The organism is Ferdinandcohnia sp. QZ13 (assembly GCF_031324165.1).
GTDB lineage: Bacteria > Bacillota > Bacilli > Bacillales > Bacillaceae_L > Ferdinandcohnia.
Window position 1 is genome coordinate 1,095,760 of sequence record NZ_JAVIVW010000001.1, and the last position, 57,671, is coordinate 1,153,430.

At 38.0% G+C, this 57,671-nt stretch carries 58 protein-coding genes, 2 pseudogenes and 1 other annotated feature (2 of these 61 only partly in view); of the genes and pseudogenes, 14 read left to right on the forward strand and 46 right to left on the reverse strand.

Annotated features, from left to right (window positions below):
• From spoVIF to RGU12_RS05315, 6 genes and pseudogenes are all read right to left on the reverse strand, one after another.
• A protein-coding gene (spoVIF, locus tag RGU12_RS05290) for a sporulation-specific transcription regulator SpoVIF (RefSeq protein ID WP_116351067.1) crosses the window boundary here: on the reverse strand, positions 1-232 show its 5' portion. It extends 23 nt beyond the left edge of the window; 232 of the gene's 255 nt are visible here — the first part of the coding sequence; it begins with the start codon at positions 230-232; its stop codon lies off the left edge, out of view.
• A 140-nt stretch (positions 233-372) separates the two neighbouring features.
• A complete protein-coding gene (locus RGU12_RS05295) occupies positions 373-510 on the reverse strand; it encodes a YjcZ family sporulation protein (protein ID WP_026021714.1) in 138 nt (45 codons plus the stop codon).
• 101 nt (positions 511-611) lie between these two features.
• Positions 612-938: a protein YjzK gene (yjzK, locus tag RGU12_RS05300; protein WP_505307730.1), complete on the reverse strand. Its 327-nt coding sequence runs from the start codon at positions 936-938 to the stop codon at positions 612-614.
• A gap of 69 nt (positions 939-1,007) precedes the next feature.
• Positions 1,008-2,328: pseudogene (locus tag RGU12_RS05305) on the reverse strand (S8 family peptidase).
• Positions 2,329-2,470: 142 nt separating this feature from the next.
• The gene (locus RGU12_RS05310; RefSeq protein WP_309535131.1) at positions 2,471-3,331 is read right to left on the reverse strand and encodes a hypothetical protein; all 861 of its coding nucleotides are present in this window, start codon (positions 3,329-3,331) and stop codon (positions 2,471-2,473) included.
• A 188-nt stretch (positions 3,332-3,519) separates the two neighbouring features.
• A complete protein-coding gene (locus RGU12_RS05315; RefSeq protein ID WP_309536309.1) occupies positions 3,520-3,831 on the reverse strand; it encodes a hypothetical protein in 312 nt (103 codons plus the stop codon).
• 137 nt (positions 3,832-3,968) lie between these two features.
• Between RGU12_RS05315 and RGU12_RS23825 the strand changes: the two genes are divergently transcribed.
• Entirely contained in the window at positions 3,969-5,636 is a 1,668-nt protein-coding gene (locus RGU12_RS23825) for a hypothetical protein (protein WP_483867246.1), read from the forward strand.
• A gap of 226 nt (positions 5,637-5,862) precedes the next feature.
• Here the strand turns inward: RGU12_RS23825 and RGU12_RS05325 are convergent, their stop codons facing one another.
• Together RGU12_RS05325 and RGU12_RS05330 are read right to left on the reverse strand one after the other, a co-directional pair.
• Positions 5,863-6,963 carry a glycosyltransferase gene (locus RGU12_RS05325; RefSeq protein WP_309535132.1) on the reverse strand — a complete coding sequence of 367 codons (1,101 nt, stop codon included), beginning with the start codon at positions 6,961-6,963 and terminating at the stop codon, positions 5,863-5,865.
• Positions 6,964-7,055: 92 nt separating this feature from the next.
• The gene (locus RGU12_RS05330) at positions 7,056-7,508 is read right to left on the reverse strand and encodes an S-Ena type endospore appendage (protein ID WP_309535133.1); all 453 of its coding nucleotides are present in this window, start codon (positions 7,506-7,508) and stop codon (positions 7,056-7,058) included.
• 220 nt (positions 7,509-7,728) lie between these two features.
• Between RGU12_RS05330 and RGU12_RS05335 the strand changes: the two genes are divergently transcribed.
• Positions 7,729-8,700, forward strand: coding sequence for a BMQ_0737 family morphogenetic spore coat protein (locus tag RGU12_RS05335; RefSeq protein WP_309535134.1), 972 nt, complete (start codon positions 7,729-7,731; stop codon positions 8,698-8,700).
• Positions 8,701-8,732: 32 nt separating this feature from the next.
• On the opposite strand, the gene RGU12_RS05340 is transcribed toward RGU12_RS05335, so the two are convergent.
• From RGU12_RS05340 to RGU12_RS05350, 3 genes are all read right to left on the reverse strand, one after another.
• The gene (locus tag RGU12_RS05340) at positions 8,733-11,096 is read right to left on the reverse strand and encodes a glycosyltransferase family 4 protein (RefSeq protein WP_309535135.1); all 2,364 of its coding nucleotides are present in this window, start codon (positions 11,094-11,096) and stop codon (positions 8,733-8,735) included.
• A gap of 80 nt (positions 11,097-11,176) precedes the next feature.
• Entirely contained in the window at positions 11,177-11,299 is a 123-nt protein-coding gene (locus RGU12_RS05345; RefSeq protein ID WP_309535136.1) for a hypothetical protein, read from the reverse strand.
• Between the two features lie 71 nt (positions 11,300-11,370).
• Positions 11,371-11,691 carry a hypothetical protein gene (locus tag RGU12_RS05350; protein WP_309535137.1) on the reverse strand — a complete coding sequence of 107 codons (321 nt, stop codon included), beginning with the start codon at positions 11,689-11,691 and terminating at the stop codon, positions 11,371-11,373.
• A 166-nt stretch (positions 11,692-11,857) separates the two neighbouring features.
• Between RGU12_RS05350 and RGU12_RS05355 the strand changes: the two genes are divergently transcribed.
• Positions 11,858-12,577, forward strand: coding sequence for a BMQ_0737 family morphogenetic spore coat protein (locus RGU12_RS05355; protein WP_309535138.1), 720 nt, complete (start codon positions 11,858-11,860; stop codon positions 12,575-12,577).
• 116 nt (positions 12,578-12,693) lie between these two features.
• On the forward strand, positions 12,694-13,491 hold the full coding sequence (locus RGU12_RS05360; RefSeq protein ID WP_309535139.1) for a hypothetical protein: 798 nt from the start codon (positions 12,694-12,696) through the stop codon (positions 13,489-13,491).
• 178 nt (positions 13,492-13,669) lie between these two features.
• On the opposite strand, the gene RGU12_RS05365 is transcribed toward RGU12_RS05360, so the two are convergent.
• The 10 genes from RGU12_RS05365 to RGU12_RS05410 form a co-directional block, all read right to left on the reverse strand.
• Positions 13,670-14,389, reverse strand: coding sequence for a hypothetical protein (locus tag RGU12_RS05365; protein ID WP_309535140.1), 720 nt, complete (start codon positions 14,387-14,389; stop codon positions 13,670-13,672).
• A gap of 58 nt (positions 14,390-14,447) precedes the next feature.
• Positions 14,448-15,224, reverse strand: a complete 777-nt coding sequence (locus RGU12_RS05370; protein WP_309535141.1) for a HipA family kinase — start codon at positions 15,222-15,224, stop codon at positions 14,448-14,450.
• Positions 15,205-16,308: a glycosyltransferase family 4 protein gene (locus RGU12_RS05375; RefSeq protein ID WP_309535142.1), complete on the reverse strand. Its 1,104-nt coding sequence runs from the start codon at positions 16,306-16,308 to the stop codon at positions 15,205-15,207. The genes RGU12_RS05370 and RGU12_RS05375 overlap by 20 nt, the downstream gene beginning before the upstream one ends.
• A gap of 41 nt (positions 16,309-16,349) precedes the next feature.
• Positions 16,350-17,306 carry a protein kinase family protein gene (locus RGU12_RS05380; RefSeq protein WP_309535143.1) on the reverse strand — a complete coding sequence of 319 codons (957 nt, stop codon included), beginning with the start codon at positions 17,304-17,306 and terminating at the stop codon, positions 16,350-16,352.
• Between the two features lie 208 nt (positions 17,307-17,514).
• Positions 17,515-17,739 carry a hypothetical protein gene (locus RGU12_RS05385; protein ID WP_309535144.1) on the reverse strand — a complete coding sequence of 75 codons (225 nt, stop codon included), beginning with the start codon at positions 17,737-17,739 and terminating at the stop codon, positions 17,515-17,517.
• Positions 17,740-17,959: 220 nt separating this feature from the next.
• The gene (locus tag RGU12_RS05390; RefSeq protein ID WP_309535145.1) at positions 17,960-18,187 is read right to left on the reverse strand and encodes a hypothetical protein; all 228 of its coding nucleotides are present in this window, start codon (positions 18,185-18,187) and stop codon (positions 17,960-17,962) included.
• 104 nt (positions 18,188-18,291) lie between these two features.
• Positions 18,292-18,639, reverse strand: coding sequence for a DUF1360 domain-containing protein (locus RGU12_RS05395; RefSeq protein ID WP_309535146.1), 348 nt, complete (start codon positions 18,637-18,639; stop codon positions 18,292-18,294).
• A 96-nt stretch (positions 18,640-18,735) separates the two neighbouring features.
• Positions 18,736-20,013 (reverse strand): UDP-glucose dehydrogenase family protein, encoded by a 1,278-nt coding sequence (locus RGU12_RS05400; RefSeq protein WP_309535147.1) that lies wholly within the window; start codon positions 20,011-20,013, stop codon positions 18,736-18,738.
• A 2-nt stretch (positions 20,014-20,015) separates the two neighbouring features.
• Entirely contained in the window at positions 20,016-20,843 is an 828-nt protein-coding gene (locus RGU12_RS05405) for a UTP--glucose-1-phosphate uridylyltransferase (protein WP_309535148.1), read from the reverse strand.
• Between the two features lie 164 nt (positions 20,844-21,007).
• The gene (locus RGU12_RS05410) at positions 21,008-21,256 is read right to left on the reverse strand and encodes a hypothetical protein (RefSeq protein ID WP_309535149.1); all 249 of its coding nucleotides are present in this window, start codon (positions 21,254-21,256) and stop codon (positions 21,008-21,010) included.
• 85 nt (positions 21,257-21,341) lie between these two features.
• Here RGU12_RS05410 and RGU12_RS05415 point away from each other — a divergent pair.
• Positions 21,342-21,951: pseudogene (locus tag RGU12_RS05415) on the forward strand (LysE family transporter).
• Here the strand turns inward: RGU12_RS05415 and RGU12_RS05420 are convergent.
• Both RGU12_RS05420 and bcbE read right to left on the reverse strand, forming a co-directional pair.
• Complete coding sequence (locus tag RGU12_RS05420; protein WP_309535150.1) at positions 21,948-23,294, reverse strand: amino acid permease; 1,347 nt, start codon at positions 23,292-23,294, stop codon at positions 21,948-21,950. The pseudogene RGU12_RS05415 and the gene RGU12_RS05420 overlap by 4 nt on opposite strands.
• Positions 23,295-23,299: 5 nt before the next feature.
• Positions 23,300-24,532, reverse strand: coding sequence for a bacillibactin exporter BcbE (gene bcbE / locus RGU12_RS05425; RefSeq protein WP_309535151.1), 1,233 nt, complete (start codon positions 24,530-24,532; stop codon positions 23,300-23,302).
• 200 nt (positions 24,533-24,732) lie between these two features.
• On the opposite strand from bcbE, the gene fabI reads away from it, so the two are divergent.
• Positions 24,733-25,512: an enoyl-ACP reductase FabI gene (gene fabI, locus RGU12_RS05430; RefSeq protein WP_116351099.1), complete on the forward strand. Its 780-nt coding sequence runs from the start codon at positions 24,733-24,735 to the stop codon at positions 25,510-25,512.
• Between the two features lie 44 nt (positions 25,513-25,556).
• Here the strand turns inward: fabI and RGU12_RS05435 are convergent, their stop codons facing one another.
• The gene (locus RGU12_RS05435; RefSeq protein ID WP_309535152.1) at positions 25,557-27,404 is read right to left on the reverse strand and encodes a monovalent cation:proton antiporter family protein; all 1,848 of its coding nucleotides are present in this window, start codon (positions 27,402-27,404) and stop codon (positions 25,557-25,559) included.
• Between the two features lie 33 nt (positions 27,405-27,437).
• The gene (gene mgtE / locus RGU12_RS05440; RefSeq protein ID WP_309535153.1) at positions 27,438-28,817 is read right to left on the reverse strand and encodes a magnesium transporter; all 1,380 of its coding nucleotides are present in this window, start codon (positions 28,815-28,817) and stop codon (positions 27,438-27,440) included.
• A gap of 282 nt (positions 28,818-29,099) precedes the next feature.
• On the opposite strand from mgtE, the gene RGU12_RS05445 reads away from it, so the two are divergent.
• Complete coding sequence (locus RGU12_RS05445) at positions 29,100-30,275, forward strand: FtsW/RodA/SpoVE family cell cycle protein (protein ID WP_309535154.1); 1,176 nt, start codon at positions 29,100-29,102, stop codon at positions 30,273-30,275.
• Between the two features lie 266 nt (positions 30,276-30,541).
• Positions 30,542-31,279, forward strand: coding sequence for a bis(5'-nucleosyl)-tetraphosphatase PrpE (gene prpE / locus RGU12_RS05450; protein ID WP_309535155.1), 738 nt, complete (start codon positions 30,542-30,544; stop codon positions 31,277-31,279).
• 260 nt (positions 31,280-31,539) lie between these two features.
• Here the strand turns inward: prpE and RGU12_RS05455 are convergent, their stop codons facing one another.
• Genes RGU12_RS05455 through RGU12_RS05470 form a run of 4 tightly spaced genes read right to left on the reverse strand, consistent with a single transcriptional unit; the run spans position 31,540 to position 34,308 of the window.
• The gene (locus tag RGU12_RS05455) at positions 31,540-32,439 is read right to left on the reverse strand and encodes an RluA family pseudouridine synthase (protein ID WP_309535156.1); all 900 of its coding nucleotides are present in this window, start codon (positions 32,437-32,439) and stop codon (positions 31,540-31,542) included.
• 17 nt (positions 32,440-32,456) lie between these two features.
• Positions 32,457-33,251, reverse strand: a complete 795-nt coding sequence (locus tag RGU12_RS05460) for an NAD kinase (RefSeq protein ID WP_116351105.1) — start codon at positions 33,249-33,251, stop codon at positions 32,457-32,459.
• A 17-nt stretch (positions 33,252-33,268) separates the two neighbouring features.
• Positions 33,269-33,910, reverse strand: a complete 642-nt coding sequence (gene yjbM, locus RGU12_RS05465) for a GTP diphosphokinase (protein ID WP_309535157.1) — start codon at positions 33,908-33,910, stop codon at positions 33,269-33,271.
• 23 nt (positions 33,911-33,933) lie between these two features.
• The gene (locus RGU12_RS05470; protein ID WP_309535158.1) at positions 33,934-34,308 is read right to left on the reverse strand and encodes a UPF0738 family protein; all 375 of its coding nucleotides are present in this window, start codon (positions 34,306-34,308) and stop codon (positions 33,934-33,936) included.
• A 142-nt stretch (positions 34,309-34,450) separates the two neighbouring features.
• Between RGU12_RS05470 and RGU12_RS05475 the strand changes: the two genes are divergently transcribed.
• From RGU12_RS05475 to RGU12_RS23855, 4 genes are all read left to right on the forward strand, one after another.
• Entirely contained in the window at positions 34,451-35,050 is a 600-nt protein-coding gene (locus RGU12_RS05475; protein WP_309535159.1) for a CYTH domain-containing protein, read from the forward strand.
• The gene (locus RGU12_RS05480; RefSeq protein WP_309535160.1) at positions 35,047-35,661 is read left to right on the forward strand and encodes a lytic transglycosylase domain-containing protein; all 615 of its coding nucleotides are present in this window, start codon (positions 35,047-35,049) and stop codon (positions 35,659-35,661) included. The genes RGU12_RS05475 and RGU12_RS05480 overlap by 4 nt, the downstream gene beginning before the upstream one ends.
• A gap of 197 nt (positions 35,662-35,858) precedes the next feature.
• Complete coding sequence (locus RGU12_RS05485; RefSeq protein WP_149917163.1) at positions 35,859-36,698, forward strand: ClpXP adapter SpxH family protein; 840 nt, start codon at positions 35,859-35,861, stop codon at positions 36,696-36,698.
• 491 nt (positions 36,699-37,189) lie between these two features.
• Positions 37,190-37,336, forward strand: a complete 147-nt coding sequence (locus RGU12_RS23855; RefSeq protein ID WP_505307731.1) for a hypothetical protein — start codon at positions 37,190-37,192, stop codon at positions 37,334-37,336.
• Positions 37,337-37,553: 217 nt separating this feature from the next.
• Here RGU12_RS23855 and pepF read toward each other — a convergent pair whose 3' ends face one another.
• The 5 genes from pepF to RGU12_RS05510 form a co-directional block, all read right to left on the reverse strand.
• The gene (gene pepF, locus RGU12_RS05490) at positions 37,554-39,377 is read right to left on the reverse strand and encodes an oligoendopeptidase F (RefSeq protein ID WP_309535161.1); all 1,824 of its coding nucleotides are present in this window, start codon (positions 39,375-39,377) and stop codon (positions 37,554-37,556) included.
• Between the two features lie 92 nt (positions 39,378-39,469).
• Positions 39,470-40,708, reverse strand: a complete 1,239-nt coding sequence (locus tag RGU12_RS05495; protein ID WP_309535162.1) for a competence protein CoiA — start codon at positions 40,706-40,708, stop codon at positions 39,470-39,472.
• Between the two features lie 430 nt (positions 40,709-41,138).
• Positions 41,139-41,807 carry an adaptor protein MecA gene (mecA, locus tag RGU12_RS05500; RefSeq protein ID WP_309535163.1) on the reverse strand — a complete coding sequence of 223 codons (669 nt, stop codon included), beginning with the start codon at positions 41,805-41,807 and terminating at the stop codon, positions 41,139-41,141.
• 359 nt (positions 41,808-42,166) lie between these two features.
• Positions 42,167-42,562 (reverse strand): transcriptional regulator SpxA, encoded by a 396-nt coding sequence (gene spxA, locus RGU12_RS05505; protein WP_099354197.1) that lies wholly within the window; start codon positions 42,560-42,562, stop codon positions 42,167-42,169.
• Positions 42,563-42,800: 238 nt separating this feature from the next.
• Positions 42,801-43,376, reverse strand: coding sequence for a GNAT family N-acetyltransferase (locus tag RGU12_RS05510; protein WP_309535164.1), 576 nt, complete (start codon positions 43,374-43,376; stop codon positions 42,801-42,803).
• Between the two features lie 148 nt (positions 43,377-43,524).
• Here RGU12_RS05510 and RGU12_RS05515 point away from each other — a divergent pair, with 148 nt between their 5' ends.
• Entirely contained in the window at positions 43,525-43,710 is a 186-nt protein-coding gene (locus tag RGU12_RS05515; protein WP_309535165.1) for a hypothetical protein, read from the forward strand.
• A 109-nt stretch (positions 43,711-43,819) separates the two neighbouring features.
• On the opposite strand, the gene RGU12_RS05520 is transcribed toward RGU12_RS05515, so the two are convergent.
• The 6 genes from RGU12_RS05520 to RGU12_RS05545 form a co-directional block, all read right to left on the reverse strand.
• Positions 43,820-45,025: a putative glycoside hydrolase gene (locus RGU12_RS05520; RefSeq protein WP_309535166.1), complete on the reverse strand. Its 1,206-nt coding sequence runs from the start codon at positions 45,023-45,025 to the stop codon at positions 43,820-43,822.
• Between the two features lie 202 nt (positions 45,026-45,227).
• Positions 45,228-46,166, reverse strand: coding sequence for an ABC transporter ATP-binding protein (locus RGU12_RS05525; protein WP_309535167.1), 939 nt, complete (start codon positions 46,164-46,166; stop codon positions 45,228-45,230).
• Between the two features lies 1 nt (position 46,167).
• The gene (locus tag RGU12_RS05530; protein ID WP_309535168.1) at positions 46,168-47,226 is read right to left on the reverse strand and encodes an ABC transporter ATP-binding protein; all 1,059 of its coding nucleotides are present in this window, start codon (positions 47,224-47,226) and stop codon (positions 46,168-46,170) included.
• A gap of 12 nt (positions 47,227-47,238) precedes the next feature.
• Positions 47,239-48,156 (reverse strand): ABC transporter permease, encoded by a 918-nt coding sequence (locus RGU12_RS05535; RefSeq protein ID WP_309535169.1) that lies wholly within the window; start codon positions 48,154-48,156, stop codon positions 47,239-47,241.
• 3 nt (positions 48,157-48,159) lie between these two features.
• Entirely contained in the window at positions 48,160-49,095 is a 936-nt protein-coding gene (locus RGU12_RS05540; RefSeq protein ID WP_309535170.1) for an ABC transporter permease, read from the reverse strand.
• A 90-nt stretch (positions 49,096-49,185) separates the two neighbouring features.
• Positions 49,186-50,814 carry a peptide ABC transporter substrate-binding protein gene (locus RGU12_RS05545; protein WP_309536275.1) on the reverse strand — a complete coding sequence of 543 codons (1,629 nt, stop codon included), beginning with the start codon at positions 50,812-50,814 and terminating at the stop codon, positions 49,186-49,188.
• Between the two features lie 181 nt (positions 50,815-50,995).
• Positions 50,996-51,235, forward strand: a binding site (T-box leader).
• A gap of 84 nt (positions 51,236-51,319) precedes the next feature.
• Between RGU12_RS05545 and trpS the strand changes: the two genes are divergently transcribed.
• Positions 51,320-52,309 (forward strand): tryptophan--tRNA ligase, encoded by a 990-nt coding sequence (gene trpS / locus RGU12_RS05550; protein ID WP_309535171.1) that lies wholly within the window; start codon positions 51,320-51,322, stop codon positions 52,307-52,309.
• Between the two features lie 59 nt (positions 52,310-52,368).
• Here trpS and RGU12_RS05555 read toward each other — a convergent pair whose 3' ends face one another.
• The 6 genes from RGU12_RS05555 to RGU12_RS05575 all read right to left on the reverse strand — a co-directional run.
• Complete coding sequence (locus RGU12_RS05555; RefSeq protein ID WP_116351123.1) at positions 52,369-53,118, reverse strand: YjbA family protein; 750 nt, start codon at positions 53,116-53,118, stop codon at positions 52,369-52,371.
• Between the two features lie 100 nt (positions 53,119-53,218).
• The gene (locus tag RGU12_RS23830; RefSeq protein WP_483867251.1) at positions 53,219-53,434 is read right to left on the reverse strand and encodes a YuzI family membrane protein; all 216 of its coding nucleotides are present in this window, start codon (positions 53,432-53,434) and stop codon (positions 53,219-53,221) included.
• Positions 53,435-53,593: 159 nt separating this feature from the next.
• Complete coding sequence (gene opp4C, locus RGU12_RS05560) at positions 53,594-54,502, reverse strand: oligopeptide ABC transporter permease (RefSeq protein WP_309535172.1); 909 nt, start codon at positions 54,500-54,502, stop codon at positions 53,594-53,596.
• A gap of 15 nt (positions 54,503-54,517) precedes the next feature.
• Positions 54,518-55,468 carry an ABC transporter permease gene (locus RGU12_RS05565; protein WP_309535173.1) on the reverse strand — a complete coding sequence of 317 codons (951 nt, stop codon included), beginning with the start codon at positions 55,466-55,468 and terminating at the stop codon, positions 54,518-54,520.
• Positions 55,469-55,605: 137 nt separating this feature from the next.
• Positions 55,606-57,279, reverse strand: a complete 1,674-nt coding sequence (locus RGU12_RS05570) for a peptide-binding protein (RefSeq protein ID WP_309535174.1) — start codon at positions 57,277-57,279, stop codon at positions 55,606-55,608.
• A 114-nt stretch (positions 57,280-57,393) separates the two neighbouring features.
• Positions 57,394-57,671: the 3' portion of an ABC transporter ATP-binding protein gene (locus RGU12_RS05575; RefSeq protein ID WP_309535175.1), read on the reverse strand. It continues 745 nt past the right edge of the window; only the last 278 of its 1,023 coding nucleotides appear in the window; its start codon lies off the right edge, out of view — the gene reads right to left on this strand; it ends in the stop codon at positions 57,394-57,396.

Here is a 57,671-nt window from a genome sequence, read left to right on the forward strand (position 1 = left end):
AAATGGTGTTAAAGTCCATTTTTTCCTTGCCATTAACGATGCTATTAACAATTTTGTCTTCAAGTTGTTGATTTACTGGTTTTTTTGCAATTTTAGAGACCTTTCTAATTACGTTACGAACGGTATTCTCATCTTTAAAATTTGCATTTTGCAAAGAGTTTGCAAGCTTGAATACTTCCTGCATATCTACGCCTGTTTTCTTTTCGATATTCTTAAAAAAATTATTATCCATTTCGAAGCCTCCTTACATTGTGTTATATCGTATGACCCCCGCCTACAAGTGGTGCGCAGGTTGGGGAAAAAACTATCTTTTTTTTAAATGTAGAAAGTACGAGCCGATCGACTCGTACTTCTACTTTTGGAATGCTGTGATTAGTTATAGAAAGAAGCACCTACAATAATTAATAGGATGAATAATACGACGATTAAAACAAAAGTTGATCCGCCGTAGAATCCGCCGTAACCATAGCCTCCATAGCCGTATCCACAACCACCGAATCCGTAGCCCATATTTTGCACCTCCTCATAAAAGAGTACATTATAAACTATGTTTTACGGGTTGTTTTTGTGAGGACAGGAGCACAGGGCAACTGCGGAAATTAAGAAAATAATTATTCTCCCATCTTTTTTTCTAACTCGCCTTGTTTCTTTGAAAACCATTGATCGAGTTTTTCCATTTTGGGCTCAAGTTCTTTTTCGAATCCTTGAGCCTGTGTATCTAACTGGTTTAATCCCTTTTCGTGTTCTAAAACCCTTCCATCAAGCTTTCCCATCATTGTTTCAAGCTCTTTTTCAAATCCACTAGCCGACTTATCCAGCTGGTTTAATCCCTTTTCATTTTCTGCTGCCCATTTATCTAACTTCCCGATCGCTTCCTCATGGTCGTTAGAATAATCAGTCATAAAACGGTCAATTTCATTCTCAAATTTTCTACTCAGTTACCTACACCTCCAATTACTCTATTAAATGCTAAAAACAGGCTACTTGAGCCTGTTTTTAGTAAAAAGTTATTTGATTGAGTTCTGTGCATTAAAATAGCCAGCACCATACGTATTGTAATCGACGCCCTTCCATTTATCTGCACCATCCAGTAAATCCTTTTTGATATTATCAGGAGTAAACCGTTTATTCTGTTTCTTCTTATTTTCAATCATTAATGGTACAACACCTGCACAGAATGGCGTAGCCATTGAAGTACCAGTTAAGGTAAGATAACTCTCATCAACACGATTCGCTTTTTGGAACTTATCAAGATAAGAATTTGAGGAACGTAATGAGACGATATTTACACCTGGAGCTACAATATCTGGTTTTGGAACATTATAGATTGTTGGTCCCCTACTTGAAAATTCAGCAATCGTGTCGTCCCTGAGATCATCATGCGTATTTTTATCATCGAGAGCACCAACAATAATGACTTTATTGCTTATACCTGGACTTGCAATTGTATTTGGTTCGTCACCTTCATTTCCAGCAGCAACACAAACAACCATTCCGCTGTCCCATGCTTTTTCAACAATCTGAACCATCGGGTCAGCATCTTCATTGCTTAAACGTTGAGCAGTTGCTCCAAGCGACATAGAAATAATATCAATCTTGGGTTTGGTCGAATCCTGATTGTTAAGAATACACCATTCTACACCTATCTAATGAACCTGAACCCAGTTTGTCCAATACTTTTACACCAACAACGATTGCTTTTGGTGCAGGAGCCTTATATTTCCCTTCAGAAGCCATTCCATTACCAGCTGCATCACCCGCACAATGGGTACCATGTCCATTATCATCATAAGGTTCCACATTACCATTAACCAAATCTTCGAATCTTATAATCCTTCCTTCCAAATCTTGATGAGGATAAAATCCAGTATCAATAACTGCGATTGTTACACCTTCACCAGTTAATTCAGTCCCATTTCGAACAACTCGTTCGGCCCTGCCTGCTGGAGTTGCAACATTTAATAACGCCTTTACCTCCGAATTTAAATAGACTCGTTTTACATTCGTACAGGTTTTTAAAAGCTCCTCTAAACCGGCTGCTGTAACAGTTGCTGAGGAACTTGGAATGGTTTTAAATTCATAGTTGAGCTTGCACCCATAATGACGATCCATCACTTTTTTCACATTGTCCTGAACTTCATTTTGATCTGTGTACTTGATAATTACTTGAAACTTCCTAGTTTTCTTTATTATTTTTTCGAGTGTTTTGTGCAAAAAACACGGTGTCCATTTAAAAGGACGATATAGATTTATTAAGTTTTTTCTAAGATTTTTGTCCATTTTTGAACCATGGGTTCTAGTAAATTGAACCATTGAAAAGCCAAACAACTCTCTCACCTCATATTTACCATTGGAATAAATTATGAAAGTGGAGAGAGATTTGCGGCGGTGTTTGTCCAAGGATAAGTGCCTTTTTTGTAAAATAAGGAGGCTGTTCATGTGAACAGCCTCCTAAAAAATCTACTTCCTACTAAGTCAATGTTGCAAATCCTTGAACTGTTGTGATTTCGCATTGATTTAAAATCCAAACCCTACCTGGGGTCTCACTATTAGTATCTGTAACCCTGACTACACCTTGACCGATATCATTGGCAGTGCGTATAAAGACGTTTTGGAGATTATTGAACTGTCCTGTGGCAGTTGTATCAATATCAATGCTTTGACCAGTTACACGTAATAGAAATTCGCGAACGGATTCCTCACAGCAATCATTACAGTTTTCTATATCATTTGGCAGATCTAAATTATTTAGTATTGCAACAGTAGCTGCATCATTTGCAGTAATTCCTACAACATTACAAATAGGAAAGGCTGCATTACGTCGATTAGTTCCCATACCAGGTACTGTTCCAACAACAACAAAGCCATTTACGACGTCTTGAATGGTAAAATTATTGTTACCTTGACCAATTCCAGTTTGATCGATTGTACCGATGTCTACTTGCACGTCTGGAGACATATCAGCCAAGTCTGCTAATACTTCTCTCATAGCTTCTGTACAACAGTCGCAAGTTGGGCATTCACAAACTCCCGTTGGACCTGTTGCCCCAGTTGCGCCTGTTGCCCCAGTTGCGCCGGTTGCTCCAGTTGCTCCTGTTGCTCCAGTTGCCCCGGTTGCTCCAGTTGCCCCGGTTGCTCCAGTTGCTCCAGTTGCCCCGGTTGCTCCAGTGGCTCCAGTGGCTCCAGTGGCTCCAGTGGCTCCTGTTGGACCTGTTGGACCGGTTGGGCCTGGAGGGCCAGTTGGACCGGTTTTACCTTTTGGACCTCTCGGGCCACTTACACAGCATTTTGAGCATTCGCAATCATCATGATGAAAATGAATTCCTGACAATTTGGTTCACCTCTATCAACGAAATTTTAAATCTTTATATAGTATTAATTCAATACATTCGCTGACTCGGCGCATGTCCTAAGTTAAAAGATTTTTGCAAAAAAACGATTAAAGGCATTGAAACTATAGGTTTCAATGCCTTATCATTATTTCTTTCTTTAATAGTACATAGACTTAACAATATCAAATTATGCTTCGTTTAGTAATACAAGTGTCAAAGATGCACTATTGACCTTTGATCTAGTTCCAACTGGGTCGATAGAAGGATTAATATGGTCTGTCGTTCCAACATTTCTAAGTGTTATAATATCGCCAGCTGCTATTGAAATAATCGCTTCTCCCACCACTTGTAATTTTGGAGTAACACTAGTTGCAAGACCAGCAATTCCTGTACCAAATAAAGATTGTGGAACTGGAGTTGTACCTTTAAAAATCTGATAAGCTGCTTCATTCGGATGCGGATTACCATCATCTGTAAACGTTACAATATAATTTACCAAATAGTCACCAGCTACTAGTACTCGTACCCCTGTAAAACCAGTAGTAGGTGTGGTAACAGGATTTGCATGTTGAAACCCATCTGTACAAGGGGCATCATCTTTATTAAATACAATTGATTCGTTGTTACCAAGATTATATGTTACAGCTTCATCATAAAAATAAACTTGGCAATATTCTTCTCTACATTCACATTCTCCTGTTGCACCTTTTGGACCTGTTGCTCCTGTTGCTCCAGTTGCTCCAGTGGCTCCAGTGGCTCCAGTGGCTCCTGTTGCTCCAGTCGCTCCAGTTGCTCCAGTTGCTCCAGTTGCTCCAGTGGCTCCAGTCGCTCCAGTCGCTCCAGTGGCTCCAGTGGCTCCAGTTGCTCCAGTGGCTCCAGTGGCTCCAGTGGCTCCAGTGGCTCCTGTTGCTCCAGTTGCTCCAGTTGCTCCAGTTGCTCCAGTGGCTCCAGTGGCTCCAGTGGCTCCAGTGGCTCCAGTGGCTCCAGTCGCTCCAGTGGCTCCAGTCGCTCCAGTTGCTCCAGTGGCTCCAGTGGCTCCAGTTGCTCCTGTTGCTCCAGTTGCTCCAGTGGCTCCAGTGGCTCCTGTTGCTCCTGTTGCTCCTGTTGCTCCAGTGGCTCCTGTTGCTCCTGTTGCTCCAGTGGCTCCAGTTGCTCCAGTCGCTCCAGTGGCTCCAGTCGCTCCAGTCGCTCCAGTTGCTCCAGTGGCTCCAGTTGCTCCAGTCGCTCCAGTGGCTCCTGTTGCTCCAGTCGCTCCAGTGGCTCCAGTTGCTCCAGTGGCTCCAGTGGCTCCTGTTGCTCCAGTCGCTCCAGTTGCTCCAGTGGCTCCAGTGGCTCCTGTTGCTCCAGTCGCTCCAGTCGCTCCAGTGGCTCCTGTTGCTCCAGTTGCTCCAGTGGCTCCAGTGGCTCCAGTGGCTCCAGTGGCTCCTGTTGCTCCAGTTGCTCCAGTGGCTCCAGTGGCTCCAGTGGCTCCTGTTGCTCCAGTCGCTCCAGTTGCTCCAGTGGCTCCAGTCGCTCCAGTGGCTCCAGTCGCTCCAGTCGCTCCAGTGGCTCCAGTTGCTCCAGTTGCTCCAGTTGCTCCAGTCGCTCCAGTGGCTCCAGTCGCTCCAGTCGCTCCAGTGGCTCCAGTGGCTCCAGTGGCTCCAGTGGCTCCAGTGGCTCCAGTGGCTCCAGTGGCTCCAGTGGCTCCAGTGGCTCCAGTGGCTCCAGTGGCTCCAGTGGCTCCAGTGGCTCCAGTCGCTCCAGTCGCTCCAGTGGCTCCAGTGGCTCCAGTCGCTCCAGTCGCTCCAGTCGCTCCAGTCGCTCCAGTTGCTCCAGTCGCTCCAGTCGCTCCAGTGGCTCCAGTGGCTCCAGTCGCTCCAGTCGCTCCAGTCGCTCCAGTCGCTCCAGTTGCTCCAGTGGCTCCAGTGGCTCCAGTGGCTCCAGTTGCTCCAGTGGCTCCAGTGGCTCCAGTGGCTCCAGTGGCTCCAGTGGCTCCAGTGGCTCCAGTGGCTCCAGTCGCTCCAGTCGCTCCAGTGGCTCCAGTGGCTCCAGTGGCTCCAGTGGCTCCAGTGGCTCCAGTGGCTCCAGTGGCTCCAGTGGCTCCAGTTGCTCCAGTGGCTCCAGTGGCTCCAGTGGCTCCAGTGGCTCCAGTGGCTCCAGTCGCTCCAGTGGCTCCAGTTGCTCCAGTGGCTCCAGTGGCTCCAGTGGCTCCAGTGGCTCCAGTGGCTCCAGTGGCTCCAGTTGCTCCAGTGGCTCCAGTTGCTCCGGTGGCTCCGGTGGCTCCAGGCGGTCCTGTTGGACCTGTTGGACCACGTTTACCTCTAGGACCACTCATACAACATTTTGAACACGAACAATCATCGTCATGATCATGATGAAATCTAATACCTGCCAATTCATTTTCACCTCTTTCAAATAGTTTCCTTATAATCTATTGAAAAAGGAAAATGCTTGTATCGGCGTAAAACCAATAAAAGAGGAAAAAATAGAAAAATGTACGAATGTCACATCAACTTATTCATTACCAATATAAAAAGGCATAAGATTATACCTATGCCTCTACATTACTTTCATCTTTTTGAATTGATAACTTCGTTTCTAAAAGCTTTTTATTATTTAAAACACTCTCATCGTCTGGTCGATATTCTCTTGCAATTTCATTATGATAATATGCTTTCTCATAATCACCAAGGTTGTAATAACAAACACACAGATTAATATGTGGTACCCATGTGGTATAAGCTGGGTTAAAAAATCCCCAATTTTCCTTTGGTCTTTCATATTTTGTTGCCAGCTCATACCAAAATTTTGAGGCTTCATATTTTTTCTTACTACGCAAGTAATATCCAATTTTGCAACTAATCTCGGGTCTTGGTCGATCATATTCGAACGATTTATAAAGCGCTTCTTTCTGCTTTTCCGTATTACCTAGCTTTCCATAGCAATCTGCTAATCTTCCACACGCAGAAATTTTATCCTCTACCCACCCTGCATTCATATTTAGAAAGGTCAGATAATTTTCAATCGCTTTTTCTGTATGACCATTTTCATCAAGTTCATTTGCATAGTAATAATAATCCCGTGGACTAAATGTATCCCCGCGTTTAAGTCTATTTTCATATATCGCTAAATTTCTTCCTGTAGAATGATGTACTCTTTTATGAGAAACACAAATATCTGTATCGAGTATCTTCCCATCTACCTGTAAATACACATGACAATCTCCATACCATTGGAAGTTTCTACTTCTTTTTACGAGTCGATTTCTCCGAAAACTCAAAGTTACATTGCCATATTTATCAAATCCATAATTATAAATCATCGAAACAGAATCAACAGCCGGATCTAATGTTTGCTTTAACTCTAAAAATTTTTTCTGATCTTCTTCAAAAAGTACATCATCAGCATCTAACCATAAAATATAATCCATTGTTGCATGGCTAAAGGAATAATTTCTTGCAGGTGCAAAATCTCCTACCCATTCAAATTCATAAATTTTATCAGTAAATTCCCTTGCGATTTCCATTGAACGATCTGTTGAACCTGTATCTACAATGATGATTTCATCGGCAATATCCTTAGCAGAATTAAGACAGTTCCATAGGGTTGCTTCTTCATCCTTCACAATCATACATAGACTAATTGTAATCAATTCTTGTACCTCCGCCCATTTAAAACTTTATCTATTTACATAAAAATAAGTACGGGTATGATTTAGACAAATCAATACCCGCAAAATTATGACTAGTGGTGACAACCGCAATCTTCATGATCATGTTCATGATGGTCACATTTTACCTGAAAACGTGGAGTAATACAGATTTTCCCTGAACAGAAGTTATCGCTGTCACTCGCAGCACCTCCGGCATTGCTAGGACACTCAACCTCTATTCTATTAAAGTTTGCTGCTGTAAATGTCATACAGCTTCCGCCAAATACAGTAAAGGGACCAGAAACAAGTTGATTGTCTTTGAAAAACCTAACTTTGACACTGCTCTCGCCGTCACAGTTTACAGAAATAAAACCTGAGGCGAATACATTTACACCTGCAGCAACATAAACATTTTGCTTTTGACCAGGTGGTATACACCATTCGCAGCAAAGTTTGTCTTTGACGAAATCGCAGGATTCTTTTTTAAAATCCTTATGTTTTCCACAACAATCATTGCAATCACAAGAATCATGACATCTTCTCACTATTTGCACCTCCTACAATATTTAATCCATATATTTGTATTTCTACATTACAAGATTTGAAACGGCTCATTTACTATATTGAGAATAAAATATTATCATTTGATATTTATGTTAAAAAACTTGTTAATTTAAAACCAGGTTGAAGCTTTTGCCTAGTACAATTCATGGTCAGTAGCCATATAATAAAAAGACCAATCTGAACGAAAGGAGGTAACAACACTTGCAGCTAATAGAACTACAAAATGACAAAAAACACTGTATCAGAACAAAGAAAGTGTTCGATTGGGTTAATCGAGTTGTTCATATTAAGGAAAAAGAAGTCATTTCGTTTCCTAATCAAAAAGACCATTTTAAGGACTGCATTTGCTGTGATTTTAAAATTAAATGCAATTCCTCCTCCAAAACACTACTTTGGCAAGGGTACGGGATTGATCATGTCACAGCAACAGTAAAAATTAAGTTAACCTCCTCTTGTGGTTGTAAATTAGACATTTTTGTAAATGGAGAAAAAATAAATTCCATTTGTCAGAGCGAATCCTTTTGTGGAACAATTGGGAACGTGAAACGCATTGAGGTACAATGTGATGGAAAGCATTCCGATAGCTGCTGCTGTGGAGAGTTCGAGTTAAACATCCATTACACACATGAGGATGAACCGTGTGAAGTGGATATAAGAAACGCAATTTGCTTCCTATCTGATGAACACGGAAACCCACTTGATCCATACAATCCAGAATCTATTAAATGTGAAGAACAAACGGACGAATTTCCTAGAGAAAACGTCGACATAACACTTCATAACGGTAAAACGGTTACCCTTCAAAAAATAACCGTTCTGAAGTCAGGCTTTGTTACAGTAAAATTCCTAAATTCCAAAAATAAAGTTTGCATGGTATGTACCTTCCCTTTTCTAGAATATGAATCATTTCATCTATGTGCCCCAGAAGGCACAACGCTAAAATGTGAAATCACGGACTTTGAATGTAAAGTAAAGATTCTTCCACATCCAAAAAAGGATGCAAACTGCTTAAGAATCCAAATCTTTATTCAAATTTGTCAAAGTATACAGGTTATTGGCGTAGTGAAATTGGAAGTAATTGGTGTTGAATGTAATCCTAGAGAAGAAATCAAAGAAACTACTACTTGCCCCCCGCTTGAAGTTCCAAGAGATTGTCCAATGGTACCCAGCTAAAATAGGAGTTTCAGATGAAACTCCTATTTTTATTAATGTTCTTCAATAATTTTCCGATAAACCTTTAAATAATTTTCTGTCATCGTGTTAGTTGAAAACCGCTCCTCCACATATTTCCTTAGATCAGAAGGTGATGGAAATGTCATATTTACTGCCTTATCCTTCATTTCTTCAACACTATTACAGATTAATTCTGGAAATCCTTCCATTACCTCAGGCACCGCCCCATTTGCAAGTGCCAAAACTGGTGTCCCGCAAGCCATTGCTTCAATCATTACAAGTCCAAATGCCTCATCCCAATTTGTTGGAAATAACATGCATTTTGCATTTTTAAGCAAGTCTTGTTTAAGCTGACCACCAACTGCCCCCAAATAATCTATATTTGGATTCCTGCTCATTCTTGGTCTAAATTCTTTCTCATATTCTTTGTAGTCTGAATAAGGTCCAGCAACTTTTAATTTTAGATTAGCTTGTTCACAAATGTCTAAAGCAAAATGTATACCCTTTTCCTTAGCAAGTCTTCCTATATATAAAAAATAATCTTCTTTTTGATCACAAAACTGATAATCTTCTAGCCTAATTGAATTATGAACAAAATCTCCATAACCTCGACCAAACTTGTTAAGAATCGTTTGACTAACGTATACTGGATTTTTCACATCATTTTGTGCTCCTATATGAACAGTACATACAGTAGGGATTTCTAAATTTAGTCTTCCAATCGATGAAAAATGTGTATGGTCATGGATAATATCAACTTCTTCTGGAAGCCTCTCCTTAACTTGCTTAATGATTTCACTTACCTTCCATCTTCCTCGATGGTTATAGGGGATTAGCCTTGCACTTGTTTTTGATCCATTAGGTGCAAATACATATACCTCATGCCCTAGCCCAACGAGTTCCTCGGTAAGGTCATATACTACTTTTTCGATACCCCCATAATCAGCGGGTGGGATTGGAAAAATATCAGGAGCTACTTGAACAATTTTTAATCGTTTTGAAGCATTTTCCTCTAGTTTTTTTTGAAGTAAAATTTTATTGTTTTTTAAATTTGAACTACTCGGTAAATAACTTAGTCCAATTTCATTATGATGATTCGCTTTTTCAAATTTAGATAAACGATAGTAGCAAATGCAAAGCTGCACATGTGGAAACCATGTACTATTTTTTTCTTCAATATATTTATTTGTTTTAAGCTTAAGTGCTAGATCAAACCAAAAAACAGCATCCTTTAAATTCTGCTCTTCTTTAAAACAGAGACCGAGTAAACAGCAAAAATCAGCGGTTGGTTTAGATGTTTTAAAGGTATCTAAAATTAACTCCTTTGCCTGATTTGTTTTCCCTTGTTCCAATAATTTTTTTGCAACTTCATATTTGTTTTCATGCAGTACTTCATTAGGCAACTTGTTTAAGTTTCGGTTATTTAGATGAATAGGTGGGATTTTCTCTTCAATTATTTTTCGGTATAGTTCAGTATAGGAATCTACCATTTTTTCTTTAGAAAACATATCTGCAACATGTTTTCGTAGTACAGCTGGTTTTGGAAAAGTTTGCTTATTAACCTTTTCAATCATTTCTTGCAGTTCTTGACATATACAGTCATGAAAGGCACCTAAAACCTCTGGTACAGAACCATTATTTAAGGCAAGCACCGGGGTACCACAGGCCATTGCCTCAACCATAACTAACCCGAAAGGCTCTCTCCAAGTGATAGGAAATAGAAGACAGTTTGCGTGTTTTAATAGCAGTTGCTTTTCTTCTCCCCCTGTTTCTCCAACATATTTGATGTTTGGATTTTGTTTCATTCTAGGTTCTACCTCTTTAAGAAAATACTGACGATCAAAGATTGGTCCAGCAATTCTTAGCTCCCTATTTGTTTTGTCTGCAATTTCTAATGCATGGTGAATTCCTTTCTTTGGACTTACTTCACCTAAAAAGAGTAGATAGTCCTGTTTCTCACTACTAAACTCAAACTCTTCCATATCAATTCCGTTATAAATGCAATATCCAAGGTTACCACCCACATCTTTTAAAGCCCTCTGACTGATGTATACTGGATAGCGCGGAAGGTTACTGTTATTAATATGAATCGTACTAATGGTTGGTATTGGCAGATTTAGTTGATCAATGATTGAAAAATGAGTATGGTCGTGGATGAGGTCAATTTCAGGTGGTAATGTCTTTTTCACGTATTCAGCAATTTTTTGATTATTAGGCCCCTTATGTTCATAGGGTATTAGAGTGGCGCTTGTTTGACTTCCCCTTGGCGCATATAAAAAAACTTCATGTCCCATTTTAACTAAGTCCTCTGTTAAAGAATGAACAACACGTTGAATACCACCGTATTTTGGAGGTGGGACTGGGATTGTATCTGTGGATATTTGAACGATCCGCATAAAATAGCTCCTTTCAGATTTCTCATTTAACAAGTTAAACCCCTCATCATACACTAAAACTGATGAGAGGTTTCTCATTCCTATTTACGTACTTTCTTACACCCACAGCCACCAGACTTTTTCTTAACAGGTTTATTTTTATTATTAGAGGAAGAAAAAACCTTAACGCTGTCTGAAGGATTGTTCTTAGTATTGTTATCCATCTTAATTCCTCCATATATTGGTATAGTGTTAGTATATGTCTGTTTAACAAATTTTGTTTTCCACGTTCTGCTTATTTTTTCTTCTTTTCATGAATGAGATTGTGAAAGAACCACCCATTTTCTAGGACTACTGCCTCTTTGTTCGCACGTTTTTCCTCCATTTTCTTAATGGGTTCAGCTGATCTTTTTTCTGTTGCTTCTTCGATATTAGATGAAACGAACTGTTGCTTTAATAGCTCATTTTCAGAACGTAAATTGCTAATTTGTTCCTTTAAATATTGGTTTTCTAATAGCAACTTTTCCTTTTGAATGGATTTATATTTTGATAGTTCCGATTGTAAATGGATAATTTTTTGTTGCAAAATTACTGAATTACTAGAATTTCGATTCAATTTTTACCCCTCCTTCAATCTGTCATTACTCTATATAAAACATTGAATCAACATATCATATGAGCAAAATTCCGCGATTGTCACAGCACACTTGACTATCTAAAACATACTATACAGTAGCCCCAATACCCAAAGGGTTATTACAACAAAAAGGAGGAACACACAAGTGGATTCAAAGCACCATAACCATCATAGAGACAAAGAACAAGTTTGTATACTGACTAGGAAAATATATGACTGGATCACTCGCCAGATTGACGTAAATCTTACATTCACAGATAATCTACCAGTAAAATTCAAATGTGACGGTCATACAGAGCGCACACTAGAAGAACTTTGTAATTTTTTAGAACACCATAACAACGTATCCGTTAATTGCTTCCTAAGTGATTCAATGGGTAATCCGGTTGAAACTGGTTTCCAAAATAATAATCAGGTTACTGTTCAAGAAATTGGTCAACGTCAACCAGTTACTGTAACATTACCTAACGGTGACCGAGTAACATTGCAAAGGGTAAAAGTTCTTATTAGAGGCTTTATAACAGTAGAAATTCTAGGCGACATGGATAATGTTTTATGTAGAACAAAAACTCCAATTCCATTCGTAACAACGCAAACATTCTTATTATGTGCTCCTGAAGGAACAGAACTAAATGTTCATGTATCATTAGCTGAATGCGATGCAACTTTAATTTGTGAGCCAGATATCCAACAACTAGATATCAGCCTCACACTCTGCCTAGAAGTTCAAACTGAAGCTGATGTGAAGCTAGAAATCGAAGCTAGACACTGTCAGCCACGTGAAGAAATCCTAGAAGAAGTTGTATTATGTCCAACAGAGAAATTCCCACCACAATGTCCAGAAGTTTTTCCTGCTCATCACTAATAAGCACTGGTTAAACTAGACTGTTGAATCATCAACAGTCTAGTTTATTTTTGGTACTTAGAAAAACACAATTTCTATGTTTCTTACATAACTTGTAATGGAAGGAGGGAACCCATTTGAAACCAAGACAGCAGCTAGGGCGTCAGGAAGATCATATCCAACTGAAGCAGCGTATTATTCATTATCAATCCGAAATTGTAGCCTACGAGCATAAACTGAAATCCCTTCAAGCAAGTATAGAAAAAGAAAAAGTACGAAATCAATTTTTACAGGAAAAATTATATTCAATTGAGGACCAACAATTGGAGACCTATCAGAAGGAAATCTATGAATTAAAGGAAAAGCTTACAAAGCTTGAAGTCGAGCTTGAGGAGGAAAAAAATCGCTCAACACAGCTTCAACAAAAAGTTGTTTCAGCTAAACATCCAGTAGAGTCACCGAAGGAAAAACCTGTTGAAGCCATTGCGAACATTCAAGCCTATTTTGCCTATTCGACCCTCTTACCAGCTACAGAGGATGATGATTTAACCATCATTGGGGATTTCGTGATTAAAAATACTGGAACAAAAGCCTTACATGATATGATCGTTTGTATCAAACTTTCTCCTATAGATGCCGGTACGTTAAGTGGAAAAATCGCAACTAAAAAATCACAAACCTTTATTGAATCCGATATTGACTGGGTCTTTTTACATGAAAACTGGAAAGATAAAATTAAGAATAACGGAGAATACTGGATTAAATGTGTAGATCCAAACCCGCTCCAACCAAATGACACAATTGTCTTTCCTCAATTTGATATTAGTCTTCCTAAAAATGAAGAGCAGCATTCAGTCGTAGTCGACGGTTTTGTATATAGTAAAGAGTTGCCAAAGGGGACCTTTTCTCTTAACAAAATTATTGTAAACTATTAGAGGGTTTGGGGATGAAGGACTGGTTGCTTTATATATAAGACCAAAAAGTCCTTCATACCCTTGATGAAGACCTTTTTGATTGTTTCATTGCTCCGAATAGTTCTTCATAACCCTGATGATGACCTTTTTAATCGTTTCATTGCCACGAAAAGTCCTTCATATCCCAATGAGATCCATATTAATCTTTTAGATAGTATTTTCCTCTGTCTAAATAGTTGAATGATTGTGTGTAGCCTAATAGGGTTACTAGATTTGCATCTGAAACGAGCAATAAATCTGTTATAATATAGGGCTTTTTAAGGGTTCTTTTTAAATTAGGAAGGGTAAGCGGCTGTAATTTGATTAATTTTCTAGTGGATTTAAGAATATATATATCAAAATGAGTCTTCAAATAGCTTAGGAAATCTTCAACACTTATTCCAAAAGCTTCAAGGTAGATGTTGTTAAAATCGAGGATTCCTATAACTTCCTCACAGTCTTTTGTAAGCTTCTCGATTACTTTTAATGCTTTTTCCCCCGTTCCATGAAGATTCATTTTGAATAATAACTTTCGATGCTTTTGCTCAGTGTCGAGCAGTTGCTCAAGTGAATGTTCTAGCGTAATCTGATTTGCATTTGGGTGTTCTCTTCTTGATTTCTTCAGAAATGGTTCCAGCTCTTTGTTTGCTTCACATCCTATTATTCGAGCTTCTTTATGATATTCTGTTGAAAAAAGAACATCTCCAAATCCAGAACCAATATCTACGATTAAATCAGGTGCAAATTGTGTTGCAGCAACCTTCCAGACATTAGTTACCTTTTGGTGTAGGATGCCATTGTTTGCTATCAACTGCCTACCTTTATTTGTTTGCTCATCGACATAAATACAATGATTCGAATGGCCAATTTGAAGTTTCAAATAAGATCATTCCCCCTTATTTATAGATTAAAAAGGACAGCATCGTAAGCTGTCCTTTTTACGCATTTGCATGAAGTGGTCGATAGCGTGATTTGATAAAGTCACGGATCAATTTGTGGAGAACGATATCTCGACGACATATTAAATAATCGACAACCTGCTTTTTCTCCTCTTCTGTAATGGCCCAGTCTTCTGGTGTATAGTCAACAATTTCGTTTAATAAATGGATGGGAATCGATTGAATGATGGCTAATTGGTCGTAAAAATCCTTTTCATCTTCAATAAAGCTTGCGAGTAGCTCATGTGTCGCACTTTTCATTAGTTTTCTACAATAGGTTGATAGATTTGTACTATCCCAGGCATATGAACCAAATAGATCAGCGTGATCGATAATATAAAGTTCGTGATATCCTTTACTCACTTCTTTAAAAAGGACGTTTTTTCTCGTCCGATCAAGATTATACAACCAATAATCCAAAATGATGATTCCTGCAAGATGTTTGCGATTAATGACATTCGGAGAAGTTAATTGATGAGCGTTTTGACAATTTGGAATATACTCAATGGCAAACTGTTGATTTGTCACTTTTACAAGCTCCCCATCGGTCAGCTCACTAAAGTATTTTTGCGGGATTTGTACAAACCGGCTTGGTGGAACTGGGAGCTGCAGATAGCGTGCAATTGAATAGCCTACCCATTCATTAAACAATACCTTCTCTTGGCCTTCCTTCAAAAATTTAACAATATACTGTTTGCCATTATCAAATGAAAAGAGATGTGCATTATTGGATTTTCCCTCAAATAATTGATGATACTTAGTTGGTTGGATGCTCATCACCCCCAGTCAACTCTTGAAGTAGTCTAACATAGTTTTCAGCACATTTTTCTAATGAGAAATATGATTCTACTCGTTCTCTCGCGTTAGCGGATAATGATTGATAATACTCTGGTGCATCTATGATTTGATAGATTTTTTTCGCTGCGTCTTGTGCATTTTCTTCGAAATATAACAAGCCTGTCTTTCCATCCTCGACAATCTCTGGAATAGATGAAATTCCTGGTGCAACAACAGGTACCCCGCAAGCCATTGATTCAATAAAGGTGTTTCCAAACGACTCGCCCTTCGTCGTGGCTATGGTGCATCCGCCGGATTGTCGAACCTTTGAATACATATGTGGCATTTCTTGATAAGCAACTACCGGATACCATTTTACAATATCTGTTAATTCATGCTGATTCCAGTAGATTTCAAATTCACTTTTTTGTATACTATTTGCTCCACCGACGATCCAAATTTCAATGTCATTCCGTTCACTTTTAATTCGATGAGCAATTTCCATTAAGAGCTTCCAGTTTTTTCGCCCATCTAATCTACCAATGTAGGCAACTACCTTTTTCCCTTTTGGAATGAAAGGTTCTTTATCTAAATGGGTTTCTTCGGGTTGGAGCGGTTTAAAAAATTCTATGTCAATCCCATTATAAATCACCTCATAGGGGGCGTTGGAATCGATTAGAATCGATGCAAGACGTTTTTGATGATGTGAGGGTACGATTATACGGTCTGGCGTGACCTCATCAAAATCAGGAAGATGACGAGTTAGCTTAAGAATTTCTGGGGTACGAGCCTCCAGTATAAGAGGTCCCTTGTAGTTCGCTTTTCTAATCCATTTAAAGCCCTTTTTCGTATCACAAATAATAATCACGTCATACTTATTTTTTTGAATGATCTTGACTATTTCTTCCTTATCATTTGTTAGATAGACTTTGGCGACATCATCCATGATATGCATGCCACCAAGGTCTTTTACATACATAAAATCTGTTTCGATACCATATTTTTTAAAATACACGGCTCGATTTCGCCAGCCTGCGTTCACGCCTCCAACCGTCAATAAGCGCCATATCACTAATACCTTCAAGATTAGCCTCCTTTCTATCCATAATACTACGATTCATCTTTTTACTTTTTTCGTTTCTTTTTAGAAGAAGAATAGACTCTCGCTTTATTATTTGAATTACTAGTTTGTAAAGATTTCTTGCCTTTTTTATCCTTCTTACTCTTTCCATAAATATATTCCCGCTCAAGCTCTTTTGCATTTGCCTTTACATATTCAATGTCCATCCCCCGTGCTGTTAAAGCTTTTATCCATTGTTCTTTGTGGACCTTCCTAACGAGGTCCTCAATTTTTGAATCCCATTCGTTTTTACCAGTTAAGAGCACCTTCTCCTCTTTTTTCAGCTTCTTAATTTCTCCATCCTCTTGTGCAAAATATTTTTCGTGCAATGCAGTTGCATACTTTTCCATTTCGATGTACTTCTGCCATTCTTCGTGAAGCTGTGGAGCCATTTCTTTTACATGCTCTAAAAACAATTCTCGATATTGATCTCCTAGGCTATTTAATAGTTTTCGGGGGTATGGGTAGACGCGGTTTCTCCATACTGTTGTACCTACATCAAGAACCTTTAGATTTCCATCATCCTGCACAAAGATATGACGTTTATGATGGTCAATTCTTTCAAGTCCAATTTGCTTATAGGTAGTTAATAAATGAATAAGCTTAATAGATAAGCTTTTTGTTAATGGTTGCGATTGTAAATACTCACGTAAGTCAATTCCGTAAACCATTTCCATTGCAATATAATTCGGACCGCTACAGTATACCTTTGGAAAAAGATTTGTATGTTGACCGAGACTTAATGCATAGAGCTCTCTCGCACAAACATCTTCTTCCCCATATACCTTCACACAAACATCATCATTTACTTGAAATACTGCTCCATGTACACCCTTTCCGATCATTTTAAGTGGTGTATTATTATTTTGTACTGTCACTTCGGCATCTTCATGTGCTTGGACAGTAATATCGTTTACATATTTTTCTATTACCTTACAATCTATATTCACATGTTTGTTCAATCCAATTTCACCTCTCAACGGTTTTACGATTTAATTTAAATAAAAAGTTTAAATACTGATTTATCCTTGTAAAAGTCTATCAATGTATAATATTCTTTGGAAATTCGCTTGTGTAGGACAAATTACTTAGAAAAACCGTATTTATTTCAATAAATTTAATCAAAGACTGACTTGCTTTGTATCGCAAGCAGTCCTTGTCTTTCTTATATTATGATTTTTCCTCCTGTACAGGGGCTTCAGATTCTCTGACTGATTGTTCTTCCTGTGTATGTTGCTCTGTGGATTCTTCAGCTGTTGTTGCTTCTTCTATTTGTGTATTAAAACTAAATTGAAGATTGCCAAAGACATTTCGGAGCACATTTTCCATTTCCTCTCTTACAATAGCACGGAGTTCATCGTATTTTTTTGACTTCTCTTTTTCCTTCTTCCCCATCGTTCTCACCTCCCAACTCAGTACTATAACGTATACGTTTTTAGAAGATTTGGAAGTGTGTTTGTCCATTCTTGCTTAAAAAAGGCATTTATGATTGATTCATAACACCTAAGATGCTGTTGGAATTGAAGCATGATTAGCACTAGTAGAGCTCAAAAAAAAAAACGAAGGTATCGTTTTGATACTTTCGTTTTTTTAATTATATTAGGCATTTGCTAGATTAAGAACGTCTTCTTATTTGATCCAAGATGCTGTGTATTTCACTAATGTTTGCGTCAGGTCCAATCGTAATGCTTAGATCCCTCATACTTATATCCATACCCAAAACTTGAATGCTTATTCCACCTGGTGCATTCACGTTCAATGTGTTTTCTGGATTTGAGCCGACCTGATTCATGCCGTCTTGGTTTTGTCTCTCATTGTCTTTAGATGATCCACTTTTCCCCATATTCTCACCTCTTTACTGTTTCTAATTCCTACTATATGGAATATGTCTATAATCTGTATGGACAGGAGTGTATGAATAGGAAAATGTGTATTTTACCTAGTAGCCTAATTTAGTAGTCTTGTAACACAGGTTTCGATAATGGCAGCAAGTCCTGCGATTGCGAAAATCACAATAAGCGGTTCTGAAAGGGGCAAATAAAATTCATAAAGAAGATAAAGAAATCCCGTTGACCAAATCCCAGTACACCAATAACAACTTAATAGTTCACCAATCCATCTCCTTATCCCAGTTCCTTTAAGCTGAATATATTCTTCCACCGTTCCATCTGGTAGCTCTTCCTCAATCATCTCATGAAAGGGTCTGCGAATAAATTCGGTAATTTTATCAAACACCAATAGCCTAGTAAGTCGAAAACTTGCTAAACCAAGAAGAATAAACTCAAAAATAGTCAAGAATTCTCCTCCTTTCAAGTGGAAACCCGTTTGAATATCCTTTTTAATAAAATATGGTCACCACAACGATTACATGATGACCATTTGAATATTAGATTACGGCTTTCCAATGCCTTCATAATGAAATCCGATGTTTACAAGTTCTTGTTTGTTTAAAGCATTTCTTCCATCAAAGATGTAAGGTCGATTTACAGTACTTTTCACCTTCTGCCAATCTAAATTCAAATACTCATCCCAATCTGTAATTAAAACAATAGCATCCACACCATCTACTGCATCAAAAACATGATCAAACTGCTTCACACTAGGATTAGTAATGGTAACAATCGGATCATGCACGTTCACGGAACAGCCTTTACTTACAAGTTCGTCGATTACAACCAAACTTGGAGACTCCCTTGTATCATCTGTTCCTGGTTTAAAAGCTACCCCTAGTACTGCAATGCTCTTACCTTCCAAACCACCTATGTGCTTCTCAACCTTTTCTAAAAAGTAAAATGGCTGTGATTTATTAATCTCTTCTACTTCTTCAAGGATGGATAATATCATCCCCTCTTCCTTTGCAATCGTAATCAATGCACTGACATCTTTCGGAAAGCATGAACCACCATAACCTATCCCTGCTTTGAGGAAATGGGGTCCAATCCGATGATCGAGACCGATACCTTTTGAAATTTCGTCAATGTCCACCTGCATCATATCGCAAAGTCTTGCCAATTGATTGATAAAGGAGATTTTCAATGCGAGAAAGGAATTTGAAGCGTATTTTATCAGCTCTGCGGCGTTTGGAGTCGTTTCGACAATTGGAGATGTTTCAGAAACATATAATTGTCTCATCATCTCAAGCGCCTTTTTACTTGAACTGCCGATTACTACTCGATCTGGATGAAGGGCGTCATAAACGGCAGACCCCTCTCTTAAAAATTCAGGATTTGATACCACATCAAACGGGACCTTCCCGTTTTCGGCCTCAATTACTTCTTTTACTTTACTAGCTGTCCCGACTGGAACAGTACTTTTATTAATCACAACCTTGTACTTGTTCATATAGGTTCCAATCATCTTCGCTACTGAATACACAGCACTCAGATCTGCACTTCCGTCTTTTTTCTTCGGTGTTCCGACACAAATAAATATAAAGTCATTTTGTTGAATGGCTGTTTTTACATCGGTTGTAAACGATATATTGTTTTGGTTTAGATGCTTCCTTAATAATTCGGGTAGCCCTTTCTCATAAAAATGAAGCCTTCCCGCCGATAAAGCCTCTACTTTTTTTTCATCAATATCTAGGCCCGTAACCTTGTGTCCTTTCTCACATAATACTAGGCCTGTTGTTGTTCCGACATATCCTGTTCCAATGACTAAAACATTCACCTTTACTTCTCCTCTTCCCCTTGTTGTAATGTATATATTTTTTGTACAAGCCTTATATATTCAGCTTCTTTTGCAATATCAAAACGCTCACTGCTAACCTCAAGACCATATGCGGACTCTGATTGAAGCATGAGCTTGATTGCATCGGTTAGTTGAACTTCCGAACCGACACCAGGTTGGGTTTGTTCTAAGCATGCAAAGATGTTAGGCTTCAAAATATATCTTCCTGTTACAGCAAGATTCGAAGGTGGATTATTTTTCGGTTTTTCAACAATATCAGAAATTTTATACAAATGATCTTTTACCTGTTTCTCTACCTGAATGACTCCATAGCTTTTCAAATGGGTTTCATCAACCTTTTGTAAAGCTATAACATTTCTATCATATTCACGATAAGATTCTATTAACTCCTCTAATGGGTTTTGTTTAGTAGAAAGGTAGATTTCATCCGGTAGTAAAATGGCAAATGGGTCATTTCCGACAAAATCCTTTGCTAATGAGACCGCATGCCCTAGGCCCTTTGGATAGAACTGTCTCGTATAATAAATTTTCACCTTCGGAAGCTCCAACGTATTGAGGAGATGTTGTTTGTTTTGCTGTTCTAGAAATGCTTCTAATTCTAAGGATCGATCATAATAATCTACAATTAAATTTTTTGTACGTGAGACAATCATGAGGATTTGCTCAATACCTGCTTTCACAGCTTCTTCCACAATATAATCAATAGCCGGACGCCCTCCGATAGGGAGCATTTCTTTTGGAAGTACTTTCGTCATTGGTAATCCCCGTGTACCAAACCCTGCTGCAGGAATAATTGCCTTTTTTATCATTTAGTTGTCTCCCCCCTTCTGTTATTATTTAATTTATTCACGAGTTGTCTTAGAGGAAGTTGTCCACCTTAGAAAGGGCTAGTAAATGAGGCAAATGTATAAACGTTTTTTGCATAAAAAAACCACGGATTATTTTCCGTGGGGAACTTTTCACTATATCTTTTTTAATACTTATTCGTGCCTTCTATAGCATGTTGTGTTTCTTCTAGTCTACGAAGTCTTTCTTTTGCACGATGGAAATCTTTGTTTTCTGTTTCCCCTGAATTTTCTACCTCTCGTAATTGTTCTTTCGCTAGTAGTAAAATATTCTGAGCATACTGGAACCGCTCAAGGTCATCATTTCCTTGTGATTCGATTACAGCTTTCTCGGCTTCATCAACTGATCGTATAAATTGAAACGTTACATTTTCCATTAGCTTCTTCCCTTCAAAAAATAGTGGTACAAGACCTTCTTCCTGAATACACTGTTGAGACAAGTTTTTTCAAGGAGTGTAGAGCGTGGGAGTTCTTTTAAGTTATGTTTTATTAGGTCTCAGTCTAGCCGCACCAATTGGTCCTGTTAATGCTGCACAATTAGGGATAAAATTTGGGTTTTTACATGCCTGGTTAGTTGGTGTTGGTGCTGTACTAGCTGATGGGGTATATATGTTAATTGTCTATTTAGGCCAATACCCCATTTATTCAAACCTTCCTAAGGCTATTTGGATGTTTTGTCTTAATCTATACTGGGATTGAAGGCATGTTAAGTGCAGGAAAAATCAATTTGCAGAATTCCAGAAATCAAGAGCCTTCCTATAAAGCTTTTTTCTCCGGTTTTATGATGTCGATAACAAACCCCTTGACCATTTTATTCTGGCTAGGGATCTATGGCTCTGTATTGGCAAAAACAGCGACTACTTCAACCAATGGTGATCTTATCATTTACAGTGCTGCCATTTTCTGTGGTTTATTGCTTTGGGATGTAACAATGGCCACGATATCGAGTGGGTTCAGGAGGATTTTGACCTTACGTTTGTTAGCACTCATATCCATTGTGTCCGGCCTATCTCTCATTGGTTTTGGAATCTATTTTGGAATCCAAGGAGTAAAGTTTTTACTAAGTCATTAAGGTTTTTCAAGCTTTTCAAACAATGTACCCATACTTAAAGAATCTTTCTTTTTCCAGCCAGCATTCTTTATTAATGCAAAAACACCTATAACTAAGACAAATCCGAGACTAATAAAGAAGCCTGGACGAATTTCCTTACTATATAAAGTTCCACTAACTGCCAATAAAATAAACAACAATCCCAAATAATATTTCATTTTCCCAATAAATCTAGGCTTTAATAAGCGATTTGCGGACAGCAAGATAAACAGCCAATTATAAAGAAGCATAAGTCCTGCGCCAGTTGTAATATACTCGTATATACTATCAGGCATTAAAAGTGAGAATATAATGGAAGCAAGTAAGCCGGATGCAGTTAAAATAAACGCAGGTATAGGTACCTTTAATTTTCCTTTTTTCGAAAAGACCTTTGGGGCATCTCCATCCTCTGACAAATTCACCAAGATACTTGTTACCCCGTAGAGTGCTGCCACCATCGTCGAAAACCCACCTATAATGAGTGCCCCATTAAAAATATCAGCAACTAACGGAATATTATAATTATCCCATGCAACAACAAAGGTGCTTTCTTCGCCTGTAAAGACTTTCCATGACACAAGCATCACAGCAAGTCCAATTGAGCCTAAGTAAATAATCGTTAGTAGAAGCAGCATCACCTTTCCAGCTTTAGGTGCTTCGGTTTTATCTTTTAGCTGAGTCCCCATTAACCCCATCACTTCGATCCCACCAAAAGCATAAAATGCAAAAATCAAAGCAGACCAGAGCCCCAAAATACCTTTAGGAAAATACTCGGTTGGCATTTGAGGATCTCTTGTTCCATCAAGCGCACCGGTCACTGCCAAAACTCCAATGACAATAAACATAAGGATGGCAGAGATCTTGATGAGGGCAAAAATATTTTCCAATTTGTTTATTCCACTTGTACCGATTAACAGCACACCCAACCCTAACACACCACAAATGGCTGCAAATATCCAAAGAGGAATACTAGGAAACCAGAATTTGGTAAAAATCGACAAAGCTGTTAACTGACTCCCCATAATCAACATCTCTGCACTCCAGTAAATCCAACCGATACTAAAACCAGCCCATTTTCCAAAGGCTTGTTTGGCGTAAGTCCTAAACGCCCCGTTTTCAGCTTTATTTGCAGTCAATTTAGCCAAACCATCATACACAAAGTAAGTTCCAATTGCAGCGATGACAAACAGAATCAGTACGGCGGGTCCAGCTGTACGTATCCCAATACTGGACCCTAGAAAAAAACCTGTACCGATTGTACATCCAACACCAAATAGTGAGAGCTGCCACCATTTCATATTTTGATTTTTACTGTCTTTCCCCATCCTTTTTACCTCTTCATTTTTTGAAATAATGAATCTGTTCGAACCCGCTTAGGCGGCTTAATAAAAAATAAGACTAGAATAGCCGCTAGAGCTGATATACCGGCGACTGAAAAAAACAAGATATCATGTGAAAGCTTCATTAAAATGGCAAAAACAGGTGGCCCAACTGCAACTCCAATGAAGCGGGCACTACTATAGATGGATGTAATCGTACCTCTTTCATCTTTTTCAATACCATTCGTAATTAACGCATCTAAGCTTGGAAGGGCTATTCCAATCCCAATTCCACAAAAAACAAGAGCTACGAGAAAGACATATAAATTTTCGGTATAACAAATGGCAAAAACAGCGGCCGTTGAGACTAATATCCCGAAGAAAATAATCCATTTAATTGCATTCTTATCATCCCCTAGCTTCTTACCTGTGATAAAAGAAGCGAGACATAGTGCACCTAACGGAATAGCCAGGATGAGTCCCTTAATGATCCCGTCGATTCCGTATTTATCTTCTAAAATCGAAGACAGGAAGAAAAGCATGCCGAAAAGGATATACATACAGATAGTACCGACAATAAAAATACAGATTAGCCATCGTCCTTCTTCTTTTAATGTTCGAGTAATTTTCTTAAGAAAAAATTTAAAACCAGTAGTATCAACATCATTATTCTTTGGTGTGTGAACCATAAATTGAATCAACAGGATCGAAATCAAACAAAAAATCGGAAAAGCAAAAAAAGGCATATACCAAATCATGGCAGCTAGTATCGCACCTAATATTGGGCTAAGTACCTTTCCTAATGTATTGGATGTTTCAATTAATCCGAGTCCAGTATTCACATCCTTTTCACTTTTACACATATCCCCAATTAATGGTATAACAATTGGAAAAGCTCCTGCTGCTCCGACTCCTTGCAACAGTCTTCCTACTAAAATCAGGATATACGGACTTTCGAATAACCACGAGGCGAGTCCTGCAAGTAGACCTCCTATCCCGGCAATGATTAAGCTTGGGATAATCACTTTCTTTCTTCCAATTCGATCGGAAAGAAAGCCAGCTATCGGGATTAAAATAATCGCAACAACAGAGTAGATCGTAATAATTAAGCTTGATTGAAAAGATGAAATATCTAGTTCTTTTTCCATTATTGGTAATACAGGAATAAGCATAGAATTGCCCAAGGTCATGACTAATGGGATAGATGCAAGTGAAAGCACGCCCCATTTCTCTTTTTTCTGCATATCACTCTTCTCCTTCGGAATTCTATCTCAAATAGGAATACATATAGATTTTAGCTTCACCTGATACGTTGATAATATGTATGGAAAGGTTTATCATAGCTGGATTTGGGAAAATAATAAACTAAAATATAGTATCAGATACTAAAACCAGGTATAATAAGATAAGAGGAAAACATTTTTGATGCATTATGGAGGTAACAATGGAAGATTTAATTCAATTAGAAGGTAAAAATATTGTCGTTATGGGCGTAGCCAATGAAAGAAGCATTGCTTGGGGTGTTGCAGAGTCCCTTTATAAGGCTGGTGCTAAAGTCATTTATACGTATCGTCTTGATCGTTCACGTGAAAAATTAGAAAAATTATTAGAGAAATACAATTACCCCGCAGAAATGATTGTAAGATGTGATGTGAATAGCGATGAAAGCATCTCACAAGCTTTTACTGAAATTGGCGAAAAAGTAGGCACGATCCACGGATTAGTACACTCTGTGGCATTCGCCAACGCAGATGACCTAAAAGGTGATTTTATCGATACATCAAGAGATGGATATGCGTTTGCACAAGATACGAGTGCATATTCATTGGTTGCTGCAGCAAAAGCCGCGCGACCATATTTAGCAGAAGATGCTTCGATCCTAACAATGTCATATCTAGGTGCTGTACGTGCACTTCCTGGTTATAATGTGATGGGAATTGCAAAAGCTTCACTTGAAGCATGTGTGAGATATCTTACATTTGACCTTGGAAAAGATGGGGTTAGAATCAATGCAATATCAGCTGGTCCAATTCGAACATTAGCTGCTAAAGGTGTACCAGGCTTCAATGATATTATGAAAATGATTGAAGAAAAGGCGCCACTTAAGCGAAATGTGACAAAAGAAGATGTCGGTAACATGTCCATCGCCATGCTAAGCAATCTGTCACGAGGAGTGACCGGCGAAGTAATCTATGTTGATTCTGGCTATAATATTGTTGGATAAAAAAAACGAGGGCGAGACCACTTGATGGCTCGCCCTTTCTTCATTTAGAATTCTAAATCAAACCTTAATTCATCCACATACTCCCTAGAGCCGGTTACAATTAATCGGTCCCCAAGCTGAAGTTCTGTATCACCATGTGGAACAATTGAATCTTTGCCTCTAAAAATACGAACAAAGATGACATCTCCAGTAAACGGGAAATTTCGTAGCATGGTTCCATCATAGATACTATTGTTCATATCAATCTCATATAAGGACTGTTCTTGATTGGTAAGGATTGTCATAATACTCGGTACTTCAATCAACGCACGAAGTAAAGTATTGGTCGACATTAGTAAAGAGAATACCTCAATATTTTGATCTTTGAGTTCTTCACCAAGTGAACCTGATTCGATTCTGGCAATTACACGGTCTACTCCATTATCCTTTGCAAATTTAGCAATTTCAGCATTCTGCTGATCAGATCCCGTTGTAATTACTAAAATCTCCACATCAAACACATTTAACTTTTCAAGGGTTTCGATTGAATAATCGTCAAGACCTACAATATCAAACACAGAATCAGAATGCTTTTTATCAATCTTATCCTGGGTTGTATGATAAATCGTCGTATCATACAACTTGGAGTTCAACTCCCTTATCACAGGTAATGACATTTGGTTTGCACCAATAAAGGCAACCCGAATGACTGGTTCTTCGTCCACTTGCTTTGGAAAGAGCTTCTTAAACCCAATTGGCGAAACAATACTTGCAATAATCGCAACTAAAATCAATGCACCAGACATCCGATCATCAATAATCCCCATTTTCTCCCCAACAGTTGCTGCTGCAATGACAAGAGATAATGTTGATGTTAATAATGCACCGGCACCGATTGTCGTTCGCCAATCATACCAGCGTTTAATATAAAGAATCGGAACCATTTTTGAAATAACTAAAGCGATAAATAATAAGGGAATAAGCATTAATATTTTCGGATCCTGGAAAAGCGACCATATGTCGAGTTCCACCCCTATCATCACGAAGAAGATCGGAATTAAGAATCCATAACCAAATGAATCAAGCTGTTGCACCATTTCATGATTTGGTGACAATAATGAGACTAATACACCAGCTAAAAACGCGCCTAAAATATTCTCAGCACCAATCGTTTCAGAAAGAGCAACTAAAATCATGATGAGTGCAAAAATTGCTCTTGTTCCAATTTGAACGGTTCCCTTCGACATCGTTTCAAGGAAGGATCGGTTTTGAAACCTCTTCCCAACTAAATAGAGAAGTACCCCTGCACCAAATAAGATTAATAAGAGCCACATATTGCTCTCTCCGCCTCCGTAAATAGAGGCAAAAACAGCAAGTAAAATCATGGTAACAAGGTCAGCCACTACTGCGATTAGCAGGATAATCTGACCAATATTTGTTTTCATGATTTGAGCATCCTTAAGGGTGGGCACAACAACGCCTAAAGAAATTGTTGAGATAATTAAAGTCATTAAAAAGGCATTATCCGTGAATCCTGTCCAAACAAATAAATAGGATAACAGAAGCGATAATACAAAAATTCCTGTGAATACAATTAATGAAACGAGAAAAGTACTTGGAGCCTTTTTACCATTTGGTAGAGTTTGTTTCTTTTTGCCTCCTGCAAAAGCAGAAAAGTCAATTTCAACCCCACTTAAAAACATTAAAAAAATGAATCCTAATGTCGATAAAGTTTCAAGCCACATATCAGGTTCAACGACGTCAAACCCACTTTTCCCAATAATAATACCCATAATAATTTCTGCTACAACAACAGGGATTACCCGAAGTTTAAATCTATGTAATAACAGTGGTGTCAAGAAAGCCACCACCATCACTACGACTAATGATGTTAATGAAGCACCATGTTCCATGTTTTACCCCCAATATAATAAATTTTAAAATGACTAAACAAGATAGCCCATAAAAAAGGTTGCTAATCCAAAATAAATTAAAATACTAATAATGTCATTAATGGTGGTGATAAAAGGTCCCGACGCAACTGCAGGGTCTACCTTTAACCGATGCATAAGTAACGGTACAAGTGCACCAGCAAGCGTTGCTACAATCAATGTAATTAAAATTGAAAATCCAACTAATAATCCAAGAAAGAAGTCACCTTTCCAAAAATAAACAACGAACATTATTACCGTTCCACAAACGGCCCCAGTTATTACACCAGTCCCAGCTTCCCTTAGGATTAATAGCCATTTGTTTTCATCTTCATCCTCACCAATTGCAATTCGACGAACGGCAACAGCCAAAGCTTGTGTTCCAGTATTCCCTGCCATACCGGCAATTAATGGAATAAAAACAGCTAAAATGGCAACCTGATCTAATGTTGCTTCAAATCGCCCAATAAGGCTTGCAGTCAACATTCCGAGGAAAGATAAAATAATCAACCATGGCAATCTCTTTTTAGCGGATGTAAAAATATTTTTATCAGCTGAATCTACATCTGAAATACCCGCTAACTTCGAGTAATCATCAGACGCCTCTTCATCGATAACATCAATAATGTCATCTACGGTAATGATTCCTAATAAATGATTTTGAAAATCGATAACCGGAACTGCTAAGAAATTATAGTCTTTCATTTTTCGCGCGACTTCTTCTTGATCCTCACTAACTGACACGGATACAACACGGTCATTCATGATTTCAAGGATCATGGTATCATCATCACTAACAAGCAAATCACGGATAGAAATGACACCGACAAGTCGTTTTTCTTCATCAATTACATACACATAATAGATTGTTTCAGCACGAGGAGCCTCTTTTTTCAAGATGTACATGGCTGATTTTACGGTTTGATTAGCATGTATCGCAATATATTCGGTAGTCATGATACTACCTGCAGTATATTCCTCATAATGAAGAAGCTGTTTAATTTCCCCCGCAGCTTCATCATCCATAATTGTCAAATAGCTTGCAACCTGTTCCTTGTTTAATTCATTCAATACGTCAACTGCATCGTCGGCATACATTTGTGACAGCATATCCGCGACAAAGGTTGGTTCCATCTCTGATAAAAGCTCTTCATATTCATTCTCATCGATCTCAAGGTTTTCAAAAACCTCTGCCATTTCAGTTGGTGATAAAAAAAGATATACGCGCATTCTAGCATCTTTTGGTAACTTTGCATAGAATTTTGATCTTTCATATGGATGAATTTCTAAGAATATTTCTCGGAATTCGTCAATATTCTCATTTTCTAGCGCTGCCAGCAATTGTTCAGTTTCTAATTGCTGTTGCTCTTTTTCAGTTACTTCTTGTTGTAACATGTTCTTCCCCCCCTTACAACTTGAAAAACAAAATCTTAACATACATTTCATAAAATGTAACATACAACCATTTACTTTTTGTGGCAACTTGTATATCATTAATTTTTTAGTTTGCACGATGTAATGATTTGCAATCACTCAAAAATAAGCTAAGATAGAATTGGCTCATCAAAATGCGCAGGCGCGCATGGAGCTGGACTTCTACTTAAAAAATTGGATAATGATTTATACCCTGTTTTCTATAATATAAAACTCGTGCCTGATTAGAAAGGATTTTTATCCATGAATAAAGAAAATACTCCACAAAAAATTGATTATACATTGTTGTTTATTTTATTTCTAATGGCCATCGTTAGTGCCATCGCAATCCAAAGTTCACAGCCTTTTTTACCTGAAAAGCTTAAAAATATAAATTTCGCAGCCCAACAACTTCAATGGTATGTAATTGGAATTTTTGCTATCATCGGGACAATGGTTATTGATTTTGACCGTTTTAAAATGATTTCCTGGTACTTATATGGATTTGGGATGGTTTTATTATTTGGTCTCTTTTTAGAAAAATTCATTAGCGTTCCCTTTGCTCAAACAATCAAAGGAGCTACTGCCTGGTACTCCTTCCCTGGTTTAGGAAGTTTCCAGCCTTCAGAATTAATGAAAATCATTATGATTATTGTGTTAAGCAAAATAATAGCTGATCATCGTGAAAACTACCCGATTAATACGGTAAGGGATGATTTACTATTAATTGGTAAATTTATAGTAACATCCCTTCCACCCATTTTTCTACTCTACAAACAACCGGACATGGGAATGATTATGGTCTTTATGTCAATCATTGCAACAATGATTCTTGTTGCAGGTATTAAATGGAGAATTATTTTGACCGTTGTTTTTACGGCTGTTTTTGCAATTTCGTTAGGAGTTTTCCTATACTTTAACTTTCCGGACTTTTTCTTTGAGTACATTATAGAAGACTACCAGATGAATCGTTTTTATGGCTGGCTCGCTCCTTTTGCTACTGCCAGTAACGAGGGGCATCAGTTGGTTCGCTCCCTCCTCGCCATTGGGTCTGGCCAATTACATGGCAAAGGTTTTCAGGAATCTGAGGTTACGATTCCTGAAGGACACACCGATTTTATTTTTGCGGTGATTGCCGAACAATTTGGATTCATTGGAACAAGTATTATTATTTCCTTATTCTTCTTATTAATCTATCGAATGATTCATATTGCACTTGAAAGTCACGATCCATATGGTAGTTACTTATGTGCAGGTGTGATTGGAATGATCACTTTCCAAGTATTTCAAAACGTTGGAATGACAGTCGGAATCCTACCAATTACGGGCCTTCCATTACCGTTCATTAGCTATGGAGGTAGCTCCCTTGCCACCTATATGATCGCAATCGGGATTGTGCTGAATGTTCGTTCGAGAACGAAGAAGTTTATGTTTGACTGACATCATTCAGTTGGGATTAACCCCCAACTATATGATATTGTAGCCCCCGCGGATGCCACGATTTTACAAGGGAATTTTTCGAGCAGTAAGTTCAAAGACTAAAAACGCCACATCCTGTGGCAACGTCTTTATACCCACTCCTATAGGCCTAAAAGTCGGACACGAATACGCCAAAAGCGTATTTGATTTTATAGAAATAAAATCACGTTATTCTTCTTATAATAGATGGAGGAGTGACGTGATTTTTTTGTAAAGAGGTGCTATTGATGAAAATAGATGTAATCGGTGACATTCATGGTTGTTATCAGGAGTTAAAAGAATTAACGACAAAACTTGGTTATTCGTGGGAGACTGGTATTCCGATACATAATGACCGTGTACTAGCATTTGTGGGAGACTTAACAGATCGTGGTCCAGCATCATTAAAGGTGATAGAAACTGTGTACAGGCTAGTTGTTCAGGAGAAAAAAGCCTACTATGTGCCAGGAAATCACTGTAATAAGCTATATCGATATTTTCTTGGGAATAAGGTTCAGGCTACACATGGCTTGGAAACAACAGTGGCTGAATATGAGGTCTTGGATAAAAAGAAACAAGAAGCAATTCGAAGTCAGTTTATTGAATTGTATGAAATGGCCCCGCTTTATGAAAGACTAGATGGAGGAAAGTTAGTCATTGCCCATGCGGGAATTCGTGAGGATTATATTGGACGCAATGATAAAAAGGTAAAAACATTTGTATTGTATGGAGATATTACTGGCAAAAACAACCCTGATGGAACACCTGAAAGACGGGATTGGGCAAAACAATATAAGGGCTCATCATGGATTGTATATGGACACACGCCTGTAAAGGATCCGAGGTGGGTAAATCATACAGTAAATATCGATACAGGCTGCGTGTTTGGCGGAAGTTTAACAGCATTAAAATATCCAGAGATGGAGACTGTCTCAGTGCCGTCCTCTATGCCACTTGTGTCAGAGAAGTTTCGGGAAATTGGGTAAGTGGTATGGAGCAATTAGATAAAAGGTTAGGAGTACGATAATGAACCAAGCGCTTCCTATTCCCTTTTGTACGGTTTCTTAGAGTACGACGCGTTTCGCTTGTTGGGTATCATTTGGACAGGTTTGTAGTATATCATTTATCATTTTTCCGCTTGTTGATATACTGATGATGTCGTTTGCTGTATATCAACTATTGCTTTTTTCGGCTCGATGATATACCGCTAAACCTATGTCAATACCCCCTTAACGCAAAAGCGACCTCACAAGGTCGCTTTTTCCAATAACTCTCTCATATCTTCCGGCAATTCCGCATAAAAGACTACTTCTTTTTGATACATGGGATGCCAAAAACGTAGCTCTCGGCAATGAAGTGCTTGCCTTTCAATCTCAACGCGTAATCCCCCATACAAATCATCGCCAACAATCGGATGACCGATATGAGAAAGATGAACGCGAATCTGATGGGTTCTCCCTGTTTCAAGTTTAAGTTGCACTAGTGTACAAATACCAAACTCCTGCACCACTTGAAAATGGGTAACCGCCCTCTGACCATCCTCACGCACTTGCCGTTCAATAATGCTATCATCCTTCCGCCCAATCGGAGCATCTATCGTCCCGGAATCCTTCTCTAATTTACCATGTACCACGGCTTCATATGTCCTCTTTAGTCTTCCAGCCTTTTGTTGCTCTGATAAGAGATGGTGGATATGACGATGCTTTGCGACGAGCAGCAACCCGGATGTATCACGATCAAGGCGATTGACTAAATGAACCGTCACATCAAGGTCGTTTGATTGATAATAATACAAAAGTGCATTCGCTAAGCTTCGAGTCGGACTCTCCCGGGATGGGATTGATTGCTGGTATGGTGGTTTGTTTACAACCAATACGTAAGGATCTTCATATACTATCTGTAATGGTAGATTTTCAGGCTTTAGCTCTGGGCTTGGTTTCTCAGGAGGAAAAACCACTTTCAGAACCTCGCCTTCCATTAAACGATGGCGTACCGTAACAGGTTTTCCATTTATAAAAATCCCGCCACCTGCGAACTTAATATCGGTTAGGGCTGTTTTTGAAATAGCCTGCTCTTTTAAAAACTCTCTAACTAGTTTTCCAGTATCTTGTGATGATATTGTCCACTCTAATGTAAAAGCATCCACAGTCCTATATCCCTTCACTAATCGGAAATAAACGAATCACGAACCCTTTTCCAGAATGGGAATGGGCGAAACCGAGCAAAGCGTACTTTTTCAGGTGCTACGCGGCATTGAATCGATTTAACATCCTTGTGTAATAGGGTTAAATGGTCAATCGTAATGTGAAAATCCACGTCATTCACTGGTTTCATGACAATCGTATGATGATTCGGTAAAATTAAAGGTGAACCCACCGTTCGGAATACACGATTATTAATTGAAGCCATTTCCGCAACCTGGATAGCCTCAATTGACGGATGTAAAATGGCGCCACCAAGCGCTTTGTTATATGCCGTACTTCCTGAAGGTGTCGAAATACATAGTCCATCCCCGCGAAACGTTTCAAAAAGCTGTCCTTTGATTTCAAGGTCCATCACAAGTGAACCTTCTACGCTTTTTACCGTACATTCATTTAAGGCAAGATATCTCGATTCCCGTCCCCCATTAATATAGCGAATATACACCTCAAGTAATGGATATTCGACTACCTGATAAGGGGTTTTAGCGATGGCAATCACGAGTTTCTCTATTTCTTCTGGAACCCAGTCAGCATAAAACCCTAGATGACCTGTGTGTATACCAACAAAGGCTGTTTTATCTAAACGGCTACGGTAACGGTGAAAGGCATATAAAAGAGTTCCATCTCCTCCGACAGTTACGACAATATCTGGTTGATCCTCGTCATATGTGAGCCCGAAGTCCATTAAATATGTTTTTATTTTTTGCATTAATGTATTCGAGTTCGAGTCACCTCTCGAAGTTACAGCAAATTTCATGTTTTACACCCTATCTATTAAGAATTAGCAGAATCCTTGTTATCCGTTTTTCGAGAAAAAATAGCTTGTGCTTCTTGGATTTCGCCACGTATTTTAGACATTTCCTCATCAAGTAGAAAAGCAGCCTCCGCCGCACGCTGTAAGCGATGCTCAATTTCTTCAGGAAATCTGCCTTTATATTTATAGTTTAAAGAATGCTCGATCGTTGCCCAAAAATTCATTGCAAGAGTACGAACCTGGATTTCGACTAAAATTTTCTTCTCACCATCAATGGTTTGAACAGGATACTGGATCACGAGATGATATGAGCGATATCCACTTTCTTTTTTTTGTGAAATATAGTCACGTTCTTCAATGATATCTAAATCATTTCGTATCCGTAACAATTCAACAACACGCTTGATATCATCTACAAATTGACACATCATTCGCAAGCCTGCAATGTCTTGCATCTCTTCTTCGATTTTATCGAGCGGAATGTTTTTCTTCATTGCTTTATCCAAAATACTAGGGATGGGTTTTACTCTTCCTGTTACAAATTCAATTGGGGAATGGGTACCTTGCATTTCGAATTGGGTTCTCATTCCTTTAAGCTTTATTTTTAGCTCGTCAACAGCTTGCTTGTATGGAGCCAAAAAAAGATCCCAGTCTTTACTCATGATAGTCCCCCGTTTTTCTAAACTTAGGATAAAAATGTCTTCTCAACGACCTCGACCATATCATCTCCATAGTTGGCATTACCTTCAATGTTTTGTAAAAGGTACTCCAATTCAGGAATGATATCAATCAATTCGAGTTCGTTGTCTTCGAGGTGTAAAATTACTTTTTGTTTTTCGGAAATAACATTTTTTAATGATGGCCAGACAGCTGATGGCAAACTCACATATATAAATTCCTGCTCATTTTCAAGCTTGTAAATGAATGCTAGTGAATCGGAATCAACCAGCATTTGACCAGTGGCACTCAATCCGTCCGTGTCAAAGTCTGTATGCTCCGCCTTAAGCTCTAACCTGCCGTTAGAATAATTAAATTGACTAATTTCGATATGCTTCTGCATCAGTAATCTCCTTTTCTCAATTCCAAATCCACACCTATTTTATCATATGTACATCGATTCGTTAAAGAAACTGCTAATCAATTCCTAAAAAAGTCACACCTCATGATATAATAAAAACAAATTGTTGAAAAGGACGATGAAAATGTCACAAGAGCTTGAAATTGAATTTAAAAATTTGCTAGAAGAAAATGAATATCATCGATTACTTTCTGCCTTCTCAATCGACGATGAGAAAAAAGTAATCCAAGAAAATTTTTATTTCGATACAGCTCAGTTTTCCTTAAAAAACCAGGGGGCTGCCCTCCGTATTCGTGAAAAGAATGGAACATATACACTCACATTAAAACAGCCCGTTCCCCGTGGATTACTAGAGACGCATCAAGTTTTAACAGGAGAAGAAGCCAAGCAAATGCTTGATGGTGGTCCTATCATCGATGGTGAGGTTTCTACCATTTTAAAAACACTCTCTATTAACCCAATGGATGTTACATTTTATGGCTCTCTAAAAACGAAACGAGCTGAAGTAGAATATAAAAAGGGCTTACTCGTCTTGGATAAGAGTTACTATTTAAACCGTTGCGATTTCGAGGTAGAATATGAAGTAACGGATGAAGTAATCGGTAAAGAAATTTTTAATGAACTACTATTACAACACAATATACCAATTCGTAAAACTGATAATAAAATTCGTAGGTTTTATGATCGTAAAAAACAAATTCTACTAGGAGAGGAACACAGTTGAAAATAGATTTTAAAGTACTAATGGAGCTTCAAGCGTTACGAAATGTTTCAACAACAAATTCACCGACGGTGAGTAATGATGAGTCCATTTTTAAGGACATGCTGTTACAGCTGCTATCTAATTCATCTGGTGCGCCAACAGAAAGTATTCGTTCGAAAGTTGATCTCTCATCTTTATATAGCAACAAACATTATATGCCACTCAATATATCGAATTCTCAAGTTGCACCTATATCCAGTAACTATGATGACTTGATTCAACAGGCGGCACAAAAACATAATGTGGATCCACGTTTAATTAGCTCTGTTATTAAGCACGAGTCCAATTTCAATCCGAATGCAAAAAGTCATGCCGGCGCCACTGGCCTAATGCAGCTAATGCCTGCAACAGCCCGAGGATTGGGAGTCACCGATATCACAGATCCAACTCAAAATATTGAAGCAGGAACGAAATACCTCCGAAATATGCTAGATCGCTATAACGGAAATGTATCACTAGCTTTAGCTGCATATAATGCTGGACCAGGAAATGTTGATAAATTTGGTGGAATCCCACCCTTTAAAGAAACACAAAACTATGTAAGAAAAGTAACAGAAACCTATCTCGGATAATAAAAGTTCTCCCACATCAAGGGGAGAACTTTTTCATTTCGAGCAACTTTATTTCGATTCCATAAATTTCATTCCCCTAAAAAGTGCGCTTTATTTGAGTTAAATCTCGTCCATTGATAAAATGTTAATACATTCAACATATGATATACACTCCTTGCGAGTAGAAAGGGGGTAAGGTCTTGAAACAAACTGATAATATGGGATTCAAACATTCATCTAGTAATCGACCGTTGGAAATCTATATGTTTGTAGATCCACTATGTCCTGATTGTTGGGCATTGGAACCCATTTTAAAAAAGCTAACAATTGAATATGGAAAGTATTTTACGATTCGCCATATTTTAAGTGGCCGCCTTGCTTCCTTGAATATTCAAAAGAGGAAAAAGCCTGCTGATATGGCTCAAGTGTGGGAACGCACTGCTAGTCGATCAGGAATGTCTTGTGACGGAACCCTATGGCTTGAAAATCCGATTTCTGCTCCTCATTCTGTTTCCATTGCGATTAAAGCTGCAGAACTACAAGGAAAAAAAGCAGGAATCCGTTTTTTACGAAAACTCCAGGAAAATCTTTTTCTTGAAAAACGGGATATTTCAGACGCTGAAGTATTATATGCATGTGCAGATGAGGTTGGTCTTGATGTTAACGAATTTAAAAGCGATCTTCATTCATCTAGTGCTGCAAAAGCATTCCAATGCGATTTAAAAATCACATCTGAAATGGAAGTTGAGGAAATTCCGACACTTGTTTTCTTTAATGAGAACATTGAAGAGGAAGGTCTGAAAATAACCGGTTGCTATCCATATGAAATGTATGTTCATATTATTTACGATATGCTCGGCGAAAAAATAGAACCCACTCCACCCCCGCCATTGGAGGATTTCTTAAAATACTTTAAATTTGTTGCCTCTAAGGAAATTTCAGTACTGTACGATTTGCCTATACCAGAAGTCGAACGTGAAATGAAAAAGCTTATATTAAAGCAAAAAGTGGAACAAGTTCCTGTTAAATACGGAACCTTCTGGAGATATATAGAATAAAAGCGCAAGCGCATTGGGGTGAACGTCTACTAAATACTGCCACGTCCTGTGGCAAACGTAGACTTCAGCACTTCCTGTGCAAGTCCGACCAGCATAAGAAAAGCCGGCGAAAAGGATGCTTTTTATCCTTCTTGACGGATTGGCTAGACCAAAGAGGGGCTATTCGCTGGAGCTAGATATAGAATAACGAAAAAGACTTGGAATCCATTTGATCCAAGTCTTTTTTCTATATATTTCAATAAAGGGGATGGGAGAAATTTCACTTCAAACAAAGGGGTGTTGTTTGTGTGATTACTTCTTGATTACATAATAGCAAGGTTGATAACCAGTTTCAACTATTTGTACATTTTTTCACAAAGTTGTCAAATTCCTATTCTTAAAGTAGATGCTTGGACATAAATATAAAGTATAGGTCAAAATACGATGAATTGACATTCATTTGTACGGAGGGTGTAAAGATGAGGAGAATCGGATTGATCATTGGGACTTTCATGATCATCATCACGTTTGGATTAAATATATTGGGATTAATGAAATTAATTCCCCTATATATCACAACCCCTCTTTTATTTCTTTCATTCCTTGTCACATTCGTTATTTATAATAATCGAAATCGTTTCAGGGGGTTTCGCTCATAGTAAAGGGCATCCAAATTGGATGCCCCCGACTGTTGACAAACGCTCGCATACTTCGTTGCTTGCCTCTCTCGTCCGCTCATGAAGGCAACTTCTATTCGCGTCTCCGATCGGCTGCGCGCCTTGTCTGACAAGCGTTTTCAAGTCAGTCTGGGGAAAGTAATTTTACTCTAGATATCCTGTAAAAAAACAGGTAGACAAATTGGATGCCCCCTTTTGTTTATTGCTTTTCTAATAATTTTTCCATTTCAGCTAGTTTAGCTTCGAATACTTTACATGCTTCTTTAATTGGGTCTGCAGAAGTCATGTCCACACCTGCATTTTTCAGGACTTCAATTGGATAGTTAGAGTTTCCTGCTTTTAGGAAGTTGTTAATATAACGGTCAACAGCAGGCTTACCCTCTTCTAGGATTTGCTTACTTAAAGCAGTTGCAGCACTAAAGCCTGTTGCGTATTGGTAGACGTAATAATTGTAGTAGAAATGTGGAATGCGGGACCATTCTAAACCAATTTCCTCATCTACAACAATATTTGGACCAAAGTATTTTTTATTAAGTTCATAATACATTTCGGTAAACAAATCAGGTGTTAATGCAACACCCTCTTGTGCTTTCATATGAATCATATGTTCAAATTCAGCAAACATGGTCTGACGGAATACTGTTCCTCTAAAGCCTTCAAGCTGGTGATTTAAAATATATAATCTCTCTTGATCATCATCAAGAGTTTTTAATAAATAATCTCCCAAGAGTGCTTCATTACAAGTAGACGCCACTTCCGCAACAAAGATAGAATAATTTCCATACGTATACGGCTGATTATTTCTTGTATAGTAACTATGAACGGAGTGACCAAATTCATGGGCTAATGTAAATAGATTGTTCACATTGTCTTGCCAGTTCATAAGGATATAAGGATTTGTACCATAGGTTCCTGATGAATATGCACCACTTCGTTTTCCTTTATTCTCGTGAATGTCCACCCAACGATTCTCAAAGCCTTCTCTTAAAACATTTAGATAATCCTCACCCAATGGTGCAAGCCCTTTTAGGATATAATCCTTTGCTTCCTCATAGGAAACTTCCATTTTTACATCTTTTACAAGTGGTGTATAAAGGTCATACATATGAAGCTCATCCACACCAAGTGCCTTTTTGCGAAGGTCGACATAGCGATGTAACAGCGGCAATTGTTCGTTGATCGTATTCACAAGATTATCATAAACGGTCTCAGGAATATTATTGCTGCTCAAGGCTGCTTCGCGAGCAGACTTATAATTGCGAACTCGCGCATTAAAGTTATCCTTTTTAACCGTTCCACTTAATGTACTGCCAAACGTATTTTTAAATTTGCCGTATGTGTCATAGACGGATTTAAATGCTTCTTCTCTTACGCGTCGATCTGAACTTTCAAGGAAGTTAATATAACGACCATGTGTAATTTCAACCTCTTCCCCATTCTCATCTTTGATGGTTGGGAAAGTTAAATCGGCGTTGTTTAGCATTCCAAAGGTATTGCTTGAAGAATCCATTACCTCATAGGCTTGTGCAAGCAACGCCTCTTCTTTTGCAGATAAAACATGCGGGCGTTCACGGTTGATATCGTTTAAAGCATGCTCGTAAACCTTCAATTCTTCGTTTTCGGATAGGAAAGATTTAATTGTTTCCTCATCGATAGAAAGGATTTCAGGAACAATAAATGAAAGTGCACTTCCTACTTGTGTATATAGATTTGTTGCACGATCATATAAACCTTGATATAACGAATTTGAAGTATCTTGGTCATTACGCATATGTGCATATGTATAAAGTTTCCCCATTCGTAAAGAAATCGCATCTTGATAAGCTAATGCCTTATAAAGCTTATCCGCAGATTCACCAAGCTTTCCTTGGAATTCTTCAATTCCAGAAATCATCTCTTTTACTTCAGTAAATTCCTTTTCCCACTCAGCATCTGAAGCAAAAATATCTTCTAATCTCCATGTATCCTGCTCGGCAATTTCATTCCGATTCGGGAGTTTCTTTACAGTTGATTGTTCTGCCATTTAAAAGACCTCCTATTTCCTATTCACTAAAAAGTATTCGATACCCTTTTGATTATCTCCTTTTTTATTCAAAAAGTTCAAGTTTTTTGAATTCAACCTCGACTCAAATCTCTACCAATATTATCTTGTACAAATCCATTTTCTTCATGCTTTCCAACACTTGCCAGCACTTTTTCGTCCATAGCACTTGCTCTATCCAAACTCATTGGAATAATAAAATCCCTTGTTTTTTCATATTTTGTTTTAGACATTTTTTTCAGACTGCCTGCTTTCACCAATACCTGTAAGTACTCCTCAACCGCTAGTGAATACTGAGTATGAGACACCAACGGCAACTGTCTAATCACAATCTCTTTTGTATCAATTCGCTTTGAGATGACCTCCATTATTGTAGAAAAAAAGAAAGGTTCCCCTTTACGAAGTTGAAGCAAGAGATCAAGCAAAATCCACATTTGCCAAATCATTGGTGGTGTGTGAAACCAGTAGCTTGATGGAACAGGTAATCCCGCTTCACCCGGTAAATAAGCTGGCGGTATTCGCTTTTGATAAAGTGTGGTCAAAAATGAGGTAAGATGGTTGGAGTTGTATATGGAGTAACTTGCTCTCCACTTTTGTTTTTTTCTCCTCCAAACATGTTGCAAGGTAAATGTATGATTGCCTGGTTCTAACAGGTTTAAGAAGGAAACCCCTTTTTCTTTATAAAAATAAATCGAGCAAAAGATCTCACCTGTTGTAAACGGATGAAGATTAGAGAGTTTAACAAATGTAGAAGTATCTGGGCAGTAATAAAGGATACACGGTTGGATTGGTTGATTGAAAGAGGTGGCAAAGAGCCATTGAAATGGTGAAAGTTTTACAGAGTGGGTAGACATACGCTTAAACCATTTCGCACCTAAAATCCAAATAGGCACAATACCTTCTTTCTTATAAGAATCGGATCTCTTTTTAAATAAGGGATAATCAAGTTGGGAGCATTGGTACTCAATTGCGAAGCGTTTGTTAGAGGTGGTTACTAAGAGGTCTGGACGTTGTGAAATCTCCGGTAAAAACGGCTCAAGTTTAACATCATAGCCTTGGGTCTGAAACCATTGGAAAAGCTGTCGTTTTCCCGCGAGGTGGTACTCGGATTCTGGTTCTGATTTAACCGTACATTCTACTCCTTTTAGATGTGCAAAATGTGGAGTCTTTTTCAAGCCTGCCTTAAGCTGGACTTTGCTTTGGCATGCCGGACAATGAAATGTCACATGGCTGCGAAGCTCAAGCAAATCGGAACGCTCCCATTTTTCCACGAGTGATAGGTATTCACCGTTTTCACGTAATGCAACAAACACGGCATCATCTCCTTTTTATAGTTAACAGTTGCTTCTTTAAAATAGCATAGAAAATCAGGTTGTACAATTTAAAAATTTTGAACATTTCTCCACAGTTCAAAAGCGCAAGCGCCTTTATTAGAACGTCTACTAAATACTGCCACGTCCTGTGGCAAACGTAGCCGTCAGCACTTCCTCGAAAATGCAAGCATTTTCTTCGTCCGATGATTATGCTGTCGAAGCTTTCCTTGTCCTGTGCAAGTCCGACAAGCATAAGGCGAGCGCCGCCAGAAGGTGCTTCTTGCCTTCCGAAGCGATTAACTAGACCAGAGAGGGGCTTGGCGCTGGAGCTGGACTTGGATACACCCAATAAAAGTGTTCCACAATGATAAATTTTATCATTTCCTTTCCACACAAAAAAAGCCGATTCCAAAACTGAAATCGACTTAGCTTATAGCGAGAAATATTTAACCAATTCATTTAACGCATTCTCATGGATAATTTTTTTACCATACTCTTCAATTCTATGAATAGACATTGCCGACTCTTGCCCATACTCCAACACAACGCTAAGCATATCTTCAAGTTCATCCTCAGTGTAGATTTCCTCGTTGAAATCGATAAATAAGTAGTACTTATTTTCGAAGGAGTACAAGGAATTACTTAATCCCTCAAGCTGGATACGATGTGCTAACGAAATAACATCCTCAAAATCTTGGAATCGAATTAAAAATTGGAAGGTTTCTTCCTCAAATTCTTCAATAAAATCTTTATCCTCGTATTTTGAATGAAATTGTTGATCAAGTAAAGATTCAATCTTTTCATCAACTGGAATTTTATCGTCACCAACAGGAAGCTCATATTTATTTCCATCTTTTGAAAGCTGTGCGCGTGTCACAAGAACTTCTAGCCCTTTTTCTAACGCCTGGACTTGGATCCATAGTGGACCATCAATCGTGAATTCTTCTTCCTGATGAATTTCATCCATCATTTCCCAGAAAAGCTCTTCACTTCGCTCACGGTTATACCAAATTTCTTCGCGTTCAAATCCGCGTTGTTCTATGTCATTATATGAAATATAGAATTTTACTGTATATTCGTTGATTCGTTCGATTTCCATTACAGAACCTCTCCCTTCTTGCTCAGATTTTGAAGGGACGTTATACCCCCGAGCCAGATGCTCTTTTATTCACTTTTCCCATAATTGTTGTAGAATAACCTACAGATAAGAAAAAAGTCTATATCTTGTACTTTTATTTTATGTTAAAAGATATGAGAATGGAAATAAAAAAGGTTAATTTTTAAAAAACAGTTGTTTAGCCCGGTTTTCCATGCAAAAAGAAGCATGAATTAAGGTTAAGTCATTTCGGGTAGCTTCTGTTTTATGTACCATTATAATATGAAACGCGTCAGAAAACGAGTAAAATGTCCTATTAAACAAAAAAACTTCTACGTTTTTACAGTAGAAGTTTCTCGATGTTAGTTTACTAAGCGTTGTGCTTCTTTCAGTTGGAAGGTACGAACTTTCCTTGGTAAAAACCTGCGGATTTCGTCCTCATTATATCCTACCTGAAGTCTCTTCTCATCAATAATAATTGGTCGACGAAGAAGGCCAGGATTTTCTTGTATTAATTTGTATAAATCCTGAAGAGGCATTGTCTCCAGATTTACATTTAATTTTTGGAAAACTTTCGAACGAGTTGAAATAATCTCATCTGTTCCATCTTCCGTCATACGTAAAATTTCTTTGATCTCTTCGATTGAAAGAGAATCTGAAATAATATTTCTTTCTTGATATGGAATTTGATTTTCCTCTAACCATGACTTCGCTTTACGGCAAGAAGTACAGCTTGGAGAAGTATAAAGAGTAACCATTAACCTTATCACTCCCTTAAAAAGTAGATTATTACTTAACAATCAGCATGATTGGTCATGGATGTGTATACTAAATTAAAATTAGTTTAATTAAGTAATTTCTTTAATTATTATACCTCAAATTTTCTGAGAAAGATAGACAATTTTGAAGAAAACTTATAAATCATTAAAACCTTGATACATCTATAGTTCTAAATAGAAAAGCAATAGGAATGACTAGTCCCTATTGCCTCAAAAGTCACACATTTTTTAAGATGTCCCGATTATCATTATTGTCGTTAAATGATAATACTTGACTAACATCCTGATAAGATTCCCCATAAAATTCTTTATCTTTATATTTGTGGATTTCTTCATATGTTTTTTTCATGGCTTCATAAATAAGTTCCTCAGATTGATTTGAAGGTGACCAATACAATATTTCCATTTGGTTACGTTCATTTGTTGCCAATGATTTGCGTTCGTAACCAATTGAGGTTGCATGCTCAAAACCTTCCCGTTTGTAGAACCTTAGTCTTTTTTCAGTATCTGAGTCCTCATAGTTAACGGGTTCAACCTCAAGGATTATTGGTTTACCCTTTTTCTTTAACTTTTCGATGAGCTTATGTCCTAAGCCTTGTCCTCGAGATTCTTTTGAAACAAAAAGGTAATCGATAAATATAAAGCTGTCTAACTCAGCATACATCAGAACATGGAAAGGACCTTCATCTTTGTAATAAATATCCCCTTTTTCCTTCAATAGTGTTTCCATATGTTCTTTTGATTTCATTTCTTCAATGGGAAAATACTGATTTAATTTTTCGTACCAATTCATACCTCTACTCCTTGTATTTTTAATCGGACATCCTTAGTGTATGCAAATGAAAAGAGATTGTTCCCATTTTCATTATTCCCTCTTTTAATAATACTTCACTTGGAATAGAATAGAAGTAAGGAAGACGTTTTCATTAAGGGGGATATTCATGGCAAGCTACATAATGGATTTAGGTCTAATTGCTGTTTTAGTCATTGGAATTACTGCTTTGATGGGTGTTATGGCAAATGGTGTGGGAGAACGAGTTTTTGGCGGTAAGTCTGGAACAGATATCGTTAACCGTGATTCTCATGTGAAAACTGGTTGGAAAAACGTAGGCGGACGAAAAAAATAAAAAAATGGCTGGTCCCAAAGTCGATTGGGCCAGCCATTTTTTTGTCTAGCTTCAGGCGCCATCGGCTCTCTGGTCTAAGCCGATAGACCGGCGCCTTACGCTTTTCTTACTATGGCGTGTAATCCACACCTTTTGTATACGTGTTTGCGGCGTTCCAAAGTAAAAACTCATGTATGCCTTGGTCTTGCAATCCTTTTATTTGTGCTTCTATTTCTGTCTTTCCATAGACTGTATAGTTTCCCTTTCCAAGCCAACTTGCTGTAAAGTCCTGAAGCCATGGTCTCGATATGGGTCTGTTTTCGATTTGATTAAGCTTATGGTTTTCAACCTTGGCATATTCAGAAACTAAGCGATATGGTTCTAAGTCGGGGTGTGCAATACCAAAATATGATGTCCAGTGACTTGGGTAAATCATGGAAGAGATCACATCGACATGCTCAGATATCTTAGAGAAGTTTTGGCCAATTCCAGGTGCTTCAGGTAATGTTGCCGTATATCCAAAAATATCAACTGAAACTTTGATATTATATGGCTCTAATTTTTCTTTTGCATATGCTACAAAATCCGTCACAGCAGCAACACGTTTTTGCACATTATCTAGGTTTGCTTTTTCGTATTCCCCCATGCCATAAGTTAAGGAACCATCACGTTTCTCAAATCCTTCTGGAAAACGAACATAGTCAAATTGAATCTCTTGGAATCCAAGCTTTGCCGCTTCAATTGCAATCCCAACGTTGTGATCCCAAACTTCTTTTAAGAAAGGATTCACAAATGCTTCCCCTCGTCCATTCGTCCAAACCTTATCGCCTTCTTTAAAGGATAGATCCGGTCTCCGCTTAGCTAATACTGAATCCTTAAACACAACAACCCTGGCGATTGGATAGATTTGCTTTTCCTCAAGCTTTTTAAGTAAGGCAGTTGGATCTTTAATATAATCCTTACTTATCCCTTGATATTTTGAGCCCTGTGGAGGTACGTATGTCAAATATCCGAAGTCGTCCTTAACATCTATTACCATTGCATTTAGGTCAGTCTCATCAATAAATTGGACGAGTCGTGGAAAACGGTCCCCACCCGCAGAATGTGCTGAAACATAAATTCCTCTAATTGCGTCAGGATATTCAAATTGATAGCCTGAATCAAATTCAAACCGGGTCACCATTTCTGGGATCTCTTTTTTGGTTATGACCAATTTACTTGCAGGATGTGATTCCATCATAAAAATTTTATTTTCAGCAAAGCCTGTATCATTTGCATATACTATGCCTAATCCGATTAATGCGATAAACAATAGAAAAGAAATAAATTTTTTCATGCTTTCCTCCTTCCTTTCCACTTATTACTTACAGTTTATATGAACTTTTCAGAAAATCATACAAAATTAGACAAACTTTTCATAATCTTTTTGTTTATTCAATTGTATGAGTGGGTTTGTCTTTATATTTATATTCTTCTAATAAACCCATCTGATATTAATGGTAAATCTAATCAAAATAAAAAATGGCCCTTTAGGCCATTTAGCTGTACTTCGCTTTATATTCTTTGTATTCTTTTTCCGAGCAAGCGACAAGATGTCCCGGTTTAATTTCTCGGAGTTTTATCTCTTCATTTTCTGAATATCCATGTTCTTTTGGATCGTAAATAAGTCTTTTTCGATTTCGTTCATAATCTGGGTCTGGCAATGGAATTGCTGATAACAATGATTTTGTATATGGATGGATGGGGTTTGAATATAAGTCGTTCGCATCTGCAAGCTCAACGATTTTTCCGAAATACATAACTCCAATTCGGTCACTTATGTATTTAACCATTGATAAATCATGTGCAATAAACAAGTACGTCAATCCTTTTTCTTTTTGGAGCCTTTTCATCAGATTAACAACTTGTGCTTGAATAGAAACGTCTAACGCGGAGATAGGCTCATCAGCGATAATAAAGTCTGGTTTTACTGCAAGTGCACGTGCAATTCCAATCCGCTGACGCTGTCCTCCTGAAAATTCATGAGGATACCGATTCGCATGCTCACGGTTTAGTCCAACTGTCTCCAATAGTGAATAAACTTGTTCCATTCGTTCACTATTGTTTTTAGCAAGTCCATGAATATCAATCCCCTCCGCCACAATATCCGCTACTGTCATTCTCGGATTTAAAGAAGCATATGGGTCTTGAAAAATCATTTGCATTTTCCGGTTAAACTTTTTCAACTCTTTCTTTGATTTTTTCCCATGAACATTTTCACCATTAAAAATAACCTCTCCGCCGGTAGCGTTATATAAGCGGATAATGGTCCTTCCCGTGGTTGATTTTCCACATCCTGACTCTCCCACAAGACCTAGCGTTTCTCCTTTGTAAATATCAAAGGTAATCCCATCCACCGCTTTGACCATATTTGGTTTTCCAACATTAAAATATTGCTTTAAATTTTTGATTTCAACTAATTTTTGCTTTTCAGCCATTTCATTCATCATCCCTTCTTTGTTGCTTTTCGGATGAGAAGTCTTTCATTCGACGTTTTACGGCTTCAGGTGGCTCCACTTTTGGTGCATCTGGGTGAAGTAGCCATGTAGCTGCATAATGTGTATCTGAAACCTTAAACATTGGTGGTTCCATTTCATAATCAATTTTCATCGCGAAACGATTTCTTGGTGCAAATGCATCCCCTTTTGGAGGATTTGTAAGGTCTGGCGGTGACCCCGGTATGGCCATAAGCTCAGTTTGATTATCATTATCTAGACTTGGCATTGACGACAATAATCCCCATGTATAGGGATGCTTTGGGTTATAAAATATTTCATCCACCGTACCATATTCAACGATTTTCCCAGCATACATAACTGCCACTCGATCTGCAACATTGGCAACGACACCTAAATCATGGGTGATAAAAATAATCGATGTTTCCAGTTTCTTTTGGAGGTCCTTCATTAATTCCAAAATTTGCGCTTGGATCGTTACGTCCAATGCAGTTGTTGGTTCGTCAGCAATCAATAATTTAGGACTTGAAGCTAATGCAATGGCGATCATCGCACGTTGTCTCATTCCACCACTAAATTCATGTGGATATTGATTCACCCGCTTTTCTGGGCTAGGGATTCCAACGAGTCTTAGAAGTTCAATTGCACGATCTTTTGCGTTTCCCTTGGACATATTTTGATGTTTAATTAAAACCTCCATAATTTGCATGCCAACCTTCATCGTCGGATTAAGGGAGGTCATTGGGTCCTGAAAGATCATTCCAATATCCTTTCCGCGAATCTTCTCCATTTCATTATTCGTTTTTGGAACAAGGTCTTCACCATCAAAAAGGATTTGTCCTTTTGTAATTTTTCCAGGTGGCATCGGAATAAGCTTCATAATTGTTTGTGAGGTTACACTTTTACCTGACCCTGATTCCCCAACTATGGCAAGTGTTTCACCCTTATATAAATCAAAATTCACACCGCGGACTGCTTTTACTTCACCCGCATAGGTTTGAAAAGAGACTTCAAGGTCTTTTACTTCTAATAACTTTTCCATTTACTCACTCCCTTACTTGCGCAGCCTTGGGTCTAATGCGTCTCGCATTCCATCGCCTATTACGTTGAAAGCAAAGATCGTGATACAGATTAACGTTGCCGGGAAAAACAACCGCCATGGATAATATTCAAAAGCCGGCAAGCCTTCTGAGGCCATTGTTCCCCAGCTGGCAAGTGGAACTTGTACACCTAAGCCAAGATAACTTAGAAAGGATTCAGTAAAAATTGCATTTGGAATCGTCAACGTCATAGTAACTAAAATTGGACCCATGGAATTCGGAATCAGGTGCTTAAACATAATGCGCTTAACGTCAGCACCTAATGTTTGAGCCGCCAGAACATATTCCTGGTACTTCAACTGCAAGACCTGTCCTCTTACAATCCGGGCCATATTGATCCAACCGGTTATGGTCATCGCAAGAATCATAGTGCCAAGCCCTTGTTCAAGAATAACCATGAGTAGAATAACTAATAACAAATAAGGTACTCCATATAAAATATCTGCTAATCTCATCATAAATTCATCGACTTTTCCACCCATATAGCCGGATATACCGCCCCATAAAACCCCAATAACGAGGTCAATAACAGCAGCTGCAAGTCCAATAAATAAAGAGATTCGTGCTCCTTGCCAGGTTCTTGTAAAGACATCTCTTCCAAGTTCATCTGTTCCAAACCAATGCACGCTAGATGGTGCCTCATTGGCATGGGCAAGATCTGTTGTTCGATAATCAAAATCATTCATCATTGGCCCAAAAATCGCCATAATTAGTAAGAGGATTAACAGTACGACTCCTGCTAATGCGAGTTTATTTTTCCTAAATCTTGAAGTGACATCCTTCCAAAATGATAAACTTGGCTTTGAAATTTTTTCAGCTTCATTCTCATTTATGGTCGCGGGCGTAAACATTTCCTTTGGAATATTCTGCATACGTTACTCCCCTTTCTTTGCCCCAGATAACTTGATACGAGGATCAATAAATCCGTACAAAATATCGACAAGGAGAACGGAAATCAAGAGTAAGATACTATAAAAAACTGTGACTCCCATAATTACGGTATAATCACGGTTTGTGATACTCGTTACAAATTCGTCCCCTAATCCAGGTATTCCAAAGATTTTTTCAATTACAAAACTACCTGTTAAAATTCCTGCTGTTAAAGGTCCCATATAGGAGACAACAGGCAGCATTGCATTTCTGATCGCATGCTTAATGGTAATCGTACCTTTCTTTAATCCTTTAGCACGAGCTGTTTTTATGTAATCATTGGCCAGTACCTCGAGCATACTTGAACGAGTTAATCGTGCGATAAACGCCATTGGTGAAGAAGCTAGAGCAATTGCAGGCAAAATCGTATGCATAAACGATTCCCATCTCGCAACTGGAAAAAGATCTAGCTTAATGGCAAATACATATTGGAGAACCGTTGCCAAAATAAAACTTGGAACGGATATTCCCAAAACTGCAACAATCATCGCTGAATAATCCTGCCACTTATTGTGATAAAGGGCGGCAACTACACCTAATACAACACCAAACGCAATTGCAATCAGGATGGATTCTATCCCTAAAAAAAGGGAAATGGGAAAGCCGTTATTGATAATTTCATTCACGGTCATTGCTTTATATTTAAAGGAAGGACCAAAATCCCATCTAGCCACATCATACAAATAGTCAAAATACTGTTTATATAACGGTTGGTCTAAACCATAATGGGCATTTAAAGCTGCTTCAATTTCTGGAGGGACATCCTTTTCCTTCGTAAATGGACCCCCTGGAGCCGCCTGCATTAAGAAAAATGTGGCGGTTACAATCAAGATGAGAGAAACGAGCATGTAGATTAATCTCTTAATGATATAAATTGCCACTTCGTACACCTCCCATTGCTAGCACTTTTGACCTTTTCAAAAAGTAAGGTATATAGGCCAACTATATACCTTACTTTTTTCTAGATTGAGTTATTCAAAATAAGCCCACTTATATTGAACATCTCCTAATGGAGAAATAACTACACCTTTTAAGTTCTCATTTTGAACCCAGTTGTTGGTATAGAAATAAATGGGGGCAATAGGCATTTCTCCGATTACTACTTGCTCAGCTTCTTTTAGTAAACTAAGTCGCTTATCTTTGTCTGTTTCTTTAGCTGCTTGTGCAAGCAGGTTATTAAACTTCTCACTTGTCCACCCTGTATCATTATTTCCTTGTGGTACTGTAAAAATTTCAAGAAAGTTTACGGGATCATTAAAATCAGCCAACCAGCCTGCGCGACCAATTTGGAAATTACCTTGGTCAATATTATCAAGATACACGTTCCACTCAGCGTTATTTAGCGTTACGTTTACCCCTAAATTCTTTCTCCACATATCTTGAACAGCTTGTGCAACCTTTTGGTGTCCTTCTGAAGTATTATAGGAAAGAGCTATCTCAGGAAGTTGAGATACATCTGATAATCCAAGTTCATCCAATGCTTTTTGTAAATGTTCCTTTGCAGCATCTACGTCGTTGTCTTTGAAATAACCCTTCTCATTTTCCTTAAGAATTGCCGATGGAACTAAAGCCATTGCGGGAATTTGTCCACCTTGGGTTATATTTTCAACAATCGCTTTTCGATCAATAGCATACGCTAAGGCTTTTCGAAGATTTTCATTTTGAAAAGGCTCTTTATTAATATTAAACTTATACCAATACGTTCCAGCGATAGGGCTTTTTTGAAGAGTTCCTTCTTTATCTAACGTAGGGATTACATCAGTCGGCAATGCTGATGTAGGTGCACCAGCCCAATCCAACTCTCCTTTTTTGAAGCTTTGATATTCAGTATTCGGATCATTTATCATATCCATCGTAATTTTCTCAAGCTTGACTGAATCAGCACCCCAATAGTCTTTATTCTTATTAAGAGTAATGCTTGCTGATTTATCTGCAATTACAAACGGACCATTTGAAACATAAGATTCATCCACCCGATTTGCCCAATCAGGATTATCCTTCGCAATCTTACTATTAACGGGAAAATAAGTATAAAAGGCCGTTAATTCTAGGAAATAAGCGGTTGGGTTTACTAATTTTACCTCAAGTGTTTTATCATCAATTGCTTTAATTCCGACATTCTCCATTTTTTCAATTGAAATATCGGGAGTATTATACGCATCTTTTGCTCCCTCGACATAATTGTATATTTGTGACGCATAGTCAGATTGATTTCCTGGCACCAATACCCATTTCCATGCATACTCAAAGTCGTGGGCAGTAACAGGATCCCCATTTGACCATTTAGCATCACGGATTGTAAAGGTATACGTCTTTCCATCTTCAGAAACGTCAATTTTTTCCGCCATTGCTTCTTCTGGCTCGCCATTTTTATTAATTCGAGTTAAACCTTCAAAAGCATGGTTCAATACTACTCCAGATGTTGAGTCCGTTGCTAAGCCAGGGTGTAATGTTGGAGGTTCAGAACTAATATTAATTCTTAGTTCTTGCTTTGCACCTTCCCCCTCGGCTCCGCCACCTTCTTTTTTGCCATTATCAAAAGTGCCGCAGGCCGAAAGTACAATAGTACTTGCTAAGAGTATACTTAATATCAACGACATTTTTCTCAAACAGATGACCTCCTAATATGTATTTTCCTTTTTTTGTTACGAAAGTAATACGATACTTATGTTGTTTCAAAACGGTATAACTTATGCGTATTGGGCTTATATGTTTTCCTCCGTTTTTTTGCTTCACTACTTGCAATTCGAAATGAAAAGATTATAATAAAAATAATATGAATAACGGGCTATGAAAAAGAGTAGTACATATGAAAACCATTAGGGAGGGAATTCCTCTTACAGAGAATCTGTGGTTGGTGTGAACAGGTAATGGTGCATATGGAATGGACTTTTGAGCATCTTTGCTGAAATTGTAGTAGGTGAAGACGTGTTCCTTACGTTACAAGGATACGAGAGATTTTACTCACTCGATTTGAGTAAAATAACTAGGGTGGCAACGCGGTAACCATTCGTCCCTAACATTTAATTGTTAGGTGCGGGTGGTTTTTTATTTTGGCTTACCCTACTCTTTATCATCCATATTTTTAAAAAGGAGAGAAACAACATGCAAACTATTTTTTCAGGTATTCAGCCAAGTGGCTCTGTAACATTGGGTAACTATATCGGAGCAATGAAGCAATTTGTCGAATTGCAAAATGAATATAATTGCTTCTATTGTATTGTGGACCAACACGCGATTACTGTACCGCAAGACTCAAAAAAACTACGGGAAAATATCAGAAGCTTAGCTGCTTTATATCTCGCAATTGGGCTTGACCCAGAAAAAGCAACTCTATTTATTCAGTCAGAGGTTCCAGCACATGCTCAAGCAGGCTGGATGTTACAATGTGTCTCTTATATCGGTGAACTAGAGAGAATGACTCAATTTAAAGATAAATCACAAGGAAAAGAAGCGGTAGTAGCTGGATTATTAACATACCCACCTCTAATGGCTGGGGATATTCTTCTATATAATGCGGATCTTGTTCCTGTCGGTGAAGACCAAAAGCAGCACATCGAATTAACACGTGACCTTGCTGAAAGATTTAACAAAAAGTATCGCGAAATCTTCACAATACCTGATGCCAGAATACCTAAAGAAGGCGCAAGAATTATGTCATTACAGGATCCTACAAAGAAAATGAGCAAGTCCGATCCAAACCCCAAAAGCTATATTGCGTTACTCGATGATCCTAAGCAAATTGAGAAAAAGATTAAAAGTGCTGTAACAGATTCAGAGGGAATTGTGAAATTTGATAAGGAAAATAAACCTGGTATTTCAAACCTACTTACCATCTATTCCAATTTCAGTAACAAATCCATCGAGGAAATCGAATCCATGTATGAAGGAAAAGGATACGGAGAATTTAAAGCTAACCTTGCAGAGGTTGTATTGAACGAAATTCGCCCAATTCAAGAAAGATATTACGAGATTCTAAACTCATCTAAACTAGACTATATCCTCGATGCTGGAGCTGCAAAAGCAAATAATGTGGCAAGTAAAACTGTCAAGAAAATGGAAAATGCAATGGGACTAGGAAGAAAAAGAAAATAATGAAAAGGAAAAAGGACTTGTTTACGAACAAATCCTTTTTCCAATTAATTTTCATGTCATTACACTTTTGATTCATGTTCAATTTCCCAAAGCTTTTCAAAAAATGGTTGACCTTTAATTAAGTTTTCACATAATTGAACATGTTTGCTTGTCCAACCATTTCTTGTTTCTTCATAGAGATTTTGCCAAACTTCTTCGAAATGCATTTCTTGAATTTCTTGGTATCGCGAAGGATTCCACTCCGTATACCAATACCTAATCTCCGCTACATTTTTTGTTGAGGCTAACTGATCTAAAGCCATAAAAAGTAGTTGCTTTAGCTGCCTTTCCTTGCGGGTTAGGCCAGCCATTTCAATCGGCGAAGGAGACAAAATATGATATTCCTTTTCCTTTGTGCTATCCTTACTATCAAAGGTATAAGGAATCGCTTCATGACCATTCACCATCTCATAAACGAGCTGTTCCTGCCTTGGAATCAATCGACTTTTCCGAATCGGGATGTTGTAGCCTATTGTGTCTATCGCCATAATTCCATGACCGTCTGTTACAACAAAACAATAATCGAGTTGAATCCGTTCGTGATTTTTACGAACATACGCTTTTTGGTGAACATCCATAAGAAGTTGTTGTGGAAGTTCCATTAAATCATTTTCAATGTAGTTAAACAACGGAGACTCAATTTTTAGCAAAGGTACCTGGTCTAACAGTTCAACACTATCATCCTTGCGCCATTCATGGAAGTGACAAACGTTGTAACCATTTTCTTCACCTTCAAACCAATTTACCCAAATATCATGAAGAAACAACATTTTTTACCCCTCACTTCAAAGCTGTTTGTCAACAGTATAGGCAGAATGAGGAAATTTTATTCCAAATTATTCTTGTATTGTTAGAAAATACTTACACGTTTTAATCTTTTTTGGATGTTTTTGATGGATAGTAAATACTCAAACAAATCATCACAAAGCCCACTACAAGTAAATAGCATTCGATCCTTTTACTTATGAATTGTAGGTATTCCAAAAAAGTTAGACCTGTAGTGGTTAAATTTAAATAAGCAATGGTAGAAATTCCTCCGCAAACCGCAAGCCCAAATCCAACTAAAAAGAAAAAAGCCCTAACCATCTGTATACCAAACAATAAGACTGTGATCAAAATGCATTCTCAATGAAATCACCTGCTCGTCCTATTTTCTTACTATAATATATGGTCAAAGCTCACAAAAGATGTCTAATGTAAAGTTTTGAGGCAAAAGAAAAAGCCAAGATGGCATCTTGGCTTTTTCTACTCATTTATTTTTGGATCAAGTGCATCACGTAAACCATCACCTACAAAGTTAAAGCATAGTACTGTAATTAAAATCATTAAACCTGGAGCAGTTGGAACCCACCATTGGTTAAGCATGATTGTAATACTTTGTGCACCTTGAAGCATATTCCCCCAACTTGGTGTTGGTGGCATTATACCTAATCCAAGATAACTAAGAGCAGACTCTGCTAAAATAACTCCTCCAACTGCTAGTGTAGCCGCAACGATAATTGGACCCATAGCATTAGGTAGAATTTCTCTGAAGATAATTGTAAAGCTTCTTGTTCCAATTGTTTTTGATGCTAATACAAATTCTCGACTACGAAGGGATAAAAACTCACCACGTACTAATCTGGCTGTCGTCATCCACCCTGTAAGGGCAAAAATAATGATTAACTTATCTACACCTGGCTTAAAAAGTGTTACAAGTGTGATTAGCAAGAAAATTTGTGGAATTGATAGCATGATATCCACAAATCTCATGACCAATGCATCAACAATACCACCAAAATATCCTGCTATAGCTCCAAGGGCTGTACCAATTGTGATTGCACCTGCAACTGAAGCAAAACCAACTAATAATGAAATTCTAGCCCCATACAATAATCGTGTTAAGATATCTCGACCAAATGTATCTGTACCTAAAAGGTGTTCCTTACTTGGGTCTGCAAGTCTCTTAAACAAGTCTTGTTTATCCGGGTCATGTGGTGTTAATATTGGTGCAAATACTGCTGAAAAAATAATCAGAATCAATAATACTGCACCGATGACTGCGAGCTTATTTTTAAAAAACTTTCGTACCATGATTTTCGTCAATGTATCTGCTTTTGTAGATAAACCTTGCAATTCTATATCGTTTCCATGTGCTAAATTCGGTTGTGCCATCTTGCTTCCCCCCTTTTAGTATTCGATTCTCGGATCAAAGATAGCGTACAGAATATCGGCTAAAAGATTTCCTAGTACTACTAATACGGAGGAAATTACTGTTATTGCCATTACAATCGGATAGTCACGTTGGAATGCTGAATCAACGAATAATTTACCAAGGCCTGGCCATCCAAACACGGATTCAACAATAACTGAACCACCAATAAAGCTCGGGATCATAATTCCAAAAATTGTTATAACCGGAATTAGACCATTTCGCAATCCATGCTTTGCAATAACCTTTCCTTCTCTAAAACCTTTTGCCCTAGCAGTCCTCATATAGTCTTGGTTAACAACCTCAATCATACTTGAACGAGTATATCTTGTTAAGCTTGCCATATCTGCCGTGGCTAAAACAAAGGCCGGTAAGATTAAATGGTGAATTCGATCCCAAATGCTGAAAGGAGCATTTAGTGTAGATGTACCTGAAGCCGGGAACCAGTGTAAATGAACTGAGAACACCATAATTAACACTAATCCAAACCAGAAATTTGGAATAGCGAGTCCTAAAAATGACGAAACGGTAACAGTATAGTCTACCTTAGAATACGGACGTACAGCTGAAATTACACCAAATGGTACTGCAATTGCGATTGCTAATATCGTAGATACTCCCATCAACAACAGGGTGTTCGGCAATCGATTCCAAATCAATTCAGAAACATCTCTTCCTTTATTAATAACGGAATCTCCAAAGTCACCTTGGAGCATATTGCCTAACCATTTGAAATACTGTACATGGACTGGGTCATTGAAACCATATTTCTCCATAACCACTTCTCTATCTGCTGGACTAATATTAGGATCCATCATGAGTGCAGTCGGGTCACCCGGGGCCATATGCATGATAGCAAATGAGACGATGGTAATTCCTAATAATAGGGGAATAGCCATTAATGTTCGACGGATGATATAAGAGACCATAGCTATTTCTCCTTCACTTTTTAATAAATTCATATTCTATGTTCAATCTAGATACAGGTATCCAGTTATTTTCAGTATTTAAAAAGAAGGAAGGGAAAATTTACCCTTCCCTCTGCAACTATCATGTTTGTCTTTTATTATTTAGCAGTTTGTAACCACCATTTGTGTGCATTAAATAATTGATTTTTCGAATGGAACTCATAACCTTGTAATTCTTCTGGCATTGCACGGTACTCAATTGGGTAATACAAGAATGTGTAAGCTTGGTCTTCAACAAGAATTTGATATAGATCTTTGTGGATTTCTACATAACGATCTCTATCAGTTGTTTGTCTTGCTTCTTCCATTAACTTGTCAGCTTCTTCGTTTTTATACCATACGAAGTTTAAGCCTTCAGCAGCTTGTGAAGAGTGGAAGATATCATATTGGTCAGGGAATGTTGATAATGACCAACCAAGAATCATAGCCTCATAATCCCAGTTTGGAGCAGAGATAGCATCAATAAACGCAGACCATTCAACGATTTCTGGTTTTGCTTCAACACCAATTTCTTTAAATTGTTGTTGTAACACTACAGCAATGTCTTCACGGACTTTGTTACCTTGGTTTGTTTTGATAGAGAATGACATTTCTTCGCCATCTTTATCAATGATTCCATTACCGTTAGTATCTTTCCAACCAGCTTCTTCAAGTAATTGTTTTGCTTTTTCTAAGTCATATTCAAACTTTGGAACATCATCATTGTATGTCCACATTAATGGGCTATCAGGAGCCTCTGCAGGTTGACCTGCACCATTCATAATGCTTTCTACAATTGCTTCTTTATTTACAGCGTGAGTAAACGCTTGACGAACTTTTTTATCTTGGAATCTTTTATCCTGTTGATTGAATGCAAGGAATGTATAAGATAATGCTAGATCTTCTTCAATCTTAACACCATCGATTGCTTTTACAGTATCAATCTCTGTACCAGGGAATGCATTGTACATATCGATTTCCCCAGCTTGTAATGCTGCGATTAATGCATTAGCATCTGCAACATACTTAGTTGTGATTGTATCTAAGTATGGACGACCTTCAAAGTAATCTTCGTTAGCTTCTACCTTTACATACTCGCCATCTTTCCATTCTACAAATTTGAATGGACCTGTACCAATAGGATTTTTAGTATTAAATTCATTTTCATGTAATGTAGCAGGATCAACATCACCTAAGATGTGCTCAGGTAGTGGACCATATGATCCTAATGTAGTTGGATAGAAAGTTACATCTACTTTATTCAAAGTAAATTTAACAGTGTAATCATCAATTTTTTCAATTTTTTCTAGGCTTTCGAAGTTTGATTTACGCTCAGAAACTACATCTGGGTTTTTCATCATACTGTAAGCAAATACTAAGTCGTCAGCATTCATTTCTTCACCATCATGCCATTTTACGCCTTCTCTTAGCTTAACAGTATAAACTAAACCATCATCAGAAACGTCAATCTTTTCAGCTAAGTCTAGCTCAGTTTCAAGATTTTTATTTGTTTTAACAAGTGCGTTATAGATTAACCCCTCAATATCACTTGACGCTGTATCAGTTGAGAAATATGGGTTAAACAATGTTGGACTACCAGCAGAACCAATAATTAAATCTCCACCCGTTACAGGATCAGTGTTCTTTGGTTCTTCTTTTGGTGTTTCTTCCTTAGGTGTTTCTTCTTTTTCAGTGTCAGTACCGGCTTTTTCGCCACCGGAACAAGCTGCTAAGAAAAGTGACATTACAAGTGTTAGGACTAAAAATAGCCATAAGCTTTTTCTTAACTTCACGTTTTTTCCCCCTATCATTTTGTTAGAATTTTTAGTTTTTACTACTTAGAATGATCCCTCTTAGGTGGCATCTCCTCCCTTCAAAGAATCTATATATTTTCTGTGCAGCCACCTTTACTCGAAAAGGTGACATGCAACAAAATGCCCTTGTTTAACTTCTTTAAATTCAGGTACCAGCTGGCGGCAAATATCTGTTGCTGCTGGACATCTTGTGTGGAACACACAGCCACTTGGTGGATTTGAAGGGCTTGGTAGCTCCCCTTTAAGTACAATTCGTTCTCTATTAATTGCCCCTACTTTTTTAGGAACAGGAACCGCTGATAATAATGCTTGTGTATATGGATGAAGTGGTTCAGCATATAAATCTTCTTTATTTGCTAATTCCATCATTC

What these genes read in the sequence shown, in the direction of transcription:
- RGU12_RS05405 (WP_309535148.1), bottom strand. Translation starts at nt 20,843, where the DNA reads ATGATAAAAAAGGCAATTATTCCTGCAGCAGGGTTTGGTACACGGGGA.
- RGU12_RS05370 (WP_309535141.1), bottom strand. Translation starts at nt 15,224, where the DNA reads ATGAGCATCCAACCAACTAAGTATCATCAATTATTTGAGGGAAAATCC.
- RGU12_RS23825 (WP_483867246.1), top strand. Translation starts at nt 3,969, where the DNA reads ATGTTACAGCTTCATCATAAAAATAAACTTGGCAATATTCTTCTCTAC.
- trpS (WP_309535171.1), top strand. Translation starts at nt 51,320, where the DNA reads ATGCAAACTATTTTTTCAGGTATTCAGCCAAGTGGCTCTGTAACATTG.
- RGU12_RS05445 (WP_309535154.1), top strand. Translation starts at nt 29,100, where the DNA reads ATGAATAAAGAAAATACTCCACAAAAAATTGATTATACATTGTTGTTT.
- RGU12_RS05510 (WP_309535164.1), bottom strand. Translation starts at nt 43,376, where the DNA reads ATGAATTGGTACGAAAAATTAAATCAGTATTTTCCCATTGAAGAAATG.
- RGU12_RS05555 (WP_116351123.1), bottom strand. Translation starts at nt 53,118, where the DNA reads ATGTTGTTTCTTCATGATATTTGGGTAAATTGGTTTGAAGGTGAAGAA.
- RGU12_RS05525 (WP_309535167.1), bottom strand. Translation starts at nt 46,166, where the DNA reads ATGGCTGAAAAGCAAAAATTAGTTGAAATCAAAAATTTAAAGCAATAT.
- mgtE (WP_309535153.1), bottom strand. Translation starts at nt 28,817, where the DNA reads ATGTTACAACAAGAAGTAACTGAAAAAGAGCAACAGCAATTAGAAACT.
- RGU12_RS05435 (WP_309535152.1), bottom strand. Translation starts at nt 27,404, where the DNA reads ATGGAACATGGTGCTTCATTAACATCATTAGTCGTAGTGATGGTGGTG.
- yjbM (WP_309535157.1), bottom strand. Translation starts at nt 33,910, where the DNA reads ATGAGTAAAGACTGGGATCTTTTTTTGGCTCCATACAAGCAAGCTGTT.
- mecA (WP_309535163.1), bottom strand. Translation starts at nt 41,807, where the DNA reads ATGGAAATCGAACGAATCAACGAATATACAGTAAAATTCTATATTTCA.
- RGU12_RS05385 (WP_309535144.1), bottom strand. Translation starts at nt 17,739, where the DNA reads ATGGGGAAGAAGGAAAAAGAGAAGTCAAAAAAATACGATGAACTCCGT.
- RGU12_RS05520 (WP_309535166.1), bottom strand. Translation starts at nt 45,025, where the DNA reads ATGAAAAAATTTATTTCTTTTCTATTGTTTATCGCATTAATCGGATTA.
- RGU12_RS23855 (WP_505307731.1), top strand. Translation starts at nt 37,190, where the DNA reads ATGATCATCATCACGTTTGGATTAAATATATTGGGATTAATGAAATTA.
- RGU12_RS05410 (WP_309535149.1), bottom strand. Translation starts at nt 21,256, where the DNA reads ATGGAAAATGTAACGTTTCAATTTATACGATCAGTTGATGAAGCCGAG.
- RGU12_RS05530 (WP_309535168.1), bottom strand. Translation starts at nt 47,226, where the DNA reads ATGGAAAAGTTATTAGAAGTAAAAGACCTTGAAGTCTCTTTTCAAACC.
- spxA (WP_099354197.1), bottom strand. Translation starts at nt 42,562, where the DNA reads ATGGTTACTCTTTATACTTCTCCAAGCTGTACTTCTTGCCGTAAAGCG.
- RGU12_RS05460 (WP_116351105.1), bottom strand. Translation starts at nt 33,251, where the DNA reads ATGAAATTTGCTGTAACTTCGAGAGGTGACTCGAACTCGAATACATTA.
- RGU12_RS05420 (WP_309535150.1), bottom strand. Translation starts at nt 23,294, where the DNA reads ATGGGGAAAGACAGTAAAAATCAAAATATGAAATGGTGGCAGCTCTCA.
- bcbE (WP_309535151.1), bottom strand. Translation starts at nt 24,532, where the DNA reads ATGCAGAAAAAAGAGAAATGGGGCGTGCTTTCACTTGCATCTATCCCA.
- prpE (WP_309535155.1), top strand. Translation starts at nt 30,542, where the DNA reads ATGAAAATAGATGTAATCGGTGACATTCATGGTTGTTATCAGGAGTTA.
- RGU12_RS05535 (WP_309535169.1), bottom strand. Translation starts at nt 48,156, where the DNA reads ATGCAGAATATTCCAAAGGAAATGTTTACGCCCGCGACCATAAATGAG.
- RGU12_RS05545 (WP_309536275.1), bottom strand. Translation starts at nt 50,814, where the DNA reads ATGTCGTTGATATTAAGTATACTCTTAGCAAGTACTATTGTACTTTCG.
- pepF (WP_309535161.1), bottom strand. Translation starts at nt 39,377, where the DNA reads ATGGCAGAACAATCAACTGTAAAGAAACTCCCGAATCGGAATGAAATT.
- RGU12_RS05475 (WP_309535159.1), top strand. Translation starts at nt 34,451, where the DNA reads ATGTCACAAGAGCTTGAAATTGAATTTAAAAATTTGCTAGAAGAAAAT.
- RGU12_RS05295 (WP_026021714.1), bottom strand. Translation starts at nt 510, where the DNA reads ATGGGCTACGGATTCGGTGGTTGTGGATACGGCTATGGAGGCTATGGT.
- RGU12_RS05470 (WP_309535158.1), bottom strand. Translation starts at nt 34,308, where the DNA reads ATGCAGAAGCATATCGAAATTAGTCAATTTAATTATTCTAACGGCAGG.
- RGU12_RS05340 (WP_309535135.1), bottom strand. Translation starts at nt 11,096, where the DNA reads ATGCGGATCGTTCAAATATCCACAGATACAATCCCAGTCCCACCTCCA.
- RGU12_RS05565 (WP_309535173.1), bottom strand. Translation starts at nt 55,468, where the DNA reads ATGGTCTCTTATATCATCCGTCGAACATTAATGGCTATTCCCCTATTA.
- RGU12_RS23830 (WP_483867251.1), bottom strand. Translation starts at nt 53,434, where the DNA reads ATGGTTAGGGCTTTTTTCTTTTTAGTTGGATTTGGGCTTGCGGTTTGC.
- RGU12_RS05485 (WP_149917163.1), top strand. Translation starts at nt 35,859, where the DNA reads ATGGGATTCAAACATTCATCTAGTAATCGACCGTTGGAAATCTATATG.
- RGU12_RS05515 (WP_309535165.1), top strand. Translation starts at nt 43,525, where the DNA reads ATGGCAAGCTACATAATGGATTTAGGTCTAATTGCTGTTTTAGTCATT.
- opp4C (WP_309535172.1), bottom strand. Translation starts at nt 54,502, where the DNA reads ATGGCACAACCGAATTTAGCACATGGAAACGATATAGAATTGCAAGGT.
- RGU12_RS05345 (WP_309535136.1), bottom strand. Translation starts at nt 11,299, where the DNA reads ATGGATAACAATACTAAGAACAATCCTTCAGACAGCGTTAAGGTTTTT.
- RGU12_RS05390 (WP_309535145.1), bottom strand. Translation starts at nt 18,187, where the DNA reads ATGGGGAAAAGTGGATCATCTAAAGACAATGAGAGACAAAACCAAGAC.
- fabI (WP_116351099.1), top strand. Translation starts at nt 24,733, where the DNA reads ATGGAAGATTTAATTCAATTAGAAGGTAAAAATATTGTCGTTATGGGC.